General features: G+C 35.2%; 54 protein-coding genes and 3 pseudogenes (1 of these 57 running past the window's edge). 9 read left to right on the top strand and 48 right to left on the bottom strand.

Annotated elements, in window-relative coordinates; all coding sequences use genetic code 11:
* Positions 1-403, top strand: the final stretch of a protein-coding gene (locus tag C1H58_RS06865; RefSeq protein ID WP_481864908.1) for a YfhO family protein. It extends 2,204 nt beyond the left edge of the window; the window shows 403 of its 2,607 coding nt (coding positions 2,205-2,607); the start codon falls outside the window, past its left edge; it ends in the stop codon at positions 401-403.
* Positions 404-721: 318 nt separating this feature from the next.
* Here C1H58_RS06865 and rplS read toward each other — a convergent pair whose 3' ends face one another.
* The 19 genes from rplS to C1H58_RS06770 form a co-directional block, all read right to left on the bottom strand.
* Positions 722-1,072 carry a 50S ribosomal protein L19 gene (gene rplS, locus C1H58_RS06860; protein ID WP_016424892.1) on the bottom strand — a complete coding sequence of 117 codons (351 nt, stop codon included), beginning with the start codon at positions 1,070-1,072 and terminating at the stop codon, positions 722-724.
* 112 nt (positions 1,073-1,184) lie between these two features.
* Positions 1,185-1,910, bottom strand: coding sequence for a tRNA (guanosine(37)-N1)-methyltransferase TrmD (gene trmD / locus C1H58_RS06855; RefSeq protein ID WP_165545742.1), 726 nt, complete (start codon positions 1,908-1,910; stop codon positions 1,185-1,187).
* Entirely contained in the window at positions 1,907-2,410 is a 504-nt protein-coding gene (rimM, locus tag C1H58_RS06850) for a ribosome maturation factor RimM (protein WP_050331223.1), read from the bottom strand. Before rimM ends, trmD begins: the two co-directional genes overlap by 4 nt.
* Positions 2,411-2,745: 335 nt before the next feature.
* On the bottom strand, positions 2,746-3,021 hold the full coding sequence (gene rpsP, locus C1H58_RS06845; RefSeq protein WP_016424889.1) for a 30S ribosomal protein S16: 276 nt from the start codon (positions 3,019-3,021) through the stop codon (positions 2,746-2,748).
* A 388-nt stretch (positions 3,022-3,409) separates the two neighbouring features.
* Positions 3,410-4,777 carry a signal recognition particle protein gene (gene ffh / locus C1H58_RS06840; protein ID WP_165545741.1) on the bottom strand — a complete coding sequence of 456 codons (1,368 nt, stop codon included), beginning with the start codon at positions 4,775-4,777 and terminating at the stop codon, positions 3,410-3,412.
* A 13-nt stretch (positions 4,778-4,790) separates the two neighbouring features.
* Positions 4,791-5,123 carry a putative DNA-binding protein gene (locus C1H58_RS06835; RefSeq protein ID WP_050331226.1) on the bottom strand — a complete coding sequence of 111 codons (333 nt, stop codon included), beginning with the start codon at positions 5,121-5,123 and terminating at the stop codon, positions 4,791-4,793.
* Between the two features lie 3 nt (positions 5,124-5,126).
* Entirely contained in the window at positions 5,127-6,320 is a 1,194-nt protein-coding gene (ftsY, locus tag C1H58_RS06830) for a signal recognition particle-docking protein FtsY (RefSeq protein ID WP_165545740.1), read from the bottom strand.
* Complete coding sequence (gene smc, locus C1H58_RS06825; RefSeq protein ID WP_165545739.1) at positions 6,321-9,890, bottom strand: chromosome segregation protein SMC; 3,570 nt, start codon at positions 9,888-9,890, stop codon at positions 6,321-6,323.
* A 3-nt stretch (positions 9,891-9,893) separates the two neighbouring features.
* A complete protein-coding gene (gene rnc, locus C1H58_RS06820; RefSeq protein ID WP_165545738.1) occupies positions 9,894-10,625 on the bottom strand; it encodes a ribonuclease III in 732 nt (243 codons plus the stop codon).
* A 294-nt stretch (positions 10,626-10,919) separates the two neighbouring features.
* A complete protein-coding gene (locus C1H58_RS06815) occupies positions 10,920-11,153 on the bottom strand; it encodes an acyl carrier protein (RefSeq protein ID WP_016424883.1) in 234 nt (77 codons plus the stop codon).
* A 277-nt stretch (positions 11,154-11,430) separates the two neighbouring features.
* The gene (fabG, locus tag C1H58_RS06810; RefSeq protein WP_165545737.1) at positions 11,431-12,168 is read right to left on the bottom strand and encodes a 3-oxoacyl-[acyl-carrier-protein] reductase; all 738 of its coding nucleotides are present in this window, start codon (positions 12,166-12,168) and stop codon (positions 11,431-11,433) included.
* The gene (gene fabD / locus C1H58_RS06805; RefSeq protein WP_060830035.1) at positions 12,161-13,087 is read right to left on the bottom strand and encodes an ACP S-malonyltransferase; all 927 of its coding nucleotides are present in this window, start codon (positions 13,085-13,087) and stop codon (positions 12,161-12,163) included. The genes fabG and fabD overlap by 8 nt, the downstream gene beginning before the upstream one ends.
* Position 13,088: 1 nt before the next feature.
* Positions 13,089-14,066: a phosphate acyltransferase PlsX gene (gene plsX, locus C1H58_RS06800; RefSeq protein WP_165545736.1), complete on the bottom strand. Its 978-nt coding sequence runs from the start codon at positions 14,064-14,066 to the stop codon at positions 13,089-13,091.
* 1 nt (position 14,067) lies between these two features.
* Complete coding sequence (gene fapR, locus C1H58_RS06795; protein WP_050331233.1) at positions 14,068-14,628, bottom strand: transcription factor FapR; 561 nt, start codon at positions 14,626-14,628, stop codon at positions 14,068-14,070.
* A 143-nt stretch (positions 14,629-14,771) separates the two neighbouring features.
* The gene (recG, locus tag C1H58_RS06790) at positions 14,772-16,817 is read right to left on the bottom strand and encodes an ATP-dependent DNA helicase RecG (RefSeq protein WP_165545735.1); all 2,046 of its coding nucleotides are present in this window, start codon (positions 16,815-16,817) and stop codon (positions 14,772-14,774) included.
* 2 nt (positions 16,818-16,819) lie between these two features.
* The gene (sdaAA, locus tag C1H58_RS06785; RefSeq protein WP_050331976.1) at positions 16,820-17,689 is read right to left on the bottom strand and encodes an L-serine ammonia-lyase, iron-sulfur-dependent, subunit alpha; all 870 of its coding nucleotides are present in this window, start codon (positions 17,687-17,689) and stop codon (positions 16,820-16,822) included.
* Between the two features lie 16 nt (positions 17,690-17,705).
* Positions 17,706-18,371, bottom strand: a complete 666-nt coding sequence (sdaAB, locus tag C1H58_RS06780; RefSeq protein WP_050331236.1) for an L-serine ammonia-lyase, iron-sulfur-dependent subunit beta — start codon at positions 18,369-18,371, stop codon at positions 17,706-17,708.
* Between the two features lie 363 nt (positions 18,372-18,734).
* A complete protein-coding gene (gene fakA / locus C1H58_RS06775) occupies positions 18,735-20,396 on the bottom strand; it encodes a fatty acid kinase catalytic subunit FakA (protein ID WP_165545734.1) in 1,662 nt (553 codons plus the stop codon).
* A 12-nt stretch (positions 20,397-20,408) separates the two neighbouring features.
* On the bottom strand, positions 20,409-20,783 hold the full coding sequence (locus tag C1H58_RS06770) for an Asp23/Gls24 family envelope stress response protein (RefSeq protein ID WP_165545733.1): 375 nt from the start codon (positions 20,781-20,783) through the stop codon (positions 20,409-20,411).
* Between the two features lie 335 nt (positions 20,784-21,118).
* On the opposite strand from C1H58_RS06770, the gene rpmB reads away from it, so the two are divergent.
* Positions 21,119-21,307, top strand: coding sequence for a 50S ribosomal protein L28 (gene rpmB / locus C1H58_RS06765; RefSeq protein WP_016424873.1), 189 nt, complete (start codon positions 21,119-21,121; stop codon positions 21,305-21,307).
* 66 nt (positions 21,308-21,373) lie between these two features.
* On the opposite strand, the gene C1H58_RS06760 is transcribed toward rpmB, so the two are convergent.
* From C1H58_RS06760 to def, 9 genes are all read right to left on the bottom strand, one after another.
* A complete protein-coding gene (locus C1H58_RS06760; protein ID WP_165545732.1) occupies positions 21,374-22,012 on the bottom strand; it encodes a thiamine diphosphokinase in 639 nt (212 codons plus the stop codon).
* 3 nt (positions 22,013-22,015) lie between these two features.
* On the bottom strand, positions 22,016-22,666 hold the full coding sequence (rpe, locus tag C1H58_RS06755; protein WP_060830040.1) for a ribulose-phosphate 3-epimerase: 651 nt from the start codon (positions 22,664-22,666) through the stop codon (positions 22,016-22,018).
* Complete coding sequence (rsgA, locus tag C1H58_RS06750; protein WP_050331242.1) at positions 22,666-23,541, bottom strand: ribosome small subunit-dependent GTPase A; 876 nt, start codon at positions 23,539-23,541, stop codon at positions 22,666-22,668. Before rsgA ends, rpe begins: the two co-directional genes overlap by 1 nt.
* A gap of 178 nt (positions 23,542-23,719) precedes the next feature.
* Entirely contained in the window at positions 23,720-25,744 is a 2,025-nt protein-coding gene (gene pknB, locus C1H58_RS06745) for a Stk1 family PASTA domain-containing Ser/Thr kinase (RefSeq protein ID WP_165545731.1), read from the bottom strand.
* Complete coding sequence (locus C1H58_RS06740; RefSeq protein WP_050345754.1) at positions 25,741-26,484, bottom strand: Stp1/IreP family PP2C-type Ser/Thr phosphatase; 744 nt, start codon at positions 26,482-26,484, stop codon at positions 25,741-25,743. The genes pknB and C1H58_RS06740 overlap by 4 nt, the downstream gene beginning before the upstream one ends.
* A gap of 6 nt (positions 26,485-26,490) precedes the next feature.
* A complete protein-coding gene (gene rlmN / locus C1H58_RS06735; protein ID WP_165545730.1) occupies positions 26,491-27,585 on the bottom strand; it encodes a dual-specificity RNA methyltransferase RlmN in 1,095 nt (364 codons plus the stop codon).
* A gap of 6 nt (positions 27,586-27,591) precedes the next feature.
* The gene (gene rsmB / locus C1H58_RS06730; protein WP_165545729.1) at positions 27,592-28,893 is read right to left on the bottom strand and encodes a 16S rRNA (cytosine(967)-C(5))-methyltransferase RsmB; all 1,302 of its coding nucleotides are present in this window, start codon (positions 28,891-28,893) and stop codon (positions 27,592-27,594) included.
* Positions 28,894-29,826 (bottom strand): methionyl-tRNA formyltransferase, encoded by a 933-nt coding sequence (gene fmt / locus C1H58_RS06725; RefSeq protein WP_165545728.1) that lies wholly within the window; start codon positions 29,824-29,826, stop codon positions 28,894-28,896.
* Positions 29,819-30,304 (bottom strand): peptide deformylase, encoded by a 486-nt coding sequence (def, locus tag C1H58_RS06720; RefSeq protein ID WP_050331247.1) that lies wholly within the window; start codon positions 30,302-30,304, stop codon positions 29,819-29,821. Before def ends, fmt begins: the two co-directional genes overlap by 8 nt.
* A 695-nt stretch (positions 30,305-30,999) precedes the next feature.
* On the opposite strand from def, the gene C1H58_RS12365 reads away from it, so the two are divergent.
* Both C1H58_RS12365 and C1H58_RS12485 read left to right on the top strand, forming a co-directional pair.
* Positions 31,000-31,404, top strand: a complete 405-nt coding sequence (locus tag C1H58_RS12365) for a hypothetical protein (RefSeq protein WP_242680250.1) — start codon at positions 31,000-31,002, stop codon at positions 31,402-31,404.
* A gap of 18 nt (positions 31,405-31,422) precedes the next feature.
* Entirely contained in the window at positions 31,423-31,545 is a 123-nt protein-coding gene (locus C1H58_RS12485) for a hypothetical protein (RefSeq protein WP_278248196.1), read from the top strand.
* 359 nt (positions 31,546-31,904) lie between these two features.
* On the opposite strand, the gene priA is transcribed toward C1H58_RS12485, so the two are convergent.
* From priA to gmk, 4 genes are all read right to left on the bottom strand, one after another.
* Entirely contained in the window at positions 31,905-34,313 is a 2,409-nt protein-coding gene (priA, locus tag C1H58_RS06710; protein ID WP_165545727.1) for a primosomal protein N', read from the bottom strand.
* Positions 34,310-35,515, bottom strand: a complete 1,206-nt coding sequence (gene coaBC / locus C1H58_RS06705; RefSeq protein WP_207554670.1) for a bifunctional phosphopantothenoylcysteine decarboxylase/phosphopantothenate--cysteine ligase CoaBC — start codon at positions 35,513-35,515, stop codon at positions 34,310-34,312. The genes priA and coaBC overlap by 4 nt, the downstream gene beginning before the upstream one ends.
* A gap of 194 nt (positions 35,516-35,709) precedes the next feature.
* Positions 35,710-35,919, bottom strand: coding sequence for a DNA-directed RNA polymerase subunit omega (gene rpoZ, locus C1H58_RS06700; RefSeq protein ID WP_016424859.1), 210 nt, complete (start codon positions 35,917-35,919; stop codon positions 35,710-35,712).
* Positions 35,919-36,542: a guanylate kinase gene (gmk, locus tag C1H58_RS06695; protein ID WP_016424858.1), complete on the bottom strand. Its 624-nt coding sequence runs from the start codon at positions 36,540-36,542 to the stop codon at positions 35,919-35,921. Before gmk ends, rpoZ begins: the two co-directional genes overlap by 1 nt.
* Positions 36,543-36,703: 161 nt before the next feature.
* Here gmk and C1H58_RS06690 point away from each other — a divergent pair, with 161 nt between their 5' ends.
* Positions 36,704-38,407 carry an Rqc2 family fibronectin-binding protein gene (locus C1H58_RS06690; RefSeq protein WP_165545725.1) on the top strand — a complete coding sequence of 568 codons (1,704 nt, stop codon included), beginning with the start codon at positions 36,704-36,706 and terminating at the stop codon, positions 38,405-38,407.
* Positions 38,408-38,588: 181 nt separating this feature from the next.
* Here the strand turns inward: C1H58_RS06690 and C1H58_RS06685 are convergent, their stop codons facing one another.
* Entirely contained in the window at positions 38,589-39,677 is a 1,089-nt protein-coding gene (locus C1H58_RS06685; protein WP_165545724.1) for a trypsin-like serine peptidase, read from the bottom strand.
* A gap of 449 nt (positions 39,678-40,126) precedes the next feature.
* Between C1H58_RS06685 and C1H58_RS06680 the strand changes: the two genes are divergently transcribed.
* Positions 40,127-40,861, top strand: coding sequence for a hypothetical protein (locus C1H58_RS06680; RefSeq protein WP_165545723.1), 735 nt, complete (start codon positions 40,127-40,129; stop codon positions 40,859-40,861).
* Positions 40,862-41,067: 206 nt separating this feature from the next.
* Here the strand turns inward: C1H58_RS06680 and C1H58_RS06675 are convergent, their stop codons facing one another.
* From C1H58_RS06675 to C1H58_RS06615, 13 genes and pseudogenes are all read right to left on the bottom strand, one after another.
* Positions 41,068-41,481: a VOC family protein gene (locus C1H58_RS06675; RefSeq protein WP_165545722.1), complete on the bottom strand. Its 414-nt coding sequence runs from the start codon at positions 41,479-41,481 to the stop codon at positions 41,068-41,070.
* A 505-nt stretch (positions 41,482-41,986) separates the two neighbouring features.
* A pseudogene (locus C1H58_RS12520) lies at positions 41,987-42,568 on the bottom strand (group II intron maturase-specific domain-containing protein); the annotation flags it as partial.
* A 226-nt stretch (positions 42,569-42,794) separates the two neighbouring features.
* Positions 42,795-44,894 (bottom strand): polyribonucleotide nucleotidyltransferase, encoded by a 2,100-nt coding sequence (pnp, locus tag C1H58_RS06665; protein ID WP_050331174.1) that lies wholly within the window; start codon positions 44,892-44,894, stop codon positions 42,795-42,797.
* Between the two features lie 149 nt (positions 44,895-45,043).
* A complete protein-coding gene (rpsO, locus tag C1H58_RS06660; RefSeq protein ID WP_016424928.1) occupies positions 45,044-45,313 on the bottom strand; it encodes a 30S ribosomal protein S15 in 270 nt (89 codons plus the stop codon).
* 102 nt (positions 45,314-45,415) lie between these two features.
* Complete coding sequence (ribF, locus tag C1H58_RS06655; RefSeq protein WP_016424927.1) at positions 45,416-46,387, bottom strand: riboflavin biosynthesis protein RibF; 972 nt, start codon at positions 46,385-46,387, stop codon at positions 45,416-45,418.
* A gap of 15 nt (positions 46,388-46,402) precedes the next feature.
* Complete coding sequence (truB, locus tag C1H58_RS06650) at positions 46,403-47,320, bottom strand: tRNA pseudouridine(55) synthase TruB (protein ID WP_050345722.1); 918 nt, start codon at positions 47,318-47,320, stop codon at positions 46,403-46,405.
* 80 nt (positions 47,321-47,400) lie between these two features.
* A complete protein-coding gene (rbfA, locus tag C1H58_RS06645) occupies positions 47,401-47,745 on the bottom strand; it encodes a 30S ribosome-binding factor RbfA (protein ID WP_050331176.1) in 345 nt (114 codons plus the stop codon).
* A gap of 371 nt (positions 47,746-48,116) precedes the next feature.
* The gene (locus tag C1H58_RS06640) at positions 48,117-48,752 is read right to left on the bottom strand and encodes a Crp/Fnr family transcriptional regulator (RefSeq protein WP_165545721.1); all 636 of its coding nucleotides are present in this window, start codon (positions 48,750-48,752) and stop codon (positions 48,117-48,119) included.
* 10 nt (positions 48,753-48,762) lie between these two features.
* Positions 48,763-49,512 (bottom strand): hypothetical protein, encoded by a 750-nt coding sequence (locus C1H58_RS06635; RefSeq protein WP_165545720.1) that lies wholly within the window; start codon positions 49,510-49,512, stop codon positions 48,763-48,765.
* A 15-nt stretch (positions 49,513-49,527) separates the two neighbouring features.
* Entirely contained in the window at positions 49,528-50,349 is an 822-nt protein-coding gene (locus tag C1H58_RS06630) for an ABC transporter ATP-binding protein (RefSeq protein WP_165545719.1), read from the bottom strand.
* A 175-nt stretch (positions 50,350-50,524) separates the two neighbouring features.
* Positions 50,525-51,754 carry a radical SAM/SPASM domain-containing protein gene (locus tag C1H58_RS06625; RefSeq protein WP_165545718.1) on the bottom strand — a complete coding sequence of 410 codons (1,230 nt, stop codon included), beginning with the start codon at positions 51,752-51,754 and terminating at the stop codon, positions 50,525-50,527.
* Entirely contained in the window at positions 51,744-52,178 is a 435-nt protein-coding gene (locus C1H58_RS06620; protein WP_165545717.1) for a hypothetical protein, read from the bottom strand. The genes C1H58_RS06625 and C1H58_RS06620 overlap by 11 nt, the downstream gene beginning before the upstream one ends.
* 13 nt (positions 52,179-52,191) lie before the next feature.
* Positions 52,192-52,749: a CPBP family intramembrane glutamic endopeptidase gene (locus tag C1H58_RS06615; protein ID WP_165545716.1), complete on the bottom strand. Its 558-nt coding sequence runs from the start codon at positions 52,747-52,749 to the stop codon at positions 52,192-52,194.
* Between the two features lie 194 nt (positions 52,750-52,943).
* Between C1H58_RS06615 and C1H58_RS06610 the strand changes: the two genes are divergently transcribed.
* Positions 52,944-53,282, top strand: a complete 339-nt coding sequence (locus C1H58_RS06610; protein WP_165545715.1) for a YolD-like family protein — start codon at positions 52,944-52,946, stop codon at positions 53,280-53,282.
* A 138-nt stretch (positions 53,283-53,420) separates the two neighbouring features.
* Here the strand turns inward: C1H58_RS06610 and C1H58_RS06605 are convergent, their stop codons facing one another.
* Together C1H58_RS06605 and C1H58_RS06600 are read right to left on the bottom strand one after the other, a co-directional pair.
* A complete protein-coding gene (locus C1H58_RS06605; RefSeq protein WP_050331186.1) occupies positions 53,421-53,603 on the bottom strand; it encodes a hypothetical protein in 183 nt (60 codons plus the stop codon).
* Between the two features lie 159 nt (positions 53,604-53,762).
* Positions 53,763-54,053: a hypothetical protein gene (locus tag C1H58_RS06600; RefSeq protein ID WP_235433145.1), complete on the bottom strand. Its 291-nt coding sequence runs from the start codon at positions 54,051-54,053 to the stop codon at positions 53,763-53,765.
* A 294-nt stretch (positions 54,054-54,347) separates the two neighbouring features.
* Here C1H58_RS06600 and istA point away from each other — a divergent pair.
* Together istA and istB are read left to right on the top strand one after the other, a co-directional pair.
* Positions 54,348-55,631: pseudogene (gene istA, locus C1H58_RS06595) on the top strand (IS21 family transposase).
* Positions 55,631-56,388 (top strand): annotated as a pseudogene (gene istB / locus C1H58_RS06590) (IS21-like element helper ATPase IstB). The pseudogenes istA and istB overlap by 1 nt, the downstream one beginning before the upstream one ends.
* The last annotated feature ends 1,283 nt before the right edge of the window (positions 56,389-57,671 follow it).

The following is a 57,671-nucleotide window of genomic DNA, read 5'->3' as shown; positions in this document are numbered from 1 at the left end:
AGTTCAAGTCAAACTTAAACAAGGGAAGTACCGTTTCCGTATTAAAGGCATATATGGAGAAAACTATCAAACACTTAAAAAAGCTCAAAAAAGTGTACAGCCCGTTCGAATTGAACGCGGTGCACAACAATTGAAAGCACATTTTAATTCGAATCAAGCACAGTACCTTGTATTACCTATGCCTTATCGAGAAGGATTGTCAGCAGAAGCGCATGGAGAATCAAGAGTAGTCAAACAAGGCAATGGGCTAATGACGGTCATTCCTGTACAAAAAGGAGATACTGAGGTAACACTACACTATGCGCTACCTTATTGGAAAACATTAACAGGACTCACACTTATCGGCCTCATCAGCGCATTGTTATATCGAAAATGGTTAAGAAAAACGGGGGAAACTCATTAAGAATTCAATGATCTTAAATATAACTACAAAGAGAAGGTATTACTTGAATTTCGTGATATTGGCAATATTTTTAATAATCATATTGATGGGACATATAAATGATTTACGAGACAGACCTCATTTCTAGATTGCTGTAAATCTACATTACTCGTGTTCCAATATCCCAAATGAGCCTCGTGACTTCATCAAGATCAGGGTACGAAACCACAGATGATTGCTTCATATGAGAAAATATATAAAAATTGAAATATAAAAAACCGGAAATTCATGATTTCCGGTTTTTGTTTTATGTTTATTTTGTTACTTTGCGCTTCGAAATTAACGAATTTCTTGAATACGCGCTGCTTTACCACGTAAGCTACGTAAGTAGTAAAGTTTCGCACGACGTACTTTACCGCGACGTTTCACTTCGATTTTTTCAATTTTTGGTGTGTGTAATGGGAATGTACGTTCAACACCAACACCAGATGAAATTTTACGAACTGTGAATGTTTCAGAAATACCGCCACCACGACGTTTGATAACAACACCTTCGAATACTTGGATACGCTCACGGCTACCTTCAATAATACGAACGTGTACACGTAAAGTGTCACCTGCACGGAATGCTGGGATATCATCGCGTAATTGTGACTTAGTCACTGCTTCAATTAATTTGTGATTTGTCATTTTTTATTCTCTCCTTCAAACTATGTTCTTGCCTCGACAAAATATAGCAGCGGATCATAGTGATTTTTGTGCTTCCACACTCAGAATATACTAGCATAAATCAATTTGTTTTTCAATGTTCTTTTAAAGATTCAATATACTTTTGATCTTTTTCGCTTAAATCATAAGATGCTAATAAATCTGGGCGCTTTTCAAAAGTTCTTTTTAATGATTGTTCGTGACGCCATTGTTCAATATGGTCGTGGTTTCCCGAAAGTAATACATCTGGAACAGACATATCTTTAAACGTTCTTGGGCGCGTGTACTGAGGAAATTCCAACAAACCGCTTGAAAATGAATCATCTTCATGTGATGCCTGCTTACTTAATACACCAGGTATCAATCTAACAATGGCGTCTGTCATGACCATCGCAGGCAATTCGCCTCCAGTTAACACGAAATCACCGACTGAAATTTCATCCGTGACCAATTTTTCTCTTATTCTTTCATCATAGCCTTCATAATGACCGCAAATAAAAACGAGATGCTTTTCTTTCGATAAAGACTCTGCCAATTTTTGATCAAACGGTTTACCTTGTGGCGTCATCAATATCACTCGTGTTTCATCCGTGACATCAATCGCATCCATTGCATTGAAGATAGGTTCAGGTTTTAACACCATACCTTGCCCGCCACCAAATGGATAATCATCGACTTGATGATGCTTATTATCTGCGTAATCTCGAAAATTAATCGTCTCTGTCTGTAAAATTTCTTTTTCACGCGCACGTTTTAAAATAGATTGATTCAACACACCGTCAAACATTTCTGGAAACAATGTTAAATAATCGATCTTCATTCGTTTAACAACCCTTCAAGTGGTGTAATCATAATTTTACGATTCTCAATATCAACCTCTTTTACGACATCCGCTATGTAAGGAATGAGATGTTCTTTCTCTCCTTTAACAACCCAAACATCATTTGCGCCTGTCTCAAAGATTTCTGTGACACGTCCGATTGGTCTATCTTCATCAAAAACCGTACAACCAATGATATCAGAATAGTAGTATTCATGCGCACCGAGTTCAATATCTTTATGATCTCTTTCTTGAAATAAATGAGAACCTTTTAAATGTTCAACTTCATTAATATTGGTATAGCCTTCAAATGTGAGCATATGCAAACCTTTATGCATGCGATGTGATTTAACAACCACATTCATTGTTCCCGTTGGCGTATCAATTTGTAATGTTTCACCTGGTTGAAAGCGAATATCTGTAAAATCAGAATGTGATTGAACTTTTAACTCACCTTTAATGCCGTGCGTATTTACAATTTTACCCACTTCTACTTTCATGATGTGCACCTCCTATTTCTTATTGTTATGTATAAAAAGGGTGAGACTCGGTTACATCTCAGTAACATTTCGTCTCACCCTTAACACCGATGATTCAATTTGTCATAGGGTTTGAATCCTATTTACGTCTCGCCTATGAAAACACTAAAGTTATAAAGTCAATGTAGATGACTTTATATTTCAAATAGCAAAGCATTATATAATCAAATGCGCGTCCGTGCTTTGACTTGAACAACGGCTATTCCATTAACATTGTCATTGGGTTCAAGGCATTATAAAAAAGCATATTGTGGGCCTTTTTATGATTACTTTGACCGCTCAATGTTAAAGCAAAATTATTTTGCTTTTTTTTGCTCATCGAAAGTTTTTAAAATACCTTCGCGTGATAAAATATTATGAACTGTATCTGTTGGTTTTGCACCGTCTTTTAACCATTTAAGTGCTAATTCTTCATCAATTTTAACCTCTGGCGCATTTACTGCTGCTGGGTTATAAGTACCGATTTGCTCGATGATACGACCATCACGTGGTGAACGTGCATCTGCTACTACAATACGGTAAAATGGATTTCTTTTTGAACCTAAACGTGTTAAACGAATTTTAACTGCCATTTATTATTCTCTCCTTTAATTCTCATTAAGTTTTGTTATCTACAAGAAACTATAATAACAGGTCATATAACGTTTGTAAAGAGAAATTTCTTTACCAACATACATATTGAAATAAAGATGCTACTGAAGCTACGCAAAAACTTTCAAACAATCTACTATACTCGTGCTTGATATACAAATATAGAAAATATACATTGAATAAGTCTGAGGCATCAATTCCAAAATAAATAGCGCTCTGATGATTTTGAATAGAAAATCGCCTGAGCGCTATTATAAATCTACGTATAATATGACGTCGTAAGCCTCAGCCTGACCTGTAGTTTTCAGCGCCTAAGCAAACACGTTCATTGTGGCAAGGTTATCAAAAATTTTATGCCCCGAACTCATTTTAGAATGGCAGATTCATGCCTTTAAGCATATTTTGTAATTGATTTTGCTTACCTTTTTTACCTTTTCCACCGCCTGTAAATTGTTTCATCATTTTCTTCATATCGTTGAATTGTTTTAACAGACGGTTGACCTCTTGAATTGAGCGTCCAGAACCGTTCGCAATTCTACGTTTTCTAGAAACATTTAGTTTAGCAGGGTCTTCTCTTTCTGTCGGTGTCATAGACTGAATAATTGCTTTAATGTGATCGATTTGTTTATCGCTCATATTAAGTTTATCCAAGCCTTTCATTTTATTCATACCTGGAATCATTTTCATAATATCATCAAGTGGCCCTAAATTTTTCACTTGATCTAACTGTTCTAAAAAGTCGTCCAGCGTGAATGACGATGTGCGCATTTTCTTTTCTAAGTCTTTAGCTTTTTCTTCATCCACTTCTTGTTGTGCTTTTTCAATCAGACTTAAAACGTCACCCATACCTAATATACGTGATGCCATGCGTTCAGGATGGAACAATTCTAAGCCATCTAGCTTTTCGCTCATACCTATAAATTTAATCGGTTTTTGTGTTACTGCTCTAATAGAAAGCGCTGCCCCACCACGTGTGTCACCGTCTAGTTTAGTTAATGTAACACCCGTAACGTCTAACTGTTGATCAAATGACTCTGCCACATTTACAGCATCTTGACCTGTCATTGCATCCACGACTAACATGATTTCATTCGGCTTAGCAATTTCTTTCACTTCTTGTAGCTCATTCATTAGCGCTTCATCAATATGCAGACGACCCGCTGTATCAATAATAACAAAATCTAAATGCTCATCTTTTGCATGTTGCAATGCGTTCGTCACGATTTGTTGAGGTTTAACTTGATCCCCCTCAGTGTACACAGGGATGTCAATTTGTTTTCCAACAGTCTGTAATTGATTAATAGCGGCAGGTCGATAAATATCAGCTGCAACGAGCAACGGCTTTTTATTATATTTTTTACGCATTAATAAAGCGAGTTTCCCTGCAGTTGTCGTTTTACCTGCCCCTTGTAAACCTACCATCATCACAACTGTAGGTGGTTTTTTAGCCATCGTAATCGTACTATTATCGCCGCCCATTAAAGCAGTGAGCTCCTCTTGTACGATTTTAATCACTTGTTGGCCTGGTGTTAATGACTTCATAACGTCAGAGCCTAAAGCTCGGTCTGAAACTGTCTTAACAAAGTTTTTGACGACTTTAAAGTTTACGTCCGCTTCTAATAAAGCAAGACGTACCTCCCGCATCATCGCTTTGATATCAGCTTCAGTCACTTTACCTTTACCTTTTATTTTCTGCATTGTCGCTTGCAGTCGATCGGATAATCCTTCAAAAGCCATAAAGTGACCCTCCTTATTCTAGTTCTTCAAGTTCTTTAATATATGATTGAATACGTTCTGGTTCATTAATATTTTGATGCATTAATTGATAAATTTCTTGTCTTCGTTTAAAGCGACGGTATAAACCCAATTTTGCTTCATAGTCTTCTACCAAATCGCCAGTTCTTCTTATGTTATCATACACTGCTTGACGACTCACTTCAAATGTCTCTGCAATTTCACTTAATGCATAATCTTCTAAATAAAAGAGTCGTAAATAATTTCGCTGCTTTTCTGTTAAGAGTGATTGATAAAAATCAAATAAGTAATTCATACGAATTGTTTTGATCAAGTCATTTTCATGCATAGCCTATGCCTCATTCTCAGAATCATCATCATTAGATTCTGGCACATTTTGTTCGATCATGTCAGCAAACAACCCATAAACGTAACTTTCAGCATTGAACGGCTGTAAATCATCCATTTTTTCACCAAGTCCTACATATTTAACTGGTATATGCAATTCATTTCGTATCGCTAACACAATACCCCCTTTAGCTGTACCATCTAATTTCGTTAAAACGATACCAGTCACATTTGTAACTTCTTTAAACGCCTTCGCTTGTGCTAAAGCATTTTGACCTGTCGTTGCATCTAAGCAAAGTAAAACTTCATGTGGCGCTTCAGGAATTGAACGCGAAATAACACGCTTAACTTTTTCAAGTTCATTCATTAAATTTTGTTTATTTTGAAGTCGTCCTGCTGTATCACAAATTAAAATATCGACACCTTTGTTTTTAGCGGCATTAATTGCATCATACATGACAGCAGCAGGATCAGATCCTTCTCCTTGACGAACGACGTCAACACCAACGCGTTCACCCCATACTTCAAGCTGTTGAATGGCACCTGCTCGGAAAGTATCACCTGCTGCAAGCATGACTTTTTTACCTTGCAATTGATAGCGATGCGCTAACTTACCAATCGTTGTCGTTTTCCCTACGCCATTGACACCGACCATTAAAATAACGTTTAAACGTCCATCTTCAATATTCATGACTTCTGATTGATCGTCATCTTGTTGGTATATTTCAACAATCTTTTCTACAATAGCTTCGCGTAAATCTTCAGTTTCTGTAATATTGCGTCGCTTAGCTTCTAAACGTAATTCATCAACTAACTCCATTACAGTATTAAATCCAACATCGGCTTGAATTAACATTTCTTCCAATGCTTCAAAGAAATCTTCATCCACTTTTCGATAATGCGCTAATAGGTTATTTAATTGATTTTGGAAGTTTTCACGTGATTTTTCTAAACCTTCACGGAATTTCGCACCAATTTTTTGAGATTCTAACTCTTCAAACTCTTCAATAGATATTAACCCATCATCGAACTCATCATCCATAGACGGCCTGTTGTCTTGAGACTTTAATGAAGTGTCTGCTTCATTTAACTTTTTATGATCATCTTCATCTTGCCCTGTCTCATCATGTTGTAACAGTTCATCTTGTTCTCGCTCGGATTTGGCAAACTTATCTTTTAAACGTTTAAAAAAGCTCATTTATTTTGAGTCCTCCTTTATCACTTCATCTATAGTATTCAAATTCACACTGACTAAACGGGAAACACCCATTTCTTGCATCGTCACACCATAGAGACGGTCACACATTTCCATTGTACCTTTACGATGGGTAATGACGATAAACTGTGTTTCCATTGATAACGTTCTTAAATATGATGCATAGCGCATCACATTGGCTTCGTCTAATGCCGCCTCGACTTCATCAAGAATAACAAACGGCGCTGATCTAACTTTTAAGATTGCAAATAATAAAGCAATAGCACTTAGGGCTCTTTCGCCGCCACTTAAAAGCGAGAGGTGCTGTAATTTTTTGCCTGGCGGTTGGACTTTAATTTCGACGCCAGCAGTTAAATAATCTTTTTCAGTTAAAGTTAGTTCTGCTTGTCCTCCGCCAAACAACGACTTAAACACTTCAGCAAAATGATCTTGAATCGCATGAAATGTTGTACTAAAACGATCAGACACCTCGATATCCATTTCTTGAATAATTTGCTCTAACGTTGATTTCGCTTCACGTAAATCGGTTCTTTGCTCAGAAAGGAAAGTGTAACGTGCTTCGACTTCTTCATATTGTTCAATAGCGTTCAGATTGACTGGCCCCAGCTCATCAATTGACATTTGTGTTAATTTCACTTTCTGACGTAATGCCTCAATCTCTTCAGGTTGACTTGGATACGTTGCGGCTGCATGTTCATAGGTCATGTGATATTTTTCGTCTAAATGTTTTAACGCATGATCAATGAGTACATCTAGTCGTGATTGGGCAGATTTAATATCTTGATATTGACTCTCGATATCCAGTAAATTTTGATGTGTGTCTTCTAATGCCTTTTCATTCGATTCTATTAAATCTTCTGTATCTTGACGTGCATGTCTTAGCTCATTTTGTTGATTTAAATCTGTTTCCTTTTCTTGTTGTTTTTGCGTGATTTGCACCTGAATATTTTCTAAAACCGAACTGTCATTCACCTCATCAGAGTTGATGACTGCTAATTGATCTAGTAATTTTTGCTGATGCGCGTTGATGTCATGTTGTTCTTTATCATAACGTTTGAGATGCTGTTGTTGCGTCGTTAAACGTTCTTTAATAACGGCTAAGTCTGATTGATATTGATGCAATTGTTGTTGAAGTTGTGTCGTCTGTACTTTACCTTCTTTATTTTTTTCAGTCATTGCTTTAATTTGTGCATCTAAAGCATTGAGTTCTTTTTTAATCTCATCTTTCCGCTTTTGCTTAGCAACTAATGTCGCTTCACTTTTATCTGCCTGATAGCCGTCATTTTTTTCAAATTCAAATTCTTCATGCTCATTTTTCAAACGCTGCTCTATTTCAGTATAACGATCAAGTGCTAATGCTAAATCATGTAGTTCGTGTTTCAACTGATTGTATTGTTGTTGTCCCTCTACATAACGTTGACTCAAATCATCTTGCTCTTTTTTTCTTTTTTGACAAGCTTGTTCGAGCGCCTGTGTTTGTGCGACATATTGTTTGAGTTGTTCTTGCAAACGATTCAGCTCATCCTTTTGTCCTAATATCGTTTGGCGTTGCTGTGTCCCACCACCTGTCATAGAGCCACCAGGATTAACAATTTCACCTTCTAATGTTACGATACGCGTTTTATATTGAATTGCCCGTGCAATTTCATTCGCATGTTTTAACGTATCTACAATCAATGTTCGACCTAATAAATTGTCGATGATATGTCTATACTGCGCGTCGACTTGTACTGCATCACTGGCAATGGTAATAAATCCTGCTTGCCGTTCCGCAACACGCACGAGTGATAAATCTAGCTTTTTCCCTTTAATGACAGATAACGGTAAAAATGTAGCACGACCTAGTCTTTTTGTTTTTAAATAATTGATGGCCTCGCGTGCGGCACGTTCATCAGTAACAATGACATGTTGCGTCGTCGCGCCCAAAGCTGTTTCAATGGCAGTCGTATGTTCGCTAGAAACATTGATTTGTTGGGCAACAGCACCATGAATGCCAGTCAATTGATCTTTAGCTTGTAAAACTGCTTTAACTCCTTGGTAAAAATGGCTAAAATCTTCTTCACGTATTTTCATACTTTCAATTCGTGATTTCAGCTTATCATTATATCGATAAGCCTGATACAGCTTTGATTCATCATCTTTTTGATTTTGTTGGATTTGAGCTAATTCATTTTCAAGTTGTTCACTTTGTTGTTGCACCGCTTGCATTTGTTGTTGCTTGTCATGACGTTGCTGACTCGTGGATTCAATTTGATGTTGTGCCTCTGTTAGCTGATTATAAGCTTCAGTCAAACGTGAATCTAAGCGAGATTGCTTCACTTTATGTTCATCAATCGTACGTGTTAGAAAGCGAATATCATTATTGACGTCCGCTTGTTCTGTCATTAATTGATAGTAAGTATCTTTACTTTGCTCTAGCGTTTCTTCAATGGACGCATCCGATTGATATAACTGGTCCTCTAACTTTTGGATATGATGGTTAAGCGTTTTACGTTTTTCTTTCAAATCTGAAATCGTTTTTTCTACCGCTTGCATATCTTTTTCAAGTTGTGCCTGTTGACGTTCTAACGCAGCTTGTTCTTCTTCAATGCGTGCATTGGCTTGGGACTGATTCTTTTGTCTTTCTTCAATCAATTGATATTGGCCCGACAATTTTTCAACTTGCTCAGTAGATTCAATCAATTTTTGGTTGACCTTTTCGAGTTGTTGATCGATTTCATAACGTTTCCCTTTAGCCGTTTGAATCATATGCGTAATTTTAGACTTTTTCTGGGCGATTTTAGCTTGGATACTTTTCAATTCATTTAAGGTCGTATCATGCGCTTCGATTTGTTTTTGATAAGACCGAATATCATGAACAGTGACTCTAATATCACTTTGTTCTAATGTTTGACTGAGTTGCAAATATTCTTTTGCGATTGCCGCTTCTTCTTTTAAAGGCTCTACTCTACCCTCTAAATCATACAAAATATCCTCAACACGTGTCAGATTGCTTTCTGTATCATCGAGTTTTTCTAGTGACGCTTCTTTTCTCTTTTTATATTTTAGAACTCCTGCTGACTCTTCGATAATTTGACGTCGATCAATCGGTTTGGCATTCAAAACCTCATCCACTTTACCTTGAGAAATAATGCTAAATGCTTCTTTTCCCAAACCTGAATCTAAAAATAACTCTCTAATATCTTTGAGGCGCTGTCTTTCATTATTAAGATAAAAAGCGCTATCTCCGTTACGGTAAAGTCGTCTTGTTACAACAACTTCTGCGGCATCGATATTCAAAATGCCTTTGCTGTTATCTAATTTCAACTGAACCTCTGCAAAATTCTGTGCATGACGATGTTTTGACCCGGAGAAAATAATATCCTCCATCTTACTCCCACGCAATACACGTGCAGATTGTTCACCGAGCACCCATTTAATTGCATCGGTAATATTACTTTTACCACTCCCATTGGGTCCTACAATTGCAGTTACACCTTCATCAAATTCAATCTGCGTTGACTCAGCAAATGATTTAAATCCATATGCATCAATTGACTTTAAATACACCATTGTCTACTCCTTATGTGTCATTTGCAAATATGCCTGTTCAGCTGCTTTTTGTTCAGATTCTTTTTTAGTACGTCCTTCACCTTGAGATACAGGCTTCCCATTGATTATAATTTCAGAGGTAAAAGTTTTATTATGTGCAGGCCCATCCTCTTTAGCGATACGATACGTAATCACACCAAGATAATTCTGATGTACATACTCTTGCAATTTCGTTTTGAAATCAATCACACCTAAATGTTGCTGGTCTTTCACATGAGGAAAAATAACAGCTTCTGCAAATTTCCAAACTGTCTCTAACCCTTGATCCAAATATATTGCACCGACAAATGCTTCAAACACATCAGCCACTAATGAAGGGCGAGTTCGGCCACCCGTTTTTTCTTCGCCTTTTCCTAACAAAATCAATGGCATCAGGTCAATTTGCTGTGCAAAAATGACGAGTGAAGGTTCACAAACCATTGTTGCCCTCATCTTTGTTAAATCCCCTTCCGGCAATTGCGGATATTCATCAAACAAATAACGCGAGACGGTTAGTTCTAATACAGCATCCCCTAAAAATTCCAATCGCTCATTATGCTCGATTCGTTCCATATTGTAATCGTTTATAAAACTTGAATGAGAAAATGCCTGTTGATATATCGAAATATCATGATATGTTAATTGAAGTTCTTTCATTTTATTTTTAAAGTTTTTTTCAAATTGTAATACTAGTTCTTCCTTTCTCACCTTCGCCATGAGTTGACCTCCTTGTATTAAGTGTTTATGAAGTACATGATGACGTCTTCACAGTCTTCTCCGTTCGACACAACATTCACCACAAGTGTACCAAGAGGTGATATATGAATATGAACACGCTCCCAAACTTTTAGTGAGCACATCACACGTTGTCATGTTGTTCACTAAAAGTGGGACTCATCGTTCAATTGACACTTCAATCACAATTGCTCTTCTATTATACGTGATGTTACACTTGAAACCTATCAGATTAGTAAAAAATCTGAGCCGAAACATCGACTCAGATGAAAACAATTATTTTTCAAGTGTATTAATGTAATTAACAGCGTCTCCAACTGTGTTGATTTTTTCCGCTTCTTCATCTGGAATTTCAGTACCAAATTCATCCTCTAATTCCATCACTAATTCAGCAATATCAAGTGAATCTGCACCTAAATCTTCTTTGAAAGATGCACCTTCAGTTACTTTATCAGCGTCTACGCCTAAACGATCAACAATGATGTCTTTTACTTTATCGAAGTTTTCCACAGCCCTTCACCTCCTTTAAAAGCTTGTGCTGTAGTTCAACACTTTGCATGATTCTTCGTATCGAATTGAAACACTCGACTGTTATATTTTGCCATTTTATTGGCCTAAATACAACCCATTTCCGAGAAGACTCATCCGTTTACGAGAACTATTATACCATGATTCAAATCATATGAAATCGATATTTGATTAATACACATTAAAATATTTATTTCACATTTATTTGTCACAATCATTTCGCACTTTTTTAGTCTGAAACAAAGTCATGTCTCAAACTTTATTCCATATGCATGCCACCATTTACATGTAACGTTTGTCCTGTGATATATTCCGCTTTATCAGAAGCAAGAAATGCAACTGTATGCGCAATATCTGTATCTTGTCCAAAGCGACCTAGTGGAATTTGTGATTTCATCGTTTCTTTCAACTCATCATTTAATGCATCTGTCATATCAGAAACGATAAAACCAGGGGCTACTGCATTAATCGTAATGTTACGTGATGCAAGTTCTCTTGCCGCTGTTTTTGTCATACCAATGACTCCCGCTTTAGACGCGACATAATTAATTTGTCCAGGATTACCTACCGCACCGACGATACTTGTTAAGTTGATAATGCGACCATGACGTTGTTTTAACATTTGTGGCGTCACTTTTTGAATACAATTAAAGACACCTTTTAAGTTTGTATCAATGACTTCGTCCCATTCGCGCTCTTTCATTCTCATCAATAAATTATCTCTTGTAATCCCTGCGTTGTTTACAAGTACATCGATTGAACCAAATGTTTTAACGACTTCTTTAATCATCGCTTTCACTTCATCGCCGTTTGAAACATTAGCTTGAATGGCTACTGCATCAACGCCTTTTTGTTTAATTTGTTCAACAACTTCTTCTGCTTTTTCTTGATTGCCTGCATAGTTAACAACAACATGATAACCTTCTTCTGCTAATTGCAAAGCAATACTACGACCGATACCGCGAGAAGCGCCTGTGACTAATGCTACTTTACTCATCTGCTTTCCATTCCTTTACATCTTCGAGTGTTTGGATCGAAGTTATTTTTACATTTCTGTTGATCTTTTTAACTAAACCGGATAGAACTTTGCCTGGCCCTACTTCTATAAAGTGGTCTGCACCTTGTTCGATTAACCATTCTACAGAATCAATAAATTGAACAGGAGCATACAACTGTTTAATCATATTTTGTTTGATTTGTGTCGCATCTACTTCAGATGATGCATTCACATTTTGAACGACTGGTGTTGTCGCTGAATGCCATTCAAACTGATTAATATAAGTTGTAAATTCTGATTCAATGACTTGCATCATCGACGAATGAAATGGCCCTGACACGTCTAACGGTAAAACACGTTTGGCACCTAAACTTTTACCTTCAGCTACAAAGCGATCGATGGCTTCCTTATGACCTGAAACAACAATTTGACCAGGACAATTGATATTCGCAGGTTCAACGACGTACTGTTCCGTTGAAATTTGATCACAAATCGTTTTGACTTCCTCCAAAGACAAACCTAATACCGCTGCCATACTTCCGACACCTTTAGGAAAAGCTTGTGCCATGAGTTCCCCACGTTTGCGAACGATTTGAACGGCATCTTCAAATTTTAAAACACCACTCATTACTAAACTCGCATATTCACCAAGACTATGGCCTAAAGTAAAGTCACTTTTAGGTTGTCCCATAGCCGCATATAGCGCCATACTGTGTGTGAGTAGCGCAGGTTGGGTATTTTCAGTTTGACCTAAAATCGCCTCTGGATCCTCAAACATCGTTTCTAATAAATCAAAAGGCATTTGTGATTGTGCTTGATTAAGAATATGTGTGGCAGCTTGATCTTGTTGATACAAATCTTGTGCCATTCCGACTTTTTGGGCACCTTGTCCCGGAAACATTAAAACAGTTTTACCCACTTTATTCAGCCACCTTTTCTCTCATGTTTTCAACAATTCGCGTATCCGCTGCAATTTTTGCTTGGCGAATCGCTGAATAAAATGCTTTGGCATTTGAACTTCCATGTGCTTTTACTACAATTCCGTCAAGCCCAAGTAACACCGAGCCGCCATACTCAGTGTAATCTAATTGTTTCGCGATATGCTTAATATCTTTTCTCATAATTAAAGCTGCCAGTTTATTTTTCATATTATGTAATAAATCATTTTTAATGATTTTACCAAACGATTTGGCAATACCTTCTAAATTTTTCAAAATCATATTACCTGTATAACCGTCTGTCACAATAACATCTGCTTCGTCTTCCATGATTGACTTCGCTTCAATATTACCGACAAAATGAAACTGTTCAGTTTTTGACATTAAATTAAAAGCTTCTTTTGTTAAGCTATTTCCTTTTTTAGCTTCGGTACCGATATTTAACAACGCAACTTTAGGCGTTTCAATACCTCTTAGCTTTTGTGCATAAATATGTCCGAGCACAGCATTTTGATATAAATGCTCAGCTTTCGCATCTGCATTTGCGCCCACATCTAGGAGTACAACACCTTTACCACTTACTGTTGGTAACGTCACCACTAGTGCTGGACGTGCAACACCCGGCAAACGACCTACGATGAATAGACCTGATGACATAAGTGCACCCGTATTCCCAGCTGATACACATGCATCTGCCTCACCATTTTTTACCGCCTCTGCCATACGCACCATTGAACTATCTTTCTTACGCTTAATCGCGCGAACTGGTTCATCTTCCATCGTAATTTCTTCAGTCGTATGTCTGACTTCTACTCTAGGGTGCTGAATATGACACTGCTTTTCATCTCCAAATAAAATGATTTCCAAGTCCTCAAATTCATTAACTGCTTTTTCAACACCTTCGAGAACGATATTCGGTGCATCGTCGCCACCCATCATATCTACAGCTAATTTTACCATCTTATTCATCCTCACTTATGTAATACATTTTAAATATTCCTTCAAAGACTCTTTCTTTTTCAACATAAGAAGTGACACTCATTTCATAATACTTGTCATCATGAAATTCAACCTCTGCTGTTGCCATGACAACATCACCTAAATGAACAGGCTTTACAAAGTGAATATGACTTTCTTTTGTTAATACAGCGATATGTTTAACCATTGCGACGCATAACGAATTCGCTTGTGCAAACAAAACATGTCCACGCGCTATTTCATTTCTAGAAAAAACGTCCTTCTTTGTGATTGTCAAAATAGATTTACCATAATGATTCGGTTCAAGTGAAACGATATCACCTATAATATCTTGATCCTCCAAAGCACTAATATTTTGGTATTGATCTTTTGCGACACTTTTCACACGTTCACGTAGTTCAGGTATCTTAAGTTGATTACGATCAAGACGAATCGTTTGTATACTCACTTCAAACATCTCGCTTAATGCTTGATCCGTAATAAACGGATTTTGTTGGATGGTTGTTTCAATTAGCGTGCGTCTCTCATCCTTAGTCTTTTTCACATCATCGCCACCCAAAATTTAGTACCAAGTCTCAATTGACTCCACATTATTTTAACACGTTCAACCTTAGTTTCAAAACAATTTAATATGCTTGTATAGTGCGATGACACAGCGATTTTCTCTTTTATTTTTAAGTGTCATGATTAATCAAAACTTTGATAGAGTATTTTATCTTCAATAAATGTACGCAAACGTTCGTATGCTGGCGTGAAAAAGTCACCCGATTGAATGAGTTGTGCTGCTTCATCCCTAGCGACTTCTAGCATTCGATAATCTTCAACAAGATTTCCGACCAAAAAGTCAGGCAAGCCACTTTGTTTCACACCAAAAAAATCTCCTGGTCCACGCATTTCTAAATCTCTCTCACTCAGTTCGAATCCATCCGTGGTCTGCGTCATAATTTGCATACGCTCGATACCGGTCTCAGTTTTAGGTGAAGCAATCAGCACACAATAACTTTGATGATCACTTCGGCCGACTCGTCCACGGAGTTGGTGTAAGGTGGATAATCCGAAGCGGTCTGCATCATATATCATCATAAATGTTGCGTTAGGCACATTGACCCCTACTTCGACAACAGTTGTTGCAACGAGCACATCAAGTTCATGAGCACTAAACTGATGCATCACTTGATCTTTCTCATCAGAAGTCATTCTTCCATGTAATAGTCCAATCCGTTGATCAGGAAAGGCAACTTGCAGATTTTCATATAAAGCAATTGCGTTTTGCACATCTTCCAAATGCTCAGAGCTTTCTATTAAAGGTGAAATAACATAAGCCTGGCGTCCTTTTTTCAACTCATTATTCATTTTTTCAATGGCTAGATCATATCTTTCATGTTTGATCCAATGTGTTTGTATAGGTTTGCGTCCTTTAGGTAAACTCTTTATTGATGAAACATCCATTTCGCCAAAAACTGAAATCGCCAACGTTCTAGGTATAGGGGTCGCTGTCATAAACAATACATTGGACAAAGCCCCTTTTTCACGCAGCTTCTGTCTTTGTTGAACGCCAAAGCGGTGTTGTTCGTCTGTAATAACTAAACCCACATCCTTAAAATTAACGTCATCTTGAATTAATGCATGTGTTCCTACTACACAATCAATCTCTCCATTTTCCAGCTGTTCTAAAAGCAATTTTCGTCTTTTCCCTTTGACCGAACCTGTCAGAAGCGCCACATTCATATGCGCCCCAAATAGTTGTGCAAGGCTATCAGCATGTTGTTCTGCAAGAATTTCTGTCGGTACCATTAAAGCAGATTGAAAACCCGCAGTCTTCATCGCATACATACAAATCGCCGCTACAACCGTTTTACCTGACCCAACATCCCCTTGTAGCAGACGATGCATCCGTATCGGTGCTTTCAAATCTCTAAATATTTCATTCACACTCTGCTTTTGACCTTCTGTTAATTCAAATGGTAACGTTTGTATAAAAGCTTTGACTTGTTGTAAATCATAATCCACTTCAATCGCATCATCAGTTGATTTTTCAATTCTGTTCAACCATTGCATCCGTAATTCAAACATAAAAAATTCTGTAAATGCAAACGTTCGTCTTGCTTTAATGAGAGACTGCTGGTCTTTTGCTTCATGTAAAGCGTGTAATGTATCACTCAATGTTTCTAATTTATATTTAGTACGCAACGCTTCAGGTAACCATTCTTCAATCGTAATATGATTTAATGTTTCTCGAATCATATCTCTAAGTTGTTTTTGTTTGATTCCCTCCTTTACACGATAGACGGGTGTGTACTGTGCATCGGAAATAGAATCTGCGCTAAAAAACATTTTATTTCCATTTATTTCTTGCTTTCGTCGTGACCACTTCCCTTTTATAATAACTGTTTCATGTAATTGGATTTTATTCTTCAAATATGGCTGATTAAAATATATCGCTTTCACTGCAACGCCATTTACCATTACATGCACAGTTAGCTTAGAACGGTTACGTCCAAAAAAAGCGACAGTTGGAGTCGAATAAACTTCTCCTCGAACTGTCACATTGGCTTCATCTTCCGCAGTTGTGATATCTACCAACGTATTATCTTCATAACGCGTTGGCAAATAAAGCACAAGATCTTGAATGGTATAAATATTCATTTCATTTAAAATGGCGAGTCGCTTTGGACCTAAGCCTTTAATTTCCTTTAAACTATAAGGATTATTGATAAGATTGATGTTTGTCATATTTAATCACCAAAAATTTGTTGTTTTAATCGTTGACCGGTCGGTGTACCTGCCAAGCCACCACGACCCGTTTCACGCAGAGCAGAAGGCATCGTTTGTCCAATTTTGTACATCGCATCAATCACTTCGTCAGTAGGAATACGTGATTCAATTCCTGCTAAAGCCATATCAGCAGAAACAATCGCATTTGACGCACCTGCAGCATTTCTTTTAACACAAGGGACCTCCACTAAACCTGCGACTGGGTCACAAACTAAGCCGAGCATATTTTTAAGACAGATTGCAAATCCTTCTGCTGATTGTTGCGGCGTACCACCTGCCGCTTCTACAATAGCAGCCGCTGCCATAGCACTTGCTGAACCTACTTCAGCTTGGCATCCGCCTGCCGCCCCTGAGATAGAAGCGTTATTGGCTACCACGAAACCAAATGCGCCTGATGTAAGTAAAAAATTCAGCATATCTTGTCGAGTTAATTGTAATCGATTTTTAAGCGAAAATAAAACACCAGGTACAACACCTGCTGAGCCAGCAGTCGGTGTCGCACAAATTTTCCCCATTGCTGCATTGACTTCATTTGTTGCCACTGCTTTACTCACAGCATCTAAAACGAGATCTCCAGCAAGCGTTTGACCTTTTTCAATATACGCTTTCATTAAAACAGCATCGCCACCTGTTAGGCCTGTTTTAGATGTTACGCCAGCGAGTCCTTCTTCTAATGCTTTTTCCATTGTTTCCAAGTTGTGATTCATCTGTGTATAGACTGCTTCAGCAGACAAACCTGTAACAGCCATCTCTTGTTCGAGCATCACTTCATATATCGCTTTATTCTCAGCTTCACATTTCGCTATTAATTCTTTCACACTTTTAAACATTTTAATGCTTTCCATTTTACGCATCCCCCATTAACGATACTGTCACAACACCAGGTACTTTTCTAATCAACGCTAACACATCTTCACTAATATCATCATCTAATTCACAGGTCATTAATGCTTCGTCGCCTTTTTCTTTACGCGCGACTTGCATACTCCCAACATTAATGCTGTAATCACCTAAAATATTAGCTACTTTACCAATCGTACCGAATGTGTCTTGGTGGAAGACGAGTAAGGTTGGATAATTACCACTAATCGCAAGTGGAAAACCATTAATCGCCACAATTTCTATTTTGCCACCACCGATTGAAACACCTTCAACTGATATATTTTTATCGTCATCCGTCATATCTATAATTGCCGTATTCGGGTGCGAGCGTTCCTCAGTCATTTCTATAAAATGTACCCGCATTCCTTGTGATTCTGCAGTTTCCAAACTAGATTCAATTCGATCATCATCTGTATCGTAACCTAACAAACCGCCGACCAATGCTACGTCTGTACCGTGTCCTTTGTACGTTTCCATAAATGAACCATATAAATATATATCGGCACGACTCGGTTGTTTTCCAAACAAATCTCTAGCAACCAATCCGATTCTGACTGCACCTGCTGTATGTGATGATGAAGGACCCACCATTGTTGGCCCTATAATATCAAATACGCTTTTATATTTCATTTTTTGCTCCCCCCGTTTTAGACCACATAAAGTGTAACTTTATTATAACAATCTTCCATATTGATTAAAAATTTGACATTGTAAACATATAAAATAGAAAGTTTCATAAATATTTAAAACATCTTCTTAATTACATGTAAACACTCAATATCATTCTTTAACACCCCTAGTTGATGTTATTTCTCATTAAAAATAGGAGTAAAACAGTCATCTCACATTAAGCAAGAAATGACTATTTCACCCCTATGAGGCGTGATCGTATATGAAAGTAATCCATCTATTTCATTGCGCCTCTTCACCATAGTTATCACCACTCTAAGTCATGCATAAAATGACCTCTCACTAAGCTACTGAATCCATGGTTTATTCGACAGCAAACAAATAAGGATAAATAGGTTGTTGACCATTTTGAACTTCAATCTCAACATCTTCATAATGTGTTTCAACAAATGATTCAATCCATTCAGTTGTTGCTGAATTTGCTTCATCACCAGTAATAATGGTTAGAATTTCACTATCTTCATCCAACATAGTCTCCAAAGTTTTTTGAATGACTTGTTGTTCATCACGATCACTCGCAATGATTTTATCTTCCACTAATCCCATATATGCATCTTTTTCAATTTTAATGCCGTCAATTTTTGTATCTCGAACAGCATATGTAATTGAACCAGACTTTACATTTTCTAAAGCTGCAGTCATCGCAGTTTCATTTTCATCAAGTTCAACACTTTCATCATAATGGAACATGGCTACGATACCTTGAGGAACAGTACGTGTTGGAATGACAACAGCTTCTACGTCAACAATTTCAGCTGCTTGTTGACTTGCCATTTGTATATTTTTATTATTAGGCAAGATAATTGCACGTTTACAACCACTTTCATTAATCACATTGACGATATCCTCCGTAGACGGATTCATCGTTTGACCACCATTAATGACATGTGTTGCACCCATGGATTTAAATAACTCCGTAATGCCTTCACCCATAGAAATCGTAACAATTGCCGTTTCAACATTTTGAGCAGGTTCTTGCTTTTGTTTTGCACTTTCATTCGATGCTTCTTTACGTAATACCTCACGATGTTGTTCACGCATATTTTCAGCTTTAACTTTAATCAGTTCACCGTACTTTTGACCAAACGTGAATACTTCACCTGGCGTCTCAGTGTGAACATGAACTTTAACAATTTCATCGTCACTAATCACAAGTAAAGAATCACCAAATTCACTCATATCTGAACGGAAAGTCGTTTCATCAAATTTTTCTTTTCCAGGTTGAAAACGAACCATCATTTCAGTACAGTAGCCGTAAACAATATCTTCTGTATTAATTACACCATGAAAATCATGATCGTCATTAAAGAAAGTTTCTGTATCCACTTTAGGCGCGTGCGCTTCTACTTTTTCACCTTTCATTGCTTTTAAGAAACCTTCATAAACAAGTGTTAACCCTTTACCACCACTATCAACAACACCGACTTCCTTTAAGACAGGTAAAAGATTAGGTGTATTTTCAAGTGATTTTTGCGCTGCCTCATAAACGCGAGTCATCATTTCCAAACAGTCTTCTGTTTCTTCAGCTATATCGATTGCTGCTTGTGCTGCATCTTTGGCAACAGTTAAAATTGTTCCTTCAACAGGTTTCATCACTGCCTTATACGCCGTTTTAACACCTGCATCAAAACTGTGCGCAAACTGCTTGGCATCGATATGTTTTTCATCTTCTAATGCTTTAGAGAAACCTCTAAAAATTTGAGATAAAATCACACCTGAATTACCACGTGCGCCCATCAACAAACCTTTTGAAAAAGCTTTCCCTAAGTCACCAATATGACTTGTGAGATGGCTTTGAACTTCTTCACGCCCTGAAGTCATAGATAAGTTCATATTCGTCCCTGTGTCCCCGTCAGGTACTGGATAAACATTTAACGCATCAACCATATCCGCATTATTCGATAAGTTTTGAGCCCCTTGTATAATCATTTCGGCAAATAAATTGCCGTTGATCTTAGTAATCATGCAAATATCCTCCTATTTGTCATTCCCGTCATTATTAAAACGTACACCCTGTACAAAAATATTCACAGAGTTTACTTTTAGTTTTAATGTATGCTCTAAAGTATATTTCACTGTTGATTGCACATTTTGCGCAACTTCTGAGATTTTAACGCCATAGCTAACAATGATATGCATATCAACATCTAATATACCTTCATTTTCTCTCACAACAATACCTTTAGCATAATTTTCATGTCCGAGAATTTCTGCAATACCATCTCTCACTTGCTGACGAGATGCCATACCCACAATACCGTAACATTCCACAGCTTTTCCGCCTACAATAGATGCTATCACTTCGTTTGAAATGTCAATACTACCATAATCATTCGTAATTTCTAATGCCATATCATACGCCTCCTATTCTCAATCAGTCCGCTTTATGTCATCATCCATTTTTCAATTTCAAAACTTACATGAACAAAATGTAAAGAAAATCAATTTCTAGTAAACCTTATATTACTATACATATAAGTCTTATGCCAATGGAGATGTTCCTTGTTCGTCATTCTTAGCAAACAACGCTTAATCACAACAGTAAATTATATCAGAAATCGACCACTACAAAAAGTAATATCTGAAAATATACCCTAATTTAATATTGCATGTCAATGTTTAATGTGGTATATTACGTTAGTATGTAGTAGCAAAGTGTATATGTATTTCTTAAAGGAGGTACGATGATGGGTAAAGAATGTTTCGTTACAGGACGTAAAGCTTCAACAGGAAACAACCGTTCACACGCGTTAAACGCTTCAAAACGTCGTTGGAATGCTAATTTACAAAAAGTTAGAATCCTTGTTGATGGCAAACCTAAAAAAGTTTGGGTTTCAGCTCGTGCTTTAAAATCAGGTAAAGTCACTCGCGTATAATTAACATAATAGATTAAAATAAAACGAGTCTTTATGTGGAAGACTCGTTTTTTGTTGCTTTAATTTTTATTCGTCACGGCTTCTCATAAGAAAAACCGCCCCTTCATGGACAATCACTTCGCTCTTATCCTCTATAAATTCATTTGAAATCGTCAGTGTGGATCCGCGTTGTAAAGTCACTTCATCTAATTCATACTTAAAACCTTTTAAAGATAACTTCACCTGATCTACTCCTAAAGGAAAAGATACATATTTAAAACGCTCGTTATTCTCGATAGTGTAGCGACCCTCTGTTAAATATTCAACCTCATTGATTTTATCAATTAATACCATTTTCTTGTTTTTAAAATCTGGATTTTGGAGCAAAGCCATCGCGCCCATAAAGTGATCTAGTCGCCCACCTGTAGCACCATAGATTTTAATTTCATCGTAACCTAAAGCAACCGCTTGATGGACCGCTAGCGCTAAATCTGTATCTGCTTTTTCTGCAGGCACAGGTTCAATTGTAATATGTGATTTTATCCATTCACGTTCAGAAGATGAAATCGAATCAAAATCACCTACAGCAAAAACAGGTGTGATTTGATGTTGAAGTAAAAGAAGTGTGCCTCTATCAACACCCGCCCACTGCTTATTATGATGGTATTCTAATACTTGTTCAGGTAAATCACGAGAACTACATAACAAACAGATGCTTTTTGTCATGGTTTATGCCTCACCTTTTAAAATTTGTGTTGCTTGCTGATAATTTTGTTGATTAAAGAAATAAGAACCTGCCACTAACCAATCCGCACCCGCTTCAATCACTTGGGTTGCTGTTTCGGCATTGACACCGCCATCAACTTCGATTTTAAAATCAAGTTCACGTTGGTTTCTTTGTTCTTTTAATTGCGCTATCTTTCTTAATGATGATGGAATAAATTTTTGGCCACCAAATCCAGGGTTTACGGACATAATAAGAACATAATCCACTTCATCTAAAAGCGTATCTAATGCACTGATGGGTGTACCTGGATTAATAACAACACCCGCTTCAACGCCTCTATTTTTAATTCTTTGAACAATTCTGTGGATATGCGGGGTAGCTTCATAATGTACAGAAAGTTTATTGGCACCTTTATCGATAAAAGTATCAATATACTGCTCCGGATTGTTAATCATTAAATGAACGTCAATCGGTAAAGATGTCGCAGATCGGACAGCTTCAAGGATTGGAAAACCAATTGAAATGTTTGGAACGAATTGACCATCCATCACATCAAAATGCAGCGCATCGACCCCTGCGCGCTCAAGTTCAATCATTTCCTGTTTTAAGTTCAGAAAGTCTGCCGATAATAAAGAAGGAAATATTTTTGTCATTAGTACCTTACCTTTCGATTAGAAATTTCATTAAAAAGTTGAACATAATGCTGATAACGGAATTCAGGTAGCTCATTTTGTGCTACTTTTTCTTTGACATGACATTTGGGTTCATTAATATGGTAACAGTTTCTAAATTTACACAGTTCACCCAATTGTGCGATGTCTATAAAATAGTCTCGAAGCTCTTCCTTTCCGATATGCTCAAAATCTAAAGCGCTAAATCCTGGTGTATCCGCGATATGCCCATTTTCACGCTTATATAATTCAACATGTCTTGTTGTATGCTTACCTCTATTTAAAGATTGTGATATTTCATTCGTTGCCAACGCTAAATCTGGCGCATAGCGATTTAGAAGCGTTGATTTCCCTACACCAGACTGACCGCTCAATACAGCCAAACCAGGTGCCCAATCTTTAAAGACACTTTTCACATCGTCATCTTTACCAATAAATTGTGTTTGATACCCTATTTTCTCATAATAATCTAATGTGTCTTGAATTTTAATTTGCTCATCTTTAGACGCAAGATCTTTTTTAGTAATTAAGATGTTAGGATGTAGGCCATATGAATGTCCGATGACGAGAAAACGATCTAAGAGTTGACTAGAAAAATTTGGTGACACCGCACTCATCACAACAATCAACAAGTCAATATTACTCACAGGTGGGCGTTTTAATTCATTCTTCCGAGGATGTACATGCTGAATATAGCCTGATGAATGGGTTTCAATATCGATATCGACAATATCACCAACAATCGGTGAAATTTGTTTTTTTCTAAAAAGTCCTCGCGCTTTTGCATCATATATTTCACCTTCAACATCGACTCGATAAACACCACTTAATGATCTGATAATTCTACCTGTTTTCAAATTCACACCTCATTTTTTCCTTTAGATTCCTTAGTTATTATATCAAAGCCAAGCACACAAAGACATTATAAAGTGCGGAACGCATCCGTCATCTCTATTTAAATATATACAATATGAGAATACGCCATATGATTTCGAATGCTCAAACAACATTTGAATCATATGGCGTATTGATTAGTTATAAATCATCGTAATGAATTGTTTTTCTGTCAACCGTTTTCCCATCTACTTTAATTTCATAATGACCTGAATCATCTTTAGGTATTGTTAAATTTAAAGGATAAGAAATGCTTTTGGAAATAGTGAAAGTTTCAGCCGGTGAATCACTATCATTATTTTTATCTTGGATATACACTTCTACTTTTTGTGCTTTTTTGTTTTTGCCACTATATGGAATTGTCACATTTTCAGAATAAGGTTTCTCCCGCACAGTTTTAGAATCACGATCTGCTTTATCCTCACTGTCATCATCTTCTTCTTTGCCGGTAGAGATGATAAATCTTACAGTGTCTCCTTCATCGACGTTCGTCTTTTTAGGGGTGTGGTTAATGATATGATTTTCTTTCACATGATGATCTGCACGCTCTTTTTCTATTTCAACATTTAAACCTTTTTCTTCCAACTCTTGTTTGACCTTATCATAATCTTGATTTGTGTAATCATCGACATAGATTTGTCGCTTTCCAAGTGACTCAGTAATCTGTACTGCATCTTTAGTAACGACAACATTTTCCCCTGGTGTAATACTTTGTGCTTCTATGCTTCCTTTTTCAATATCGTTTTGTGTGTATGCAGTTGTAAAAGTCACATGACTAAAGCCTAATGACTTCAATTTATTTTCAGCATCACGTTTAGTCATACCAATGAGATTCGGCATTTTCTCAATATGTTGGCCTTTAGAAATAATAATATCAACCTGACTGTTTTGTTCTACTTTTGAACCAGCTTCAGGTTTAATCGCCATAACACGTTCTTTATCATAATGGTCACTATATTCGTGTGAAATGTGGCCAATTTTAAGCTTGTTATCTTTTAATAACTTTTCGGTTTGTTGTTCTGATTTACCAAGTACATCAGGGACTTGGCTATATTTATTGCCAATCATAGCTGCGGCCATAAAAACAAACAAACTTGCGACTAACAGGACTAGGATAAAACCAAAGACCACTTTTTTGCGGACAGAGCGTTTCTGTGTTGGCACATAATAAGAGGCCTTCTTAGACTGTTTAGGTTCAGCTTGTTTTTCAGTTTGAACGATTGGAATTTGTGTTGTTTCTTTTACAGATTTATTTTGTTTATCTTGTTCTATCTTTAGCGCATTTTTATCAATAGGCACTGTTTTCGTTTTAGATGTATCCGATTCATAAAGGGGTTCATTTTTACGACTAGGATCTAGTGTAGACATGACATCACTCGCCATCTCTGAGACAGAGCGATATCTATTACTTTGCTCTTTTTCTGTCGCTTTTAAAATGACATTACTTAATGCTTGCGGAACATCCCTTCTTTTATCACTTACATTAGGGACTGTCTCTTGTATCTGCTTAATCGCAATACTAACAGGCGTTTCACCATTAAATGGCGGTTGTCCAGTTAACATTTCATACAAAACGATACCTAAAGAATAAATATCAGAGCGCTCTCCGGTTTTCTCACCTTTTGCTTGTTCTGGCGAAAGATATTGCACTGTTCCGACCACATGATTCGTCTGTGTCATCGCTGTTTCACTTAACGCTTTGGCGATTCCAAAATCTACAATTTTTAATGTTTGATTACGATCAATAATCATATTTTGCGGTTTAATATCCCGATGGATAATCCCTTGTTCATGTGCATGACGGATACCACTTAAAATTTGCTCCATAAATTGTAGTGCTTTTTGTGGCTGTAAGGGGCCGTGTGCTTTTATATAATCTGATAAAGTCGGTCCCTCAATATATTCCATCACTAAAAAGAAACAATCATCTTCTTCACCAACATCGAGTACGCTCACAATATTTTTATGTGATAACCGTGTCGTATTTTGCACTTCTCTTTCAAAGCGTTGCACTGTTGCTTGTTTTTCATTCGGCAAAATATGAATCAACTTGACTGCCACTTTACGATTTAAAATGGTGTCCATTGCAACGTAGACATTCGACATACCACCGCCGCCAAGAATTTGGGTTAATTCATAGCGATCATCTATCAAACGCCCTATCATACAGGCTCACCTGCAATTTCTGCAAGAACAAAAGAAATATTATCTTTCGCTTCATGTTTGACAGCAAGATCAAGAATCGCTTGACCTGTCGCATGAATATCTTGCTCTTGTTTTAAAACATCATGTATTTTATGAGATTTGACATAATCAGTTAAACCGTCAGAATTTAAAATCAGATATTGATAAAATTGTGTTCGCTTCGTAAAGATATCTGGTGTAACAAAACGATTTGTTCCCATGACTTTAGTGATAATATGTCTTCTTGGGTGTAGAAAAGCTTCTTCCTCAGTTATTTCTCCTAGCATCACCAATTGATTTACAAATGTATGATCGATTGTAATTTGATCCATACGTCTTCCATTCGTAAGATAAGCACGGGAATCCCCTACGTTTGCGACCACAATATGATGGTCAAACACAAGTGCACAGACGCATGTTGTTCCCATACCTTGATAAGCAGGATTTTGTTGTGCTGTATCATATAGATCACGATTCACAACTTGTAAAGTATGTTTCAACCAATGTTCTGCTTGTTCTGGCTCAATATAATTTTCTGCTTCAAATCGTGTTTGTAAACCTTCTACGACAAATTGAGATGCGACCTCACCTGCTTGATGTCCGCCCATCCCATCACACATGACTAAAAGTTGTTGATCTGTTTTGTTATAAAACACACCACCTGCATCTTCATTGTTTTCACGAAAATTCCCTGTCACTGAAAAAAATTCTGCATTTAACATTATGTTCTACCTCGTTTCTGCTTGTCGTTCCTTTGCTCTTAGCTGTCCACACGCAGCATCAATATCCGAACCTTGTTCACGTCTAATTGTAGCATTGATTCCTAATTTTTTTAATTCCTTTTCAAATTTAAAAATATCATCTTTCGGTGTTTTAACATAATTTCTCTCAGGAACATGGTTAACAGGAATTAAATTCACGTGACAGTTGAGAGGTTTAATCAGTTGTGCAAGTTCACGTGCATGCTCGATTTGATCGTTCACGCCGCCAAACAAGCCATATTCAAACGTGATACGACGATTTGTTTTTTCTTGGTAGTATTGAATAGCATCCATCAATTTGTTGACATCGTATGCTCTATTAATCGGCATTAGTTTTGAACGAATTTCGTTATTTGCTGCATGCAAACTCACCGCAAAATTAATTTGTAATGATTCATCAGCAAAGTCATAAATTCTAGGTACAATACCTGAAGTTGATACTGTAATATGACGTGCACCAATATTCAAACCATTATCATCATTTACAATTTTTAAGAAATCCATCATCTCATCATAGTTTTCAAATGGTTCACCTATGCCCATAATTACAATAGAAGAGACACGCTCATCTGTTTCATCTAATGCTTTTTGAACAGTTAAAACTTGAGACACGATTTCGCCAGCCTCAAGATTTCGCTTCAACCCTCCAAGTGTAGAAGCACAAAACGTACATCCTATACGGCAACCAACTTGTGTAGTCACACAAACTGAATTTCCATAATCATGACGCATTAATACTGTTTCAATTGTGTAGCCATCTTGTAATTCAAATAAAAACTTAATCGTACCGTCTCGGCTTTCTTGTTTAACTACGGTTTGTAATGTGGTAATTGAAAAATGAGCGTCTAATAAGTGTCTTAAATCTTTTGAAAGATTTGTCATCTCTTCAAAGCTATTGACTCTTTTCTCATATAACCATTCAAATATTTGCTTTGCTCTAAAACTTTGTTGCCCTTGTTCTTTCAACCAATCCTTCATTTCATCAAATCGTAACGAATAAATCGATTGCTTTTCAAAATCAGGAAGAAATTTATTTTTCTTCTTTTTTTCAGCCGTAATCATTCTCCATTATCCTTTCTTTTTTACTCTCGTGATAAAGAAACCATCTGTATTCATATCTTGTGGTAAGAGTTGTAATGTATTAGTATATTCTCCATTGCGCGGGTCAATCACAGGATCAAATTCAAAACCATGATTTGACTTTAAAAATGTATAAATCACATTTTCATTTTCTAGTTGCTCAATTGTACAAGTTGAATAGACAAGTGTACCCCCTGGTTTCAAATTCTGAGCAACATTATTTAATAACTTAAGTTGAATTGTCACTAATTCATCTATAACTTCAGGTGTCATCGTATACTTGATTTCTGGTTTATGTCGAATTACCCCTAAACCACTACAAGGTGCATCTAAAAGTATCTTGTCAAACATCTGATCGTAAGGTTTTGTTGCATCATGTTGCATCGCTTTAATATGCGTAAGCCCCAACTTATGAATATTATTTTCTATTAACGTAATTTTATGGTCATGCAAATCTGTAGCTAACACCTGACCTGTCCCATTTAATAATTCCGCAATATGACATGCTTTACCCCCTGGCGCACTACAACTATCTAAGACCGAATCTCCTGATTGAGGATTTAACATATGCGCAACAAACATTGAACTTTTGTCTTGAATACTCACATACCCATTTTTAAAAAGAGACGTATGCATCACGCCATGACCTGATACATGTAAACATTCAGGCAAATGGTCATCCTTTTCAACGCGTAATCCTTCTTTTTCTAGAGCTTCTTTTGCCTCATCAATGGCGATTCGAGTTTGATTCACACGTACCGTTTGCGCAGCAGGTAATAATAAGTTTTCAGCAATAGAGGTCGTCACTGCTTCTCCAAAATGGGTTAACCAATGCTTTATAATCCAGACAGGAATACTGTATTTTACAGAGAGACGTATTTCTTTCTTCTTTATCGCATCGATATCAGGAAGATTTTGCGTCGTCACTTGTCTTAAAATCGCATTGACCACGTTTCCTGTCTGTTGACCTCCACGTTGTTTAGCAATGTTCACTGCTTCATGAATAATTGCATGTGTTGGAATTTTATCCAAATAGAGATGTTGGTACAGACTCATCCATAAAAGTCGACGCACCCAGCCTTTAATTTTCGTTTTAACAAAAGGTTTCAAATAAAAATCTAAAGTTAGTTTTCGTTTAATCGTCCCATAAACAAGTTCAGTATATAATGCACGGTCTGCTGGATTTAAAGCATAAGACTGCAATGTTTCATTCATTTTTAAGTTACTATAAGCCCCATCTTTAATGACAGCTTCAATCGTCATCAAACTCAGTTCACGTACCGTTGCCATTTACATAAATTCCTTTCCCACAAGCTCTTCTTGGTAACCACTCAGGAATTGCGACACTGGCATACGTTTTTTCCCTGATAACTGTATTTCAGTTAACGCAATGCTATCCTCAGAGCCAGTTCCGACAATGATTTGTCTTTTTGTCGTTCCAATAATTTGACCTGCTTTGCCACTTTGATTTTTTACAATTTCAGCGGCGTATATTTTCATTGTTTTATCCTCAAATTGCGTATATGCGACTGGCCATGGGGACAAACCTCTAATATGGTTATAAATTGTCGATGCATCACGATCCCAGTGTATGCGTTCATCTTCACGTTGTATATTCGAAGCGAATGATACATGCGCCTCATCTTGAGATGTACGTGAATTTGTACCATTTAACAGAGATGGAAGCGTTTCTTCTAATAATTCTGTACCGAGTTGACTCAATTTATCATGCATCGTCCCTACATTGTCTTCCGCTTCAATTGGAATCGCACGTTGAGAGATAATGTCACCGGCATCTAGTTTTTTGACCATATACATGATCGTTACACCTGTTTCAGCTTCACCATCAATAATCGATTGATGAATGGGTGCACCGCCACGGTATTTAGGTAATAAGGATGCGTGTACGTTTACAGCACCAAAACGCGGATGTTCCAACAATTGTTCAGGTAATAACTGACCAAATGCCGCAGTCACAATGAGGTCACACTCCATTTCTAGTAACTGTTCCAATTCGTCTGAATGCACTAACTTTTCAGGTTGATAAACAGGAATTTGATGTGCAACGGCCACTTGTTTTACAGGTGGCGGTGTTAAAACACGCTTACGTCCGACGGGTCTATCCGGTTGCGTAACCACCGCAATGACCTCTTCTTTTTCAATTAGCATTTCTAAAATTGATGTTGAAAAATCAGGTGTACCCATAAAAATTATTTTACTCATCTTCTAAATATGCCTCCAATTCTGCATCAGAAATTTCACGATCCATCACATCTACAAATAATATCCCGTTCAAATTATCAATCACATGTAAGATCATACGAGCGATATCATCATACGCTGTTAACTCGACTTCATTACCGTTAATATCAAAACTCTTTACTTTAATCATTTGACTTCTCGTCACTTCACCAAAACGTCCAGGAACACTTAAACAACCTTCTAGTTCTGTCGTCTTTTCATCAGATTGACTGATGACTTCTGGGTTAATCAATTGTAAAAGACCATCTTGCTCCATATCGACCAGTGCAATTTGTTCCTCCACACCAATTTGAGGCGCTGCCAATGCTTGTCCCCCTGCATCATACATCGTATCTTCAAGATCTTGTAGAACACGTTCAACGTGGCTGTCAAATTTCGTCACAGGGGCTGACTTTTTTCTGAGACTTGGATGAATATTCGTTCTTATCTTTTTTATCATATGAAGCTCCAGCTCCTCATAAAAAATTTATCATTATATTATAGCTTATTACGTCAAAAATTGCGATAACTATCCGCTTTCATCATAACAAAAATAATGAAGTGATACATGGTAATGAAACACAATCCTCAATTTTAACTTATGTTACAACAATCTAACCTTTTTTAATGACAAATGATGAAAAAAATTATAATTACTTTTGATACCAATAAAAAACTATCTTAGCGTTTTTAAACTATTCAAAAAAGATTGTGCCAATCTATATTTCGAGCAATAATATTAATATTGTGTTTAACAACGTTGTACAAACTTTAAAATTGTCAAATTGAAGTATTTGAAACATAAAAATGATAAGGGGGACAAACAGTTATTGAAAATTAAAGTTTACTGAAGGTTCATGTAATAAGGAATTAGGAGAAGATGTTATTGTAATTGTCAAAAAAAATAATGTTATTTAAAACTTACAAATTGGTGTAGTAAAAGTGAATGACCATAGCACAACGCATGGTATAACTTGTTAATAATAGCGATGACAAAATTGTTTAACTACCTAAATCAAATAAAAATTGTTTTCTATATCAATTATGTACCATCATTAATGAGGTTAAGATCATCAGCACAGCATTGTTTTAAGCATGAAATTCCATTAATCATTTTCTCAGGTAAGTTTTATATTTTTTAAAGGAGTGAACTATATGAAAAAGTTAGTGTGTTTGTTGTTAACAAGTTTATTACTTTTATCTGCATGTGGATATAACGAGAAAAAAGAAGATAAAAAAGAAGATAAGAAAACCCATACTCAATCCAATAAAAAATCGAGTAACAATAATGAACATAAAGAGACAAAGCCTGCTGATTTAGAGAAAGACGATGAAGAACAAATTACTACAACGGATAATAAAACTAACGAGCAAGCACAACTAAATACAAATCAAAATAATCAACAGCCGCAACCCTCACAACAACAGAGTTTTGACCATGAGCCTACTAAAGAAGAAATTTATGAATGGGACAAACAAAATATTCCTGGGGGCACTGACGCTGGATTGATAGATTATGATGAGTATAATAGATTAATGAAAGAAGAAGAACTAGCTTAGGAGAAAAAAGAAGCCGCATTGCAAAAAGAGTATTTTGAGCTTTCAGATAAAATGGCTGAGGATAATGTTAGCGAGGAAGAATATAAAGATATGGAAAAAAGGCAAGAGGAAATTTTAGACCAAGTTCAGCCCATTGACTAATTTCTAGGGGTACAAGCGTACCCTTATTATTTTTTGCCTTTTTATACTAATATAGGTGAAAATATACTCAATTTGAATAATTTAATAAGAATTAGAAATATATACTTATGTAATAAAAGATTAAAGATTAACTTTCATAAACTTACAATAGTGATAAAGATTATACACTCTCGTATTCGTTAGTTAATAGTTACATCTCCATAAAAACGATATTCACCCATATAACAGAAAAAATGGACAAACAGCTTACCGATAAATTATATCTTGTGTAACCATTTGCCCTTTTTCTGTCTTTAGTTATCTTAAAATAATTATCAAACTCACTGAAAACCTTGCGTTTAGGCACTTTATATAAATCCTTACATCATCATATGAGGGTTGATATCGATTTTTAATGCCAATTTCTTTTTAATAAACATTTCATGATAATAGTCGTCTAAATAACGTAAGGCATCGATTAAAGCAGGTTCACTTTTATATTTAACTAAAACTTGAAACCGATATTCGTTATTGATGCGTGACAATGCTGATGGTGATGGACCTAATACAAACGCTTTATCTGTAAGATGTTGTAACAAAATTTGATGAACATGTGATGCAGCTTGCAATACTTCCTTCATTTTTTCATGGGTAATTGTAAAATTGATGAGATAGTAATACGGTGGATATTGAGCAAGCTTTCGATACTGCATCTCTTTTTGATAAAAGCTGACATAATCATTTTGTTGGACATCATACACGGCATAATGATGAGGATTATAAGTTTGAATAATTACTTCTCCTTTTTTATCATGTCGTCCTGCACGACCTGCAACTTGTGTTAATATTTGGAAAGTCCGTTCACTCGAGCGAAAATCTGGCAAATTAAGCATCGTATCTGCATTCAAAACACCGACTAATGTGATATTCGGAAAATCCAAACCTTTCGCTATCATCTGTGTTCCTAATAAAATGTCACCTTTTCCCTCTCCAAACTGTTTCAACAGCTTTTCATGACTTCCTTTTTTAGTCGTTGTATCAACGTCCATACGTATAATACGCGCCTCAGGAAAACGTTGATTGAGAATTTCTTCGACGCGCTGTGTCCCCGTCCCCATTTGACGAATATGTTCACTTCCACAATTTGGACATTGAGTAGGCGCTGGTTCTTGGTGACCACAATAATGACATTTCAACTGATCAGAGGATTTATGATATGTCAGTGAGATATCACAATTAGGACATTGAGGCACATGACCACAATCTCGACATAACATAAATGAGGCATAACCCCGACGATTTAAAAACAGTACGACTTGTTCTTTTTTATTCAAGCGATCTTCAATCGCATCTGACAGTGCATTTGAAAATAATGAGCGATTGCCATTCGCAAGTTCTTCACGCATATCTAAAATTTCGATTTCAGGTAAAGGCTGTTGATTTACACGTGTAGGCATGGCAAGTAATGTATATACGCCTTTTTCTGCTCTTGCATAACTTTCTAAACTTGGTGTTGCACTGCCTAAAACAAGTGGACAATGATGATATCGACTACGCCATTCCGCAATATCTTTCGCATGATATCTAGGATAATCTTCTTGTTTATATGTGGACTCATGCTCTTCATCAATAATAATAATACCTAAATTTTTGAATGGCGCAAAAACACTTGAACGTGCCCCTACGCTTACTTTTGCACGACCGTCTCTTATTTTTTGCCACTCGTCATAACGTTCTCCTTTAGATAAACCAGAATGCAGCACTGCCACCTCATCCCCAAAGCGACGTTTGAAGCGGATAACCATTTGCGGTGTGAGTGCAATTTCTGGTACAAGCATCATTGCTTCTTGATTATGTGCTAAAACTTGCTCAATAATTTGTAAATAGACCTCTGTTTTGCCTGAGCCAGTAACACCGTGCAGTAAAAACGTCTCTGAACGTTGATTTGTGACAGCATCTTCTAACTTCACAAAAGCTGCTTGTTGCTCAGAGGTTAAAATACGCTTTTGATCTTGCTCAAATATACGTCCTTCATACGGGTCTCTTTCGACAATGGCATCGTATTTTTCAATTACACCTTGCTTCTCTAAAGTATTGATTGCTGACTCTGAGAAAGTCATTGCCTTTAGTTCTTTTAGACTCACATCTCTATGATATTCATCTAATAAAAAAGCGAGCAATTCATATTGTTTTGGCCTTTTAGTGAGTGTTTCTAAATGCGCTTCTGCTGCTTCAAAATCATTTACGCGTACTGCACGCTGTGTTTTCTTTGACGTGTTTTGAGATAAAATCGTCACACCTTCAACGACATCTTTTTTCATATAAGACCACATTTCAGTAATATTTTGGTCCGCTTGTGCTTGTTTATAAAAGTAGATTCCATCGTTATTAAAACATTGTGCTAGCCTATCTGGTAGCTGCGTGCGGTCTTTTATTTTAAAGGCTTTAGAATATTTCGCTTTAATTGCACTCGGTAACATCGCCTCAAGTATCGATATTCGCTTTGAAATAAAATAATGGCTGTACCATTCACTTAATTGCACTAATTCATCAGTAAGTTCAGGTTGAATATCTTTAACTTCGATAATTGATTTGAGCCGAGATAAATCGTAGTTGGCTTCAGCTTCAGATACACACTTCATGACATAGCCTTGTATTTTTCGAGGTCCAAATGGAACGATAACACGTATACCAGGTTGAATAGTCCCTTCTAAGTCTTTCGGAATTTGATAATCGAAAGTTTTATCTACGCTTTTTGAAGCGATATCAACAACAACTTGAGCAATCATTGATGCCAACTACTTTCTAATGCTGATAAAATCTTTGTTGCGAGTGCTTTTTTAGGTCCTTTTTGTATCGGGTAGCTTGAACCTTCTTTAAAGAACAATGTCACTTCGTTATCATCTGAACTAAATCCAATTGACTGATCTCCAACATTATTCGCAATGATGACATCGGCATTTTTATTTTTTAATTTTTCCTTTGCATAATGCGCTACATTTTGTGTTTCCGCTGCAAAGCCAACCAATTTTTGTGTTTTTTTACGTTCCCCTAAATACTTTAGAATATCTTGTGTTCTTTTAAATTCTACAGTCACATTGCCGTCTTGTTTTTTCATTTTATGGGGTAAAGGTGTCACAGGCGTATAGTCTGAAACGGCCGCAGATTTAAATACAATATCTTGTGTCTCATAGCGTTCTACTACCGCATGAAACATTTCATCTGCTGTTGTCACTGACACAAACTCAACACCGTTAGGTACGTCTAGTGTTGTGGGCCCTGATACCAATGTCACTTTTGCACCTAAAGATACCAATGCTTCAGCTATTGCATAACCCATTTTTCCTGAAGCACGATTTGAAACAAAGCGGACAGGATCAATGATTTCAACCGTTGGACCTGCCGTTATCAGTATACGTTTATCTTTAAAATAGTTCTTTTCTGTTGATGTAGGTGTCTCTGCCCTCTCTCTTTCAAGAACATTTTTGATTTCTAATGGTTCTGCCATGCGACCTTTTGCTACATACCCACATGCTAAAAATCCTTCTCCAGGTTCAATAAAATGATAGCCGTCAGCCGTCAAAGTTTTGATATTGTCTTGTATGCGTGGATTTTCATACATATTGACATTCATCGCCGGTGCGATAAATTTTGGTGTCTTCGTTGCGAGCAAAGTTGTTGTGACCATATCATCAGCGATACCATGGCTCAATTTTGAAATAATATTGGCAGTAGCAGGTGCAACAACGATTGCATCCGCCCAATCCCCTAGTGCAATATGTTGAATTTCTTCGGGATTCTCTTCAATAAAGGTATTGGTATATACCGCATTGCGACTAATCGCTTGAAATGATAGAGGCGTGACAAATTGTAATGCGTGCTCAGTCAACATGACGCGTACATCAAAACCCACCTGTGTAAGCTTACTCGTTAAGTCAATGGCTTTATATGCGGCAATACCACCTGTTACAGCTAACAAAATATTTTTCATCATTTCCACTCCCGTTTTTTCACTCTTAAAGGCATTATAATATATTTAGCCTTCCCTTTCATTAACGCCACTTTCAAAGCTTATCTATGCATCGTTTAAATATGACTTCCATAATAAATACGCTTTTCAATAATGACTTCTTTATCGAAGACTATTGAAAAGCGCATAATTTGATATTGAGATTTAAGTCTTAATTAAAAGTTTTTCTCATCAACATGTGGATGAATTTTACTTGCAGCAATTTCTTCAAGTGCTCGTCCTACAGTTTTTTTACTGCTGTAACTGTCTAGTAATAGATGCTCAGGGTCGGCTTGGATTTCTCGTGCACGCTTAGCCGCTGTTGTAGCAATTAAATATTTAGAATTGATTTTATCTTGTAATTGATGTAGCGATGGGTATAACATTATTTTTTTGCCTCCAATAACATTTTTCTATATTTAGCTTCTATACGTTCACGTTTTAAATGTTCAGCTGCGACAATACATTGAATTCGGTCTTTTGCCAAATCAACTTCATCATTCACTACAACGTAATCATATAAATTCATCATTTCAACTTCTTTTTTTGCTTCATTGACACGACTTTGAATCTTTTCAGTTGATTCTGTGCCACGACCAATCAGACGTTCAGTCAAGTGGTCAAGACTTGGTGGTGCTAAAAAGATAAACAATGCATCTGGAAATTTTTTACGAACTTGTTTTGCCCCTTCAACTTCGATTTCTAAAAATACATCATGTCCTGCATTCATTGTATCTTTTACATATTGAACCGGTGTCCCGTAGTAATTTCCGACATACTCCGCGTATTCAATAAATTCATCTTCTTCAATTAATTTTTCAAATGCCTCTCTTGTTTTGAAAAAGTAATCCACCCCATCCGCTTCGCCTTCACGCATTTCACGTGTCGTCATTGAGATTGAATATTTATAAGATGTGTGAGGATCATCAAAAATACGTTTCCTGACTGTGCCCTTACCAACGCCAGAAGGGCCCGAGAGAACTATGAGTAAGCCTTTTTCAGTATCCATGCCGTACGACCTTTCTTCGCTATTCTTCTATTTATTTACATATCTTACCACAGTTTTTGTTATATTGTATAGAGTCGTTAAATTAAAAACTTTACGTCTGACGTCATTGTTGGCACATGTTATAATAGTGTAATGAAAAATTTTAAAGGTGGCAGATGATTATGGCATTTGATGGTTTATTTACAAAGAAAATGGTAGACGCGTTACAATTTCTTGTATCTGGGCGTATTCATAAAATTAATCAACCGGAAAACGATACAATTATTATGGTCGTGAGACAACAACGAAAAAACCATCAATTATTGTTATCTATTCACCCTAATTTCGCACGCCTTCATATTACGACTAAAAAATATGACAATCCTTTTGAACCGCCTATGTTTGCACGTGTATTCCGTAAACATTTAGAAGGTGGACGCATTAATGCCATTCGACAAATCGGAAATGACCGTCGTGTTGAAATTGATGTTGAAAGTAAAGATGAAATTGGCGATACGATTTATCGCACAATTATATTAGAAATTATGGGGAAACATAGTAATCTAATTTTAGTGAATGAAGATAGAAAAATTTTAGAAGGCTTTAAACATTTAACGCCTAATACAAATCAGTACCGTACTGTTATGCCTGGGTTCCAATATGAAGCACCACCAAGTCAAAACAAGCACAATCCATATGACGTTACAGGTCAGCAGGTTTTATCTTATATCGATTTTAATGCCGGAAAAATTGATCGACAGCTACTACAAACTTTTGAAGGATTCTCACCGCTCATCACTAAAGAAATTACGATGAGACGCCACTTCATGACTTCTGAAACATTACCAGAAGCTTATGATGAAGTGATATCAGAAACAACGATGCCATCGCAACCTGTTTTCCACAAAAATCATGAGACAGGAAAAGAAGAATTCTACTTTATGAAGTTACACCAATTTTACGATGATATCGTGACATTTGATTCGCTTCACGAATTGCTTGATCGCTTCTATGATGCAAGAGGCGAGCGCGAGCGTGTAAAACAACGTGCAAATGACCTCGTTAAGCTAGTCCAACAATTATTACAAAAATATCAAAATAAGCTCGCTAAGCTAATTGACGAACAAGCTGGCACACAAAATAAAGAAACCCAACAATTATATGGCGAGCTGATTACAGCCAATATATATCGACTTCAAAATGGAGACAGTTCTTTAGAGGCATTGAATTACTATACAGGTGAAAACGTGACCATTCCATTAGATCCAACACGTTCCCCTGCAGAAAATGCACAATATTACTATAAACAATATAACCGTTTAAAAACGCGTGAAAGAGAATTAACGCATCAAATCCAATTGACCAAAGATAACATCAATTATTTTAAAAATATAGAGCAACAGCTAGCACATATTCAAGTGCAAGAAATAGATGATATTAGAGAAGAGTTAGTAGAGCAAGGCTATTTAAAACAGAAAAAACTTCAAAGAAAGAAAAAACAACAGAAGGTTCAGTTACAATCTTACCTTTCAACTGACGGAGATACGATTTTAGTTGGTAAAAATAATAAACAAAATGATTATTTAACGAATAAACGGGCTCATAATAAGCATTTGTGGTTTCATACTAAAGATATTCCTGGCAGTCATGTAGTCATATTAAATGATGACCCATCCCAAAAAACGATAGAGGAAGCTGCAATGATCGCGGCCTATTATTCTAAAGCAGGTCAATCCGGACAAATTCCAGTTGATTATACTGCGATTCGAAACGTGCACAAACCGAGTGGCAGCAAGCCTGGATTTGTCACGTATGATAGTCAAAAGACGCTTTATGCAACGCCAGATTATGATATGATTCGTCAACTCGAATCAGAAAAAATTTAATCGTTGTAAACTTAAACACCTTATTGAGCGGTCCTCAATCTGTACATTGATTGTCATGCGAGATGACTAGGGTTGCGCAAAATACACAAAAGCATTTGCGCAACCTAGACATCTACTATCTTAAGGTGTGGTTACTGACACTTTGCAAGTATGGACCCACTTTTGATGTTTCAAACCTCACTTATTTTAAGATTTTGACATCTTTACTATCCAAATAACCTAGCCATTTATTGTTAGCATCGTAAATAGATAAATAAGTTTTTCCATTTGGATGATGATATAAGTATTTAGCTTTATATGTGCCATTTAGTTTCAAATGTTTTTCAGTCACTTTATTTTTAAAGTTTAAGTCTTTCCAGAGCGTACTATTTGAATTTAGCAGTTTCACATTTTTTTGATACGGATGTGCTGCAGGTTGATTCATCCAATGTTTAATATAATCAATGTTTAGCGCAGTTAAACGTGTCGCTCCGTTAAAATCCACATTACCATAAGTGTGTACACCAATCACTTGTTGGTTCGTATTTCTCACGCTACTTCCACTTTGACCTGGATTTGTATCCATTAAATAATGAATATTATGTTCAGTTAAATCTTTAATCACACCATTTGCACGATATTGCACATTTCCACCTTTATCTCCAGGAAAGCCAGATGTTTCAATCGGTTCATTGACATTCATGTTTGAAGTCACAGAAAGTGTTCCCGTTTTCTTACCTAAATCCGAATCCAATGTTATTAATGCCATATCATAATTCGAATCCTCTGAGTCTTGCCATTGTTTCAACGTCATTAATTTTTTAGACTCTGCTTTACCAATTTCATAATTTTGACCGTTTACACCTGCATAAACAGTAATTTTAGTCGCAAAACCTACGCCTTTTGAATACACATTATGACCAGCAGTTAATACAGCGTTATCGCCAACCATCGTACCTGAACCAATGTACGTTTTACCATCAGGGAAGGTCATATTGAGTAGAACGACTTGACGATATGGACTATCTTTGTAGTTCGAAACACGCACACGGTCATCTTTACCAAAAACTCTTTCAGGCACATTCCTTTTTTTCTCATCGATACTTTTAAGTTTACTTTGATCTAATTCAAGATGACCTGTTGTTGGAGGTTCAGTTGGCTTTTGACTTGGGATTTCGGCTTGTTGAGTTTGATGATTGTATGTTTCTGCTTGCGCAAATCCTGCAAAACTCGTTTCCAAAAGTAACCCTGTGACTAAAACAGTACTGACTAAAAATGGTTTTTTCTTCATGACACATGCTCCTTTTTTAGTTTTTTATTTATTTCACATGATATGCTTCATATCAGTAAAATAATTTATAATTTTATATACCCAATCATTCTAAAAAATATTACATGTGTAGTTAAATTTATTTTAATAGTATAAATATATTACATTAGTTAATTTATATTATTTTTACAGTATGTATCGTCTGCAACAAGTCACGATTTTGATATCAGTTAAATAAATATGCACGCTTGCTGAATTAAGTTAAGTCTAATTCATCACCTTTTAAAACACCTTTAATGTAAGACCTTAGTAGGATTGAAGACAAAAACAGTTGCATAGGCTATCAATAAAATGGTAAAAACAAGTTACAGCGACATAGAAGCTATGCGACGGACGTGGTTATGTTAAGATAAGAGTAAAGAATGCGGTCATACTTGAAACTGTAACCACGGTTTTGAAGGAGGATATACATGAAAAGACAAGATAAGCGTTTAGATTATCCTAGAATAGAAAAAATATTAGATGATGGAACGATTATTGCTTATGATAAGTATAATCAACTGAATACGGATTTAAATGTTCATACATTAACAGATGCCCAACAACATCAAGTTTTTGGTGGCATATTGATTAACACGGCAGATCATCAAAATAAATATTATACTGATCGTGATTATCGCTATGAACAAGAACAACGAGAAGCACTCAACCAAAGTAAAAGTAGAAACAAATGGCTCTTATCCGGCTTTATCATTATTTTATTACTGTTAGTTGTTTTTATTGTAAAGTCTTGCAGTAGTAACGATACACAGAATGAGACATCTGATCAAAATAACGCGACGACAAATTCTCAACAAACACCTGACAATAACAAATCAGAAAATCAATATGTGGAACAAAAAGATAAAGAATTACAACAACAAATTCAAGATACGAAAGATAGTATTAAAAATAACCACAGCGATACACAATCTAAAATTGATCAATTAAAGCAAGAGATTGAAAACTTAAAAAATCATACAAATGACAAACAAGCCAATAAAGTAGCTAATCAATATGATGATACCGTGGACAATTTACAAAACGCTGAAGAAGAAAGACAAAACGGTAATAACGACGCTATGGAAAAAGAATTAGAAAAAGTGAACAAAAAGCTTGATGAAATTACTGAAAAAATTAAGTCTTGGTTTAAAAACGAAGAATAATTTATATTAAAAAATGCAATGACATTTTAAAAGAAACTCTGACATATATCACAAAATAACTAGCGCTAAGATGACTTTTAATAGAAAATAGTCTTAGCGCTTCTTTTTTATGAAAAATACGTATGATATGACTTTGATTTACGAGGGGCAGCCTCAGCCACTTTTCTTTTTCATTCACATGGTGTTTAACTCCACCCTTCTAACTTCTAGCGTGTCGATTCAGGAAGTACAAGTTGGAAATTCACACCAAACTTATCTTGAACCCATGCAAACTCACGATATTGTGGTGGCATTTCTGTTTTAGGCATTAGAATAGCCCCACCATCTTTTAAACCATTATATAATGTATCCATTTCAAATTGATCTTTAACCGTCACATACAATGACATTGCTGGATTCATTTCAATCTCTGCACCATTCATATTGTCAATCGCCATGAACACTTGACCATTGAGTGTAAAAATAGAATGTTGTACCTTTCCTTCCTGCTCAGGGATTGTATCATCATATTTCACCATTGTAATAATTTCACTATCTTGAAATAATGATGTATAACGCTGTATGGCTTCTTCAGCATCCCCATTAAACATTAAAAATGTAGTAATTTTAGGTATTTTCATTTTGATCGTCTCCTTCATGCAATATTTGAGAAATGGAAATTTAGTATTTTAAAATGGTAACAACGTCTTTCATTTAAATTTGAGCTTTGTCACCCTTAATTTGTTCGAACTCTGTTTTCCTTTTCTCTCCCCTATGAGATAATAGCTTTTTACAACTATTTGCTCTTTATGACTTTGCTTGATTATTTCTTTTGACTTTCACTCTATATTATAACCCGTTACAATAAGGTTAAATCATTTTTGGAGGTCATTTTATGATTAGCATGAATTTATTAATACCACTTTTAGTAATGCTTTTAATTATTGTGGGTGGCTGGTTATTTTTACGTTGGTATTTAAAATAATTATACCTCTCCTTATATACATGAATACAACCCATCAATCCTTATAGTATCGAATATAATAGCGATACCATAATGAAACGATAAAATCGAGTAGGAGAATAGCCATTAATTGACTATTCGTCCTCTCACACCACCGAGCGTACGGTTCCGTACTCAGCGGTTCAATATCTTGCGTAAGCCAACTCTGCAAGCTGGGCTAATAGTATCAACCCCCACTTGTAGAGTTGTTTTGTTGTAAGTAAACGATGAACCTCGTACGTGTTCGATAATCGCCAGTACTTTTTGCGAGACTGTGCGATTTTCATTGCACTTTTATGGTCAAGACCGTATTGGCGCAACATCTTATATTTAGTTCTTACTCTTTTCCACCGTTTAAGAATGAATTGTCTAAGTCGGCGGTTTAACCAGGACTGCGTGGTTTCAATAAATCCTCTGATAAAACCTCTGCCAAAGTAATTTATCCAACCACGCGTCACTTGGTTAATTTCATTGATAATGTCTTTAAAGGTACCGGGTCTATTTCGTTTCGTTATTTTCCTTAAGGCGCGTATTAAATTTCTTTTTGCTTCCGTAGTCGGTCAGAAACGACAAACCCCATTGACCTTGGTTATTAGACAACTCAAGAACTTTAAACGTGTGATTGCTCCTACTTTACTTTTCTCTTCATTGACAACCAACTTCAGTTGCTTTTCAATGAATTTCGTTACACTCGTCATTACGCGTTCACCTGCACGTTTTGTGCGAGTGTTTGCGTCCGACTTCCTTCAGATTCCACTTCACAATGGACACCCTTGTCTTTCGCTAACAGTTCCTACTACCAAGCCTGTAACGGACTTTCACCGTCAAGTTGTTACCCATGCCGGGCGCACTATAAATACCCCTAAAGCTGAAATTATGCACTTCAGCTTTAGGGGTTCGCTAAACAGAAACGACGTTGGTGGTTTGACACACCAATGTATTTCTAAAAACTTATTGTGAAATTAACACTTTATGAGATGCATTCACACGGCCTTGCTTGTCAATTTCAGTCACTTTTACATTTAATGTATCGCCGATTTTTAATACATCTTCTACTTTATTAATACGCTCGTTTGAAATTTGAGAAATATGAACTAAAGCATCTTTACCTGGGAATAACTCAACAAAAGCGCCAAATTTCTCAATACGTTTAACTTTTGCATCGTAAATTTGTCCGACTTCTGCTTCTCTGACAATATTTTCAATCCAACTACGCGCTTGATTGATCATATCTTGTTCCGTTGAGCCTATAAATACTGTACCATCTTGTTCAATATCTAATTTAACACCCGTCGCATCAATAATTTCATTGATTTGTTTACCGCCTGGTCCAATTACGTCTCGAATTTTTTCAGGCTTAATTTGCATTGTTTCAACTTTAGGTGCGTAAGCACTTAGTTCTGTTCTAGGTTGATTGATGGTTTGCATCATATGGTCTAAAATCGCTAAACGTCCTTTACGTGCTTGTTCAAGCGCTTCTTCAATCACTTCTTTAGTTAAACCATCTATTTTAATATCCATTTGAATCGCTGTGATACCTTCAGTCGTTCCCGCTACTTTGAAGTCCATATCACCTAAAGCATCTTCCATGCCTTGGATATCCGTTAAAATCGTATATTGATCATCACGTGTGACAAGCCCCATTGCAATCCCTGCAACTGGTGCTTTAATCGGCACTCCTGCGTCCATTAAAGCTAAAGTAGAACCACAAATAGAAGCTTGTGATGAAGAACCATTAGATTCTAAAACTTCACTTACAATACGCACAGTGTATGGGAAATCTTTTTCATCTGGAATGATATATCTCAATGCACGTTCACCTAAAGCACCATGACCAATTTCACGTCTCCCCGGTGCTCGAACAGGACCTGTTTCACCTACAGAGAAGTTCGGGAAATTATAATGATGCATAAAACGTTTATGCTCTTCTTCACCCAAACCATCAATGATTTGATATTCTGAAATTGAACCTAGTGTTAAAACAGATAACGCTTGTGTTTGACCTCGTGTAAACAAGCCAGATCCATGGGCACGTGGTAATAAACCAACTTCTGATGATAAAGGTCGAATCTCATCTGGCTTACGACCATCTGGACGGATTTTTTCGTCCGCAATTAATCTTCTTACCTCTTCTTTGATTAACGTATTAATAATCGCATTAACTTCTTTTAATAAAGCCTCATTTTCAGGATCTTCTTCGTCTTCAAAGTTTGCAAGGACACGTTCTTTAATCGTATCAAGGTTTTCTTCGCGCTCTTGTTTTTCAACCGTTTGAATCGCTTGATTTAGTCCTTCATTTTGAGTCATTTCAGTTACAGAATCAATAAGCGTTTGATTTTTTTCTTCTGGAATAAATTCTTGTTTTTCTGGTTGTAAATGTGCAATGATTTCTTCTTGAAATGCACATAAGCGTTTAATCTCTTCGTGACCAAATAATATCGCTTCTAGCATCTCAGCTTCAGTAATCTCACTTGCACCTGCTTCAACCATGTTAACAGCATCTTTATGGCCTGCAACTTCTAAGTCTAGACGTGATACTGCTTTTTGCTCTAAGTTTGGATTGATGACGTATTGGCCATCAACTAATCCGACATTTACCCCTGCGATAGGACCTTGAAATGGGATGTCAGAAACACTCAGTGCCATTGAAGAACCAATCATTGCTGCCATTTCAGGAGAACAATTTGGATCTGCACTTAATACTGTGTTAATGATTTGGACATCATGACGATAGCCATCAGGAAATAATGGTCGTATCGGACGATCAATCAAACGTGCAGTTAATGTAGCTTCATCACCTGGACGTCCTTCTCTTTTTTTAAATCCACCCGGAATTTTCCCAGCCGCATACATTTTTTCTTCATAATTAACAGTCAACGGGAAAAAGTCACCATCACGTGGCTCTTTTGAAGCTGTTGCTGTAGATAGTACAACGGTATCACCGTATCGAACGAGTACAGCACCATTTGCTTGTTTCGCCAATTGTCCAGTTTCTATTGTTAACGGTTGGTTTGCCCATTCCGTCTTGAAAACCTTTTTTTCTTGAGACATGATAAATCTCCTCTCCTACCTCTTTACATTTCGTACCCTTTTACTATCAATATTATAGCTTACATTTTTGCCATTTAATAGTAAAAAAAAGAGCCGGGTACGATAATTGTCCCAGCCCCATTGATTCGTCTTAATTTAACTCTCTAAAATTAGCGACGGATACCTAATGATTTAATTAATTCACGGTAACGTTGGATGTCTTTGTCACGTAAGTAGTTTAATAAGTGACGACGACGGCCAACCATTTTTAATAAACCACGACGTGAGTGGTGGTCTTTTTTGTGAATACGTAAGTGATCGTTTAATGCACTGATTTCTGCAGTTAATACAGCGATTTGTACTTCAGGTGAACCTGTATCTGTTTCGTGTGTACGATATTCTTTAATTAATTCATTTTTACGTTCTTGTGAAATTGCCATTTGTCAATTTCCTCCTTTAATTTTTAATTGTGCCTCTATCTGAGTCAGGCGTCGGAGTCTCAACCTACCAAGATAAAGGTCTCTATCCTAATATCAATAGACTTAACTATTATAAGATACTTCATCGTCAAAATCAACAGCCAATAAATATTTTGCACGTTCTTTATCCTGATTCATTTGGGCAACAAGCGGGTCTATGCCATCAAATTTCAGCTCTGGTCGAATAAAATGATGCCAATAAATAGTGACACGTTCACCATAAATATTTTCTTCAAAATCAAAAATATTTACTTCAATAACGACTTGAGGCAAATCTTCGTGAAATGTAGGTTTCACACCAATATTGCATACCCCTCTATACACTTTTTCTTTCGAACCAATGACTAGACTCACTGCGTAAACGCCTTTTGTAGGAAGAACGTAATCATCACTCGGTTCAATATTGGCAGTTGGGAAACCAATCGTTCTGCCTCGTTTTTCTCCTTGAACAACTGTTCCTTTAATACGATAACGATATCCAAGTTGTTCATTGGCCTTTGCTAAATCACCTGATTTTAACGCGTTTCGTATAGCAGTCGTTGATATTTTCTCATCATTCAATTCTTTTTTTCCTACTGTAATACATTCGAATTGCGACTGATATTCTTGCATCATCGCCATATTCCCTTTGCCATATTTACCAAATGTAAAGTCAAAGCCTGCAATAATTGCACGTGCATGATTTTTTACTAAATAAGACTGAACAAATTCATCAGGCGATACTTCTGCAAAACGCGATGAAAAGTTAACCACGAGACAGTAATCAATATCATATTCGCCCAATAAAGCAACTTTGTCATCTAAAGGGGTTAAATAAGTAGTTCTTTTTTGTTTTGGATTCAATACAACTGATGGATGTGGATCAAATGTCATAACCGCTTTTTTGAGTCCCTTTTCTTTTGCAGTCGCTTCTAATTGTTCTAAAAGTGCTTGATGACCACGGTGTAGGCCATCAAAAAATCCCAAAGCCAACGCAATATCTTCTTGTATATATTGGTTAGGTTGGATGGGATGTGTAATTTCAATAACTTCCATAATCGATAATCTCCTTTAATTAAAAACCTTTTTAGGCTTTATTTCCTCTTGACGAGATGGATGTCTTTCATAAATGGCCATAACACGACCTGTTTCACCATCTATCATAACAATTTGGGAGTCAAAAGAAACATCAAATGCATTTTTTAAAAACTTCTGTCCATTTTTAATTTTTAATTTTAAAACTTCATCCATGACTTGATATATAGGTAAAGCTTTCAGACCATAGATGATCGGCAACAGTTTTTCTTGTAAACGTTCTTCTTCATGTAGCATTTCAATTTCACTCAAACTTAAGGCTTGTTCTAAAGATAAACCACCACTCACCGTTCGGGTCAGACGTGACATATGTGCTGGGACATTTAATGCTTTTCCAATATCTGTAGCTAGTGTACGGATATACGTTCCTTTACCACATGTCACTTCAATTTCAAAACGTATCATTCCATCTTCAAAATGCAACTCTGACAACCGTGCAATGTGTTCAATATAAATTTTTCTTTCCGGTCGCGCTACGGTTTCACCTTTTCTTGCATACTCATAGAGTTTTTTTCCGTTTACTTTTACTGAAGAATACATCGGAGGAATCTGTGTCGTCCAACCTTCAAATTTTTGCAAAACTTTATCAATTTGCTTAGCATTAATATCGGATGGTTGTAATCTAACTTGCTCTAATACATCACCAGTTTGATCTTCAGTCGTTGTGGATAAACCGAGTGTGACCTCAGCATGATACGTTTTACCCATTTCCATGACATAGTCACTGACCTTTGTGGCTTGCCCAATACAAACGGGCAAAACACCATCCACTTCAGGATCTAATGTGCCAGTATGGCCGATTTTCTTTGTATTTAGAATTTTACGCAACTTAAAAACGACATCGTGACTGGTTAATCCGCGTGGCTTATTTACTGGTAAAATGCCGTGGTACATTTCATCTACTCCTTTTCACAAAAAAACTAGAATACGTTGATCCCTTCAGAAAATCAGGCTACGTATTCTAGCGCATGCTGTTAATCTCTCTTGTTTAAATCTTGAATCAACTGCTCAATACGATTACCGTATTCAATGGATGCGTCATATTCAAATTGCAAATCGGGTACAATTCTAAGTCGCATACGTTGACCAATTTCTGATTTAATAAAACCTTTTGCTTTTTCAAGACCTTTAAAAGTATCTTCACGTTCTTTATCATTGCCTAAAACAGTCAAATAAACTTTTGCTAATGATAAATCATTTGTAGGTTGAACATCAGTAATTGTTAAAAATCCAACTCTTGGATCTTTCAATTTGTTATTGATAATGTCCATTAACTCTTTTTTCATCTGTTCACCAACACGTTCTGCTCTCATATTCATAGTTATGCCTCCTTTCACTTTATTCGTAGCGTTTTCCTCATTTACACATTATAAAGGACATCCTAAATATGCGTCAATCTAGTTTACCATCGCCCTAGTCTGCCTTGAAATAGATAGTAGGTCATCTTTTATATTCTGCACTAAAGTCAGACTTGAACTTCCACATTAAAAAATACACTTTCCTGTATTGTAAACATATTAAACAAACAGAAAAGTGTATTGCTATAACTCATTTATACATTATCATGCTATTTGTTCGTCGTTTTTACTTCCTTCATTTATTATAATTTATTTTAATTTATTTTACATTTATCCTTTCAGCTTGTTAGTCTTTGTTTTAATTTATTTTCTCACGTAAAAACTGCACTTACTTAACCATAAGCGCAGTATATACTAGGGCAATTTTCACATTTCAACTTACTTCTCAAACACTCTAAATTTAAAATGAATATTTTTTTACTTTTATAGATTAGTAATTTATCAGCATACAATTTCTTCATATTCCTACTAACTGTTTCTCTAGTCAACATAGATAGTTCTGCTAATTCTTTATGTGTCAAATCTAAATCAATTAATATTCCGTTTTCTTTTTCTAATCCAAATGTATTTGCAAGTTTTACCAAACAAGCAATTAAGTTTAAGCTCTTCTCTTGAAAAGATGTATCTCTTATTGTCATGTTCATTCTTGAATAAAGAATTGTTATCAACTGTCGTAAATCTTTTTTACTTTCTACTCCTGCATTCCTGTTGAAAAAGTCTTTGTTGATAATTTTCATGCGCATTTTACTTTTAGCTTTTATTGACATATAAGAACTTTCAATATATTGTACTGAGCCTGATTTTAGAACGTTTATTATCCTACTTTCACCGTTATTATAATAATGTTTTACAAATAACACCCCTTCATCTACAGCTATTATCACATCATTATCAAATTTAACTTCTTGCGATTTGTTTAATTTTAATGTATCACCGGCAACTGTAATAAATTCTAATAAGGCACCCATTTAATCCCCCTTATGTGTTAAATCTTTTGTAACGAAACACTATAAATAAAAACAATAATACTATAATAGATAACACAATTGCACCGTTCATATACAAATTAAAACGACTTATTTCTTCTATATTACTATTTAAAGCTACAAAATTAGGTAAATAAATTTTTAAATCCTTTATACTAAGAAAAACAGACATAATTATATCAATTACTATTACAACTATAACACTGCTAAATGATTTAATAAATAATGATATTAAAACCATTGTTAGCATTAAAACAATTAAATATAATACTATGAAAAATGATTGAGTTAGTATTTCTGAAAAATCACCTTTTTCAAATTTATCTGTTAAATAAATATCACTATTTTTTACAAAAAATTTATACGCTAAAAACGAAATAAGATTGAATATAGTTACAAAGAAAAAAGGTATCAGTATTAATAAAACCATTTTCACAGTTATATTTATAACTCTATTAGGGAATCGTACAAGTTCATATATTATTTGTCCTCCCACGATATGGTTTGTAAACTGCGAATATACGAACAAAATAAAAATATAGTGCAATTTGAAAGTAAAAAGTAGTTGAACCATCGTTAATATAAAAGTTGTAATTCCAACTTTCCCTCCTATTTGTAGCCAACTAGGGTTACTTTTTATAATAATCCCCCAAACAATAGGATAAAGTAATATTAAAAGTAAAAATAAGGTTATTAAACTATGTTCCATCTTATTGAGTTCAAAACGTAAGAGTTTTAACATAATGAATCCCTCCTGCTATTCAATGTATTGATTGATTTTTAAATCAATTTTTTTCATTTCTTCTTTTTTAAACTTTGACAATACTTCATACAGCAGTTCAGTGTCATTGTTTAATATCAGTTCGTTGTTATTAATAATAACTCCTTTTCTACTTTTTATTTGTTCTAGGCTATCAAATGTTTCATACGTCAAAATAATTTTTTTAGAGATTAATTTTTTTGTTTCAGTTAATTTTCCATCTGATAAGTAAACAAATCTATCACACATGCCATCTATCTCTGATAATTGATGACTTGAAATTATTATTGTCACACCTTGATTCCTTAAATCAATCAGTCTTTCTTGTAGTTTTAAGACTCCTATTGGGTCTAAACCTACGTATGGTTCATCTAAAATCAATAAATCATAAGGGTAATTTAGAACTATAGCTAATCTTAATCTTTGTTTCATACCAAAAGAGAAATTTTTAACTTTTCTTTTATAAGGTAAATTATATTCATCTAAAATGCTTGTATATTTTTCTTTAAAACTAGCATTATTTAATATATCAATCATTCTCAAAGTTTGTATTGCATTTAAATTCAAATATGTATCTTCTTGTAACAACATTCCAATACGTTGCATTTCAACTGAATTTTTTTGAAAAGTTGTGCTTCCTTGAAATTCTATTTTACCATTATAATTTATTAGTCCGAGTATCGCTTTCATTAGTGTTGTTTTCCCTGTTCCATTGTTTCCTATTAACCCAACTATTTCTCCTGTTTTCACATTTAGATTTATATTCTTTAGTATATTTTTTTTTGAAAAACTAACACTTAAATTTGTAATTTTCAACATTTTTCTCACCTCTTAAAAAAAGTGAGGCGCACAAAGCACACTCACTTTTTAAACTTTTAAATACTCCACGATTTAATATTTTTACCTGCGGAAATACAAATTCCTATAACGCCACCAGATGCACAACCTTTTTTGTTACTAAATAATTTCGTACAAAATAGCATAGTATCACCTCCTATAGTGCTTCTTCTAACTCCTTAATTAAGTTGTTATAAAATTTATAATAAAAACCACAATAAGGGTCTTTACCATCTTTTTCACCTGTATGTAAGTATGCTCTTGCTCTACAACCTCCACCACATAAATACCTTACATTACAGTTTTTACAGCCTTTTAAGTCGTCTACAATGTAGTTTTTAAAAAATGAGTTTTGTTGAGATTCTATTGCATCAGATAAGGTAATATCTTTCAAATTGCCTAAGATCATACCTTCCAACATAAGCATATGACATGGATAAATGTCTCCATCTGAGCTAATTGCAATAACTCCATCGCCTACACCACAAGACTTATTAGTTTCTAAACTTTTATAAGCATTAACATCACAAGTAACACCATTTAGTTCTGATAAAGCAATAGACAAATCATTCAAACCTTCTTTATTAAAAATTAATGAGCTGTATTGATTTGAGTTGTCAGTTGTTATCATACTAAAAGATATACTAACACCAAGCCTATCTGCTAATTCTTTAAATTTATACATATCCTTTACATTTTTTTGATGTATAGTAGGAAGTATATTAACTTTAAAATCGTGCTCTAAAAATTTATTTATATTCTTAATTATTCGGTCATGAATACCGTCATCACGAATATATCCCTTTGTTTTATTATCAAAAGTATCTATAGAGACTGAAATCTCATCAACATATTTATTAAGATGTTTAAGTACGTGATTATTCACTATAGTTCCATTTGTAATCAGAATTAACTCTTTGACTTCTCTATCTTTTATATACTTACAAATATCTACAATATCTTTTCTAATTAAAGTTTCTCCCCCGGATATTACTATTGTCTTCACATTGTGTCTTACTAATTCGTCTACTTCTTTCTTAATGAAAGCTAAACTTTTGTCTTTAGCAATGTTTCTGCTGTCATTCATTGAGTAGCAGCCTACACAATTTAAATTACATCTGTTTGTTACATGTAAATACGCTGAACCAACAGAGTTATCGTCTTCACACTCATAATCGTCAAGAAAGCCATTACCTTCCATATGTTTAAATAGAAAATTAATATTATCGCTAAACCCATTCAACTCTTCTTTTTCATATGGCATTCCTTTTATAAAAGAATATCCCTCATTATCAAGCCCTATTATCAAGCTATTACCCAAATTGAAAAGCATCGGGATCTCATTTACAGTTTGAAGTTTGACATTTTTGTTTAGTTTAACGACCATAATCTTCCCCTCTTTTTCTCATCTTTTTAGCACGCATGTTTATTCCGAAATAAGATATACCGATAGTAATACCTAACAGTATTAAATATGAAAAAAATAGTTGAAATGGTGAGTTTGATTGATTACTAACTTTTACATCGGCAGAAAGTATATTTTTTGAGTTTTCTATGACTTTGGCTATGTCGTCATTTTTTATCACGCTAGGAATATTTAGCAAAGCTGTTGAAATCACTGTGTTTAAAATTAAAGCTACATGATTTATTTTTTCTGAGCTAAAAATTAAAATATTAAAAACAATAATAACCACCAAAGGTATAATTATTAACATCAACATAAAAGTAAAGACATTTAAGCTGGGAAATATGGAAATATTTATCGCTATTAGCGCAATCATTATCCCATACATAATTATAATTTTATTCATTTTAAAATCCTCCTTAAACTAGTAGATTGTATATTGTATGTATAAATACTGTGTCTTTAATATCTTTAGTTTTGTAAGCAATAGCCCCTAAAATTAAACCTAAAAACATGCGTAATGTGATATTTATAATAAAACTTTCTGAGTTATGTAAAATAACTGCGAACAAGAGTGAAGAAATTATTAATGAAGTAGAGACATTGAAAATTTCTAGTAATCTACCTAAAATAATCTTTCTGTAGAAAAACTCCTCTGACAAACCTACTATTAACATGGCAACCAGAAATTCTTTATTTTGATAATTCAAAAAAATCAATATAATATAAAAGATTAATCTCACTAAATATTTCCAGTTAAACACATTGTTAAAAAATTTAATAGGCAAATTGAACTTTCTATATGTCAATGCCGGTAATAACAAGAAAACCAACAGCATTGACAAGGAAGTACCAGAAATATATTCAAGTCTTTGCCCCAATAATATTGAAAACACTATAGCAAAAACAACAAACAAAAAGATAGTTGTACATGAAGCAGTTACAACTTCCAAAATTACCATTTTTTTACTTTTCATTGTTTACCACCTAAATAAATTATCCCATTTATTTAAATTCATTTCAGTGATTTCTATCACAAATAAATAATTATTTTTAGTTGTTTTTAATAATTTACAAGTAAAAACTAATTTTAACGAGGTGTATCACAATTAGTTATTTTCATTTTATGCAAACCGAACATAAGTTCTATAATATATTCTGAGGTGCCACCATGATTGATAAAAACTTACCACCAGAATATCAATATGAAACTGATTACAGAAAAATACCGAGACGATATCTTAACCCCAGAATATCTAAGGATCGAGGTATGGTTAAATGGCAACCCTTTAAGACTATACCTGACCAATACAGACTGATAAGTGAGTATGAAGAAAATCAAAATGAAGTACATAAGCCATTGCTGACTGATGAACAAGTGTTACATTTAAATCAACAAATTCAGTTTGCTATATACAACAATTTTTACGTTTCCGTAGACTATTGGAAAGACGGTTATATGCGAAACATAAAAGGATTTATTAAGAATATAGATGAAATCAAAGAGTAAATACAAATCACTCATGAACGTGGTACTGATTCTCGTTATCTTTTTACGTTCTATATAATATCGAAAAGAGCCTGGGACATAAATCCCAAAATAATAGCGTAGAGATGATTCGTGATCGAATCACCTCTACGCTTTTCTTTATCTGCCGTGATATTTGATAAATGCGTAATTTGTTTGTTGGTTATCGCTAGCCATCTGATTGTAACTTAAAACCATTTCTTTAAGCAAATCTCTCTTTTGCTTTGATAAATTGTCTTTAGCAACCAAATCCTCATTTACATATTTATCTCCCAAACTATTTTGAGATATGTATTTTTCCATATCGTTTATTTCTTGTATTATTTCAGCATAAAGTTCTTGGTCTTTTTTATCTATGCGTCGTCAATTACTGTTTGCTTTGCGCTAACTGGTTCCACAATAAAAGTAAAACATAATATCAAAGAGATAAAAGAAAAAAGTATTTTATTAATTTTATTCATATTATCTGCTCCCTGAAAAGTATCCTAATCCGAAAAATAGTAAAAAAATAATCAATGGTATCAAAACAAATAAATTAACCATATTTACTATAAACCACGTTAACCCAACTTTTCTCAGTTTTGTATCTGCGGCGCTAATATGCCAACCAGAAAATACACCAGCAGCTAATGATGTTGCGCCAAAATAAATCAATAAGTCTCCAACACTTTTCGTAAAAATTAAACAAATAACTATTCCTAAAATTAAAAATAAATAGTTCAGAGCATTAACGATACGTATTGCTCTAACCATGAGCCTCACCTTCCTATAAAATAATATTTTTCTCTTATATTGTATAAACATAGATTTAAATCAAAACCACCCGTGTGAATGGGTGGTTTGTTCTTCGGCTGAAAGCTTCTGTTACTGACCAGCCCTTATAAGGGCACTGAGAAAATCAGCCAACCGTATCTACATAGAAATCTTTACACCAATATTTTCTATTTCCATATCTATTATAAATGCTAATTTAAAAATGTACACTCTCGCTTGAATAAGTATGTACAAAAACGACTGTTTTAATCATAATTTGATTGAGGTGAAATTATGAACTATACAGTCAAAATAGATACAGAAATTAAAATTACAAGCCTTTCAAAACTTACCAAAACTGAAAGAAATGATGGAGAGTGCAAAAATGAAAATCAATAAAAGTAAGTTAGCTCGTGATCTTGGTAAAGATAGACAGACAATCGACAAATACTTAAAAGGTTTCACACCGTCAAGTTCTCGAAAAAGAACTTCAAAAGTTGATAAGTACTACAATGTGATTCAACTACTTTTATCAGAAGAAAGTCCACAAACCTTTTATTATAAAAGAGTATTATGGCAGTATCTCAAAGATAATCATGGCTTAGAGTGTTCTCAATCACTTTTTAGAAGTTATATATCGAAACACAAAGCATTTAATGATTATTTTAAAACGGGGCTAAAATTAAAACGCTTAAAAGCGTTGCACGTTACGAAACAGCACCAGGCACTCAAGCACAAGTGGACTGGAAAGAAAACATCAAATTTAGGTTAAAAGACGGCAATATCATTGAAGTTCATATCGCCATGTTAATCCTGTCTTACTCTAGATTTCGAATTTTTAATATTTCAACCACAAAATCACAAGAAATACTGAAGTCTTTTTTAACCCAGTCATTTGAAATGATTGGTGGGGTTCCTAAAGAACTACTCACAGATAATATGAAAGCAGTGATGGATCAGCCCCGTACGAGATTCAGTAAAGGTCAAATCAATCGTCGATTCGAACAATTCGCGCATGATATGGGAACAAAAGTCCGACCATGTATAGCAGGAAGAACTATGACAAAGGGTAAGGTTGAAGCTTCTATGAAACTACTTGATGAAATCCATGCCTATCAAGGCAAATTTAATTTGTCTGAGCTTCATGAATATATCTCAAAACTGAATCAAAGAGTAAATTATCAGCTACACCAGGGTACGGGAAAAATACCGATTATTGAATTAGAAAAAGAAAAGAGCCACTTACTTCCACTTCCTACGGAAAAAGTAAGAGACTCCTATAGAATAATTGGACAACATGTAAAAGTTAACGCTTCTAATATGATTACGTTTCAAGGAAATCAATATTCAATACCATCTGAATATGCCGGAAAGCGCGTGCAATTACAAGTGTTCAACCATGAACTACATGTATATTATAACATGAAGCTGATAGCGTGCCACTCTATAAGTAACGCCAAGTTGAATTATAAAGAAGAACATTATATTGAAGCGCTTCAATTATCATCCCCATATTATCCAGACATTGACGATTTAGCGAAAGAAAATTTAAAAGCCATTGGAGAGATGTATGAATGATGAAAACGAACTCTAACTACAGACAACTCCTAGATAATTTAGAGTATCTAAAAATGAAACAAATGATATTACATCTGGATGAAGTTGTAGATTTTAATATTAGGAATGATGGTTCTATTATCGATTCTCTGATTAAGCTTACGAACTATGAAGTGGATATAAGAGAAAAAAATATGATTCAATCTATGGTTAAGGTGGCGGTATTCCCATTTCAAAAGGAGCTTAGTAGTTTTGATTTTGAGTTTCAACCGAGTATTAATCCACAGCAAATCAGGGATTTTATGTCTTTAAGATTTATAGAAAACAAAGAAAATATCGTTTTTCTAGGTCCTAGTGGGGTGGGTAAAACCCACCTCGCAACCGCATTAGGTATAGCTGCTGCTAAAAAAGAAATAGCACCTACTTTATAAAGTGTCAGCAGTTGATTGAGAATTTACGTAAGGCTCACAATGAAGGGAGGCTTGAAACTAGGCTTAAACATTATAGTAAATACAAGCTTTTAATTATTGATGAAACCGGATATTTACCAATTGATGTTCAAGACGCAAAGTTGTTTTTTCAAGTTATTGATCGTCGATATGAAAAGAAAAGCACTATACTTACCACGAATATTAATTTTAAAGCATGGGATGAGGTATTCCAAGATACTAAGATAGCGAACGCAATTTTAGACCGCGTATTGCAACATGCCTCAATCGTCTCTATCGTTGGAAAGTCTTATAGATTAAAAAATCATTTCCCTTCAGAAAAAGAATAAAACTGTACATTCTTATTTAAGCAAAATTGTACATATTTATTTTGACATTTATATGTACAGTCCTCTAACCTGTGATGACCTTAGCACTAATGGGCTCAATATTTTCTCAAGAATAAGATTGTAAGTCTAATTATTACTTTTCTTGACATTTAAATACTTTTGTCGTTTCTTTATTCGAATGATTTTACGCGTTTTTTATTAGTAATGTATAAATACGGGGTTGGGGTCTCAACCTTAAATCACGGAAGAAAGGTATTAGCACCACACTAAAAAATACCACATATCGTTATATTCCTCGTGTAATCTATAGCTTTAAGTACCATAATTAAATCTTTTACCATGTAACAACTAAAGTTTCCCTTAATTCAATAATACTACACTTGGCTTTAGGCGCGGTGAGACTCAAATAAGTAGTCTGATAGCCTGCTAAATCTAAAAACAAGTTCCGTTTGCTTACAAAGGCTGAGCAGCCTATAATACACATTAAGCTTTCTACCGCCTGTCTCATTTTCAGTTGTTAATTTAATATTTGTTGATTCTTCGGCAATCTCAAATAATCACAAGGTTTAGTGTTATTTCGCATAGTATACTCACCTTGTTTTCACACGTTTATCTAGTTCTATAAATTAAGCAACGGTTTACTTAATCCTGTCTTTTAAGAAAAATACGGTTTTTATCTGTCATATTGATAATAGCTCTTTATCAAAGCGTACTGACCATATTAAATATTTGAAAGTTAAGTACTTTTAGGCTGCTAATATGCTTTAGATGCATAAAATCTTGAACACAAAATATGCAATTGCAAAAACGACGGAAATCTTTATAACCAAAAGAAATCCGTTTAATTAATCTATTTTGATTAATATTTTCTATAGAATCATTAGTTACTTTTTAATATTTTAATGTATGTCATTATGACAAATAGCGCCTAATTGGGACTGTGGGAAGAGTTGTATAAATTAGAAGCGGTTTATTATTAAAATACTGACTCTCTGTAACAATGGAGTCCCCATCTATCTATAAATAAGTCACCTCAATCCATGAGAATATACACCACACTTATAAAAATTGATATTACAGTGTTTTTTTAGCTATACACTTCTCATCAATTCATATCACTTTATAACTAACGTATTTAAAAACCTATTCACTACATATGTAAGAACCTGTAAATACAATACATATTCACATATCGAGAAATGCATTAAAAAATAGCATTCATCAATAGATTCGGAAAACGTTATAATTACTTATATTATTTAGTTGATTATATAGTATTACAA

The sequence above is a fragment of the Staphylococcus sp. 191 genome, assembly GCF_011174885.1.
Taxonomy (GTDB): domain Bacteria; phylum Bacillota; class Bacilli; order Staphylococcales; family Staphylococcaceae; genus Staphylococcus; species Staphylococcus coagulans.
This window is presented reverse-complemented; position numbering and strand designations above follow the sequence as displayed.

What these genes read in the sequence shown, in the direction of transcription:
- rimM (WP_050331223.1), bottom strand. Translation starts at nt 2,410, where the DNA reads ATGAAAGTAGAAGTGGGTAAAATTGTAAATACGCACGGCATTAAAGGT.
- C1H58_RS06630 (WP_165545719.1), bottom strand. Translation starts at nt 50,349, where the DNA reads ATGTTGAAAATTACAAATTTAAGTGTTAGTTTTTCAAAAAAAAATATA.
- C1H58_RS06640 (WP_165545721.1), bottom strand. Translation starts at nt 48,752, where the DNA reads ATGGGTGCCTTATTAGAATTTATTACAGTTGCCGGTGATACATTAAAA.
- rplS (WP_016424892.1), bottom strand. Translation starts at nt 1,072, where the DNA reads ATGACAAATCACAAATTAATTGAAGCAGTGACTAAGTCACAATTACGC.
- fabG (WP_165545737.1), bottom strand. Translation starts at nt 12,168, where the DNA reads ATGAGTAAAGTAGCATTAGTCACAGGCGCTTCTCGCGGTATCGGTCGT.
- C1H58_RS06680 (WP_165545723.1), top strand. Translation starts at nt 40,127, where the DNA reads ATGAAAAGACAAGATAAGCGTTTAGATTATCCTAGAATAGAAAAAATA.
- C1H58_RS06620 (WP_165545717.1), bottom strand. Translation starts at nt 52,178, where the DNA reads ATGAATAAAATTATAATTATGTATGGGATAATGATTGCGCTAATAGCG.
- sdaAB (WP_050331236.1), bottom strand. Translation starts at nt 18,371, where the DNA reads ATGAAATATAAAAGCGTATTTGATATTATAGGGCCAACAATGGTGGGT.
- C1H58_RS06760 (WP_165545732.1), bottom strand. Translation starts at nt 22,012, where the DNA reads ATGACAAAAAGCATCTGTTTGTTATGTAGTTCTCGTGATTTACCTGAA.
- ffh (WP_165545741.1), bottom strand. Translation starts at nt 4,777, where the DNA reads ATGGCTTTTGAAGGATTATCCGATCGACTGCAAGCGACAATGCAGAAA.
- C1H58_RS06605 (WP_050331186.1), bottom strand. Translation starts at nt 53,603, where the DNA reads ATGGAAAAATACATATCTCAAAATAGTTTGGGAGATAAATATGTAAAT.
- C1H58_RS06675 (WP_165545722.1), bottom strand. Translation starts at nt 41,481, where the DNA reads ATGAAAATACCTAAAATTACTACATTTTTAATGTTTAATGGGGATGCT.
- C1H58_RS12365 (WP_242680250.1), top strand. Translation starts at nt 31,000, where the DNA reads ATGAAAAAGTTAGTGTGTTTGTTGTTAACAAGTTTATTACTTTTATCT.
- ftsY (WP_165545740.1), bottom strand. Translation starts at nt 6,320, where the DNA reads ATGAGCTTTTTTAAACGTTTAAAAGATAAGTTTGCCAAATCCGAGCGA.
- rsmB (WP_165545729.1), bottom strand. Translation starts at nt 28,893, where the DNA reads ATGGCAACGGTACGTGAACTGAGTTTGATGACGATTGAAGCTGTCATT.
- rpoZ (WP_016424859.1), bottom strand. Translation starts at nt 35,919, where the DNA reads ATGTTATACCCATCGCTACATCAATTACAAGATAAAATCAATTCTAAA.
- C1H58_RS06690 (WP_165545725.1), top strand. Translation starts at nt 36,704, where the DNA reads ATGGCATTTGATGGTTTATTTACAAAGAAAATGGTAGACGCGTTACAA.
- pknB (WP_165545731.1), bottom strand. Translation starts at nt 25,744, where the DNA reads ATGATAGGGCGTTTGATAGATGATCGCTATGAATTAACCCAAATTCTT.
- smc (WP_165545739.1), bottom strand. Translation starts at nt 9,890, where the DNA reads ATGGTGTATTTAAAGTCAATTGATGCATATGGATTTAAATCATTTGCT.
- rpsP (WP_016424889.1), bottom strand. Translation starts at nt 3,021, where the DNA reads ATGGCAGTTAAAATTCGTTTAACACGTTTAGGTTCAAAAAGAAATCCA.
- C1H58_RS06610 (WP_165545715.1), top strand. Translation starts at nt 52,944, where the DNA reads ATGATTGATAAAAACTTACCACCAGAATATCAATATGAAACTGATTAC.
- C1H58_RS06835 (WP_050331226.1), bottom strand. Translation starts at nt 5,123, where the DNA reads ATGCATGAAAATGACTTGATCAAAACAATTCGTATGAATTACTTATTT.
- C1H58_RS06740 (WP_050345754.1), bottom strand. Translation starts at nt 26,484, where the DNA reads ATGTTAAATGCAGAATTTTTTTCAGTGACAGGGAATTTTCGTGAAAAC.
- def (WP_050331247.1), bottom strand. Translation starts at nt 30,304, where the DNA reads ATGATAAAAAAGATAAGAACGAATATTCATCCAAGTCTCAGAAAAAAG.
- rpe (WP_060830040.1), bottom strand. Translation starts at nt 22,666, where the DNA reads ATGACAAAAATATTTCCTTCTTTATTATCGGCAGACTTTCTGAACTTA.
- C1H58_RS06625 (WP_165545718.1), bottom strand. Translation starts at nt 51,754, where the DNA reads ATGGTCGTTAAACTAAACAAAAATGTCAAACTTCAAACTGTAAATGAG.
- trmD (WP_165545742.1), bottom strand. Translation starts at nt 1,910, where the DNA reads ATGAAGATCGATTATTTAACATTGTTTCCAGAAATGTTTGACGGTGTG.
- C1H58_RS06770 (WP_165545733.1), bottom strand. Translation starts at nt 20,783, where the DNA reads ATGGCATTAGAAATTACGAATGATTATGGTAGTATTGACATTTCAAAC.
- priA (WP_165545727.1), bottom strand. Translation starts at nt 34,313, where the DNA reads ATGATTGCTCAAGTTGTTGTTGATATCGCTTCAAAAAGCGTAGATAAA.
- truB (WP_050345722.1), bottom strand. Translation starts at nt 47,320, where the DNA reads ATGTACCACGGCATTTTACCAGTAAATAAGCCACGCGGATTAACCAGT.
- rpmB (WP_016424873.1), top strand. Translation starts at nt 21,119, where the DNA reads ATGGGTAAAGAATGTTTCGTTACAGGACGTAAAGCTTCAACAGGAAAC.
- recG (WP_165545735.1), bottom strand. Translation starts at nt 16,817, where the DNA reads ATGACAAACATCAATCTTATCAATAATCCTTATAGTTTAAAGGAAATT.
- sdaAA (WP_050331976.1), bottom strand. Translation starts at nt 17,689, where the DNA reads ATGTTTAAAAGTGTGAAAGAATTAATAGCGAAATGTGAAGCTGAGAAT.
- rnc (WP_165545738.1), bottom strand. Translation starts at nt 10,625, where the DNA reads ATGGCGAAGGTGAGAAAGGAAGAACTAGTATTACAATTTGAAAAAAAC.
- fakA (WP_165545734.1), bottom strand. Translation starts at nt 20,396, where the DNA reads ATGATTACTAAGATCAACGGCAATTTATTTGCCGAAATGATTATACAA.
- rpsO (WP_016424928.1), bottom strand. Translation starts at nt 45,313, where the DNA reads ATGGCAATTTCACAAGAACGTAAAAATGAATTAATTAAAGAATATCGT.
- ribF (WP_016424927.1), bottom strand. Translation starts at nt 46,387, where the DNA reads ATGGAAGTTATTGAAATTACACATCCCATCCAACCTAACCAATATATA.
- C1H58_RS06635 (WP_165545720.1), bottom strand. Translation starts at nt 49,512, where the DNA reads ATGTTAAAACTCTTACGTTTTGAACTCAATAAGATGGAACATAGTTTA.
- C1H58_RS06685 (WP_165545724.1), bottom strand. Translation starts at nt 39,677, where the DNA reads ATGAAGAAAAAACCATTTTTAGTCAGTACTGTTTTAGTCACAGGGTTA.
- rbfA (WP_050331176.1), bottom strand. Translation starts at nt 47,745, where the DNA reads ATGAATATGAGAGCAGAACGTGTTGGTGAACAGATGAAAAAAGAGTTA.
- coaBC (WP_207554670.1), bottom strand. Translation starts at nt 35,515, where the DNA reads ATGAAAAATATTTTGTTAGCTGTAACAGGTGGTATTGCCGCATATAAA.
- C1H58_RS06600 (WP_235433145.1), bottom strand. Translation starts at nt 54,053, where the DNA reads ATGGTTAGAGCAATACGTATCGTTAATGCTCTGAACTATTTATTTTTA.
- rlmN (WP_165545730.1), bottom strand. Translation starts at nt 27,585, where the DNA reads ATGATTACGGCTGAAAAAAAGAAGAAAAATAAATTTCTTCCTGATTTT.
- C1H58_RS06615 (WP_165545716.1), bottom strand. Translation starts at nt 52,749, where the DNA reads ATGAAAAGTAAAAAAATGGTAATTTTGGAAGTTGTAACTGCTTCATGT.
- plsX (WP_165545736.1), bottom strand. Translation starts at nt 14,066, where the DNA reads ATGGTAAAATTAGCTGTAGATATGATGGGTGGCGACGATGCACCGAAT.
- pnp (WP_050331174.1), bottom strand. Translation starts at nt 44,894, where the DNA reads ATGTCTCAAGAAAAAAAGGTTTTCAAGACGGAATGGGCAAACCAACCG.
- fmt (WP_165545728.1), bottom strand. Translation starts at nt 29,826, where the DNA reads ATGAGTAAAATAATTTTTATGGGTACACCTGATTTTTCAACATCAATT.
- gmk (WP_016424858.1), bottom strand. Translation starts at nt 36,542, where the DNA reads ATGGATACTGAAAAAGGCTTACTCATAGTTCTCTCGGGCCCTTCTGGC.